36 protein-coding genes and 6 pseudogenes (1 of these 42 cut by a window edge) are annotated in these 41539 nt (G+C 59.8%); 31 read left to right on the top strand and 11 right to left on the bottom strand.

Annotated elements, in window-relative coordinates; genetic code table 11:
- Nucleotides 1–122: 122 nt before the first annotated feature.
- Nucleotides 123–536, top strand: a complete 414-nt coding sequence (locus tag NMD14_04025; GenBank protein XEI33605.1) for a CBS domain-containing protein — start codon at nt 123–125, stop codon at nt 534–536.
- A gap of 52 nt (nt 537–588) precedes the next feature.
- Here the strand turns inward: NMD14_04025 and NMD14_04030 are convergent.
- A pseudogene (locus NMD14_04030) lies at nt 589–1057 on the bottom strand (hypothetical protein).
- 92 nt (nt 1058–1149) lie between these two features.
- On the opposite strand from NMD14_04030, the gene NMD14_04035 reads away from it, so the two are divergent.
- From NMD14_04035 to rpoS, 18 genes and pseudogenes are all read left to right on the top strand, one after another.
- Nucleotides 1150–1416 (top strand): hypothetical protein, encoded by a 267-nt coding sequence (locus NMD14_04035; protein XEI33606.1) that lies wholly within the window; start codon nt 1150–1152, stop codon nt 1414–1416.
- Nucleotides 1417–1541: 125 nt separating this feature from the next.
- Nucleotides 1542–2132, top strand: coding sequence for a LysE family translocator (locus tag NMD14_04040; GenBank protein XEI33607.1), 591 nt, complete (start codon nt 1542–1544; stop codon nt 2130–2132).
- Nucleotides 2133–2256: 124 nt separating this feature from the next.
- On the top strand, nt 2257–2955 hold the full coding sequence (locus tag NMD14_04045) for an aspartate/glutamate racemase family protein (GenBank protein XEI33608.1): 699 nt from the start codon (nt 2257–2259) through the stop codon (nt 2953–2955).
- Nucleotides 2956–3085: 130 nt separating this feature from the next.
- Nucleotides 3086–4192 carry a 1-acyl-sn-glycerol-3-phosphate acyltransferase gene (locus tag NMD14_04050; protein ID XEI33609.1) on the top strand — a complete coding sequence of 369 codons (1107 nt, stop codon included), beginning with the start codon at nt 3086–3088 and terminating at the stop codon, nt 4190–4192.
- Between the two features lie 314 nt (nt 4193–4506).
- Nucleotides 4507–4977 (top strand): YhcH/YjgK/YiaL family protein, encoded by a 471-nt coding sequence (locus tag NMD14_04055; GenBank protein ID XEI33610.1) that lies wholly within the window; start codon nt 4507–4509, stop codon nt 4975–4977.
- Nucleotides 4978–5150: 173 nt separating this feature from the next.
- Entirely contained in the window at nt 5151–6350 is a 1200-nt protein-coding gene (locus NMD14_04060) for an acetate kinase (protein XEI33611.1), read from the top strand.
- A gap of 275 nt (nt 6351–6625) precedes the next feature.
- Nucleotides 6626–6795, top strand: a pseudogene (locus NMD14_04065) (mechanosensitive ion channel).
- A gap of 187 nt (nt 6796–6982) precedes the next feature.
- Nucleotides 6983–7909 (top strand): L,D-transpeptidase family protein, encoded by a 927-nt coding sequence (locus NMD14_04070; protein XEI33612.1) that lies wholly within the window; start codon nt 6983–6985, stop codon nt 7907–7909.
- Between the two features lie 290 nt (nt 7910–8199).
- A complete protein-coding gene (gene putP, locus NMD14_04075) occupies nt 8200–9717 on the top strand; it encodes a sodium/proline symporter PutP (GenBank protein ID XEI33613.1) in 1518 nt (505 codons plus the stop codon).
- A 208-nt stretch (nt 9718–9925) separates the two neighbouring features.
- Entirely contained in the window at nt 9926–10243 is a 318-nt protein-coding gene (gene ftsB / locus NMD14_04080) for a cell division protein FtsB (protein XEI33614.1), read from the top strand.
- Nucleotides 10236–10973, top strand: coding sequence for a 2-C-methyl-D-erythritol 4-phosphate cytidylyltransferase (ispD, locus tag NMD14_04085; GenBank protein XEI33615.1), 738 nt, complete (start codon nt 10236–10238; stop codon nt 10971–10973). Before ftsB ends, ispD begins: the two co-directional genes overlap by 8 nt.
- Nucleotides 10970–11446: a 2-C-methyl-D-erythritol 2,4-cyclodiphosphate synthase gene (gene ispF / locus NMD14_04090; GenBank protein ID XEI33616.1), complete on the top strand. Its 477-nt coding sequence runs from the start codon at nt 10970–10972 to the stop codon at nt 11444–11446. The genes ispD and ispF overlap by 4 nt, the downstream gene beginning before the upstream one ends.
- On the top strand, nt 11446–12504 hold the full coding sequence (truD, locus tag NMD14_04095; GenBank protein XEI33617.1) for a tRNA pseudouridine(13) synthase TruD: 1059 nt from the start codon (nt 11446–11448) through the stop codon (nt 12502–12504). Before ispF ends, truD begins: the two co-directional genes overlap by 1 nt.
- A complete protein-coding gene (surE, locus tag NMD14_04100) occupies nt 12485–13246 on the top strand; it encodes a 5'/3'-nucleotidase SurE (protein ID XEI33618.1) in 762 nt (253 codons plus the stop codon). The genes truD and surE overlap by 20 nt, the downstream gene beginning before the upstream one ends.
- 7 nt (nt 13247–13253) lie before the next feature.
- The gene (locus tag NMD14_04105) at nt 13254–13871 is read left to right on the top strand and encodes a protein-L-isoaspartate(D-aspartate) O-methyltransferase (protein XEI33619.1); all 618 of its coding nucleotides are present in this window, start codon (nt 13254–13256) and stop codon (nt 13869–13871) included.
- The gene (locus NMD14_04110; protein XEI33620.1) at nt 13868–14449 is read left to right on the top strand and encodes a DedA family protein; all 582 of its coding nucleotides are present in this window, start codon (nt 13868–13870) and stop codon (nt 14447–14449) included. Before NMD14_04105 ends, NMD14_04110 begins: the two co-directional genes overlap by 4 nt.
- Nucleotides 14450–14458: 9 nt before the next feature.
- Complete coding sequence (locus NMD14_04115) at nt 14459–15529, top strand: peptidoglycan DD-metalloendopeptidase family protein (protein XEI33621.1); 1071 nt, start codon at nt 14459–14461, stop codon at nt 15527–15529.
- A 45-nt stretch (nt 15530–15574) separates the two neighbouring features.
- Entirely contained in the window at nt 15575–16558 is a 984-nt protein-coding gene (rpoS, locus tag NMD14_04120; GenBank protein ID XEI33622.1) for an RNA polymerase sigma factor RpoS, read from the top strand.
- Between the two features lie 106 nt (nt 16559–16664).
- Here the strand turns inward: rpoS and NMD14_04125 are convergent, their stop codons facing one another.
- Nucleotides 16665–17702, bottom strand: a complete 1038-nt coding sequence (locus NMD14_04125; protein XEI33623.1) for an alkene reductase — start codon at nt 17700–17702, stop codon at nt 16665–16667.
- A 199-nt stretch (nt 17703–17901) separates the two neighbouring features.
- Here NMD14_04125 and NMD14_04130 point away from each other — a divergent pair, with 199 nt between their 5' ends.
- A complete protein-coding gene (locus NMD14_04130; protein ID XEI33624.1) occupies nt 17902–18468 on the top strand; it encodes a TetR/AcrR family transcriptional regulator in 567 nt (188 codons plus the stop codon).
- A 49-nt stretch (nt 18469–18517) separates the two neighbouring features.
- Here NMD14_04130 and NMD14_04135 read toward each other — a convergent pair whose 3' ends face one another.
- Complete coding sequence (locus tag NMD14_04135) at nt 18518–18862, bottom strand: DUF559 domain-containing protein (protein XEI33625.1); 345 nt, start codon at nt 18860–18862, stop codon at nt 18518–18520.
- 504 nt (nt 18863–19366) lie between these two features.
- Nucleotides 19367–20320 (bottom strand): LysR family transcriptional regulator, encoded by a 954-nt coding sequence (locus tag NMD14_04140; GenBank protein ID XEI33626.1) that lies wholly within the window; start codon nt 20318–20320, stop codon nt 19367–19369.
- A 155-nt stretch (nt 20321–20475) separates the two neighbouring features.
- Between NMD14_04140 and aguA the strand changes: the two genes are divergently transcribed.
- Both aguA and NMD14_04150 read left to right on the top strand, forming a co-directional pair.
- Entirely contained in the window at nt 20476–21588 is a 1113-nt protein-coding gene (gene aguA, locus NMD14_04145; protein XEI33627.1) for an agmatine deiminase, read from the top strand.
- A gap of 269 nt (nt 21589–21857) precedes the next feature.
- Nucleotides 21858–23561: an amidase gene (locus tag NMD14_04150; GenBank protein ID XEI33628.1), complete on the top strand. Its 1704-nt coding sequence runs from the start codon at nt 21858–21860 to the stop codon at nt 23559–23561.
- A 79-nt stretch (nt 23562–23640) separates the two neighbouring features.
- Here NMD14_04150 and NMD14_04155 read toward each other — a convergent pair.
- The 3 genes and pseudogenes from NMD14_04155 to NMD14_04165 all read right to left on the bottom strand — a co-directional run bounded on the left by NMD14_04155 (nt 23641) and on the right by NMD14_04165 (nt 27177).
- A pseudogene (locus NMD14_04155) lies at nt 23641–24164 on the bottom strand (IS1595 family transposase).
- 917 nt (nt 24165–25081) lie between these two features.
- Nucleotides 25082–26506, bottom strand: coding sequence for an anion permease (locus NMD14_04160; protein ID XEI33629.1), 1425 nt, complete (start codon nt 26504–26506; stop codon nt 25082–25084).
- Between the two features lie 443 nt (nt 26507–26949).
- Nucleotides 26950–27177, bottom strand: a pseudogene (locus NMD14_04165) (ATP-dependent helicase).
- A gap of 584 nt (nt 27178–27761) precedes the next feature.
- Between NMD14_04165 and NMD14_04170 the strand changes: the two are divergent.
- Nucleotides 27762–27932, top strand: a pseudogene (locus tag NMD14_04170) (IS1595 family transposase).
- A gap of 25 nt (nt 27933–27957) precedes the next feature.
- On the opposite strand, the gene NMD14_04175 reads toward NMD14_04170, so the two are convergent.
- Nucleotides 27958–28956 carry a DUF2860 domain-containing protein gene (locus NMD14_04175; GenBank protein XEI33630.1) on the bottom strand — a complete coding sequence of 333 codons (999 nt, stop codon included), beginning with the start codon at nt 28954–28956 and terminating at the stop codon, nt 27958–27960.
- A 165-nt stretch (nt 28957–29121) separates the two neighbouring features.
- Here NMD14_04175 and arcB point away from each other — a divergent pair.
- The 3 genes and pseudogenes from arcB to NMD14_04190 all read left to right on the top strand — a co-directional run bounded on the left by arcB (nt 29122) and on the right by NMD14_04190 (nt 33371).
- A pseudogene (arcB, locus tag NMD14_04180) lies at nt 29122–31433 on the top strand (aerobic respiration two-component sensor histidine kinase ArcB).
- A gap of 51 nt (nt 31434–31484) precedes the next feature.
- Complete coding sequence (gene dgt / locus NMD14_04185) at nt 31485–32849, top strand: dGTPase (GenBank protein ID XEI33631.1); 1365 nt, start codon at nt 31485–31487, stop codon at nt 32847–32849.
- A gap of 318 nt (nt 32850–33167) precedes the next feature.
- The gene (locus NMD14_04190; protein ID XEI33632.1) at nt 33168–33371 is read left to right on the top strand and encodes a hypothetical protein; all 204 of its coding nucleotides are present in this window, start codon (nt 33168–33170) and stop codon (nt 33369–33371) included.
- Between the two features lie 117 nt (nt 33372–33488).
- Here the strand turns inward: NMD14_04190 and NMD14_04195 are convergent, their stop codons facing one another.
- Together NMD14_04195 and aspA are read right to left on the bottom strand one after the other, a co-directional pair.
- A complete protein-coding gene (locus tag NMD14_04195) occupies nt 33489–34808 on the bottom strand; it encodes an anaerobic C4-dicarboxylate transporter (protein ID XEI33633.1) in 1320 nt (439 codons plus the stop codon).
- Between the two features lie 125 nt (nt 34809–34933).
- Complete coding sequence (aspA, locus tag NMD14_04200) at nt 34934–36376, bottom strand: aspartate ammonia-lyase (GenBank protein XEI33634.1); 1443 nt, start codon at nt 36374–36376, stop codon at nt 34934–34936.
- 442 nt (nt 36377–36818) lie between these two features.
- Between aspA and NMD14_04205 the strand changes: the two genes are divergently transcribed.
- A complete protein-coding gene (locus NMD14_04205; GenBank protein ID XEI33635.1) occupies nt 36819–37298 on the top strand; it encodes an FxsA family protein in 480 nt (159 codons plus the stop codon).
- Nucleotides 37299–37343: 45 nt separating this feature from the next.
- On the opposite strand, the gene NMD14_04210 is transcribed toward NMD14_04205, so the two are convergent.
- On the bottom strand, nt 37344–38696 hold the full coding sequence (locus NMD14_04210) for an MATE family efflux transporter (GenBank protein XEI33636.1): 1353 nt from the start codon (nt 38694–38696) through the stop codon (nt 37344–37346).
- Nucleotides 38697–38937: 241 nt separating this feature from the next.
- Here NMD14_04210 and NMD14_04215 point away from each other — a divergent pair, with 241 nt between their 5' ends.
- The 4 genes from NMD14_04215 to NMD14_04230 all read left to right on the top strand — a co-directional run.
- Nucleotides 38938–39231 (top strand): co-chaperone GroES, encoded by a 294-nt coding sequence (locus NMD14_04215; protein ID XEI33637.1) that lies wholly within the window; start codon nt 38938–38940, stop codon nt 39229–39231.
- A gap of 43 nt (nt 39232–39274) precedes the next feature.
- Entirely contained in the window at nt 39275–40909 is a 1635-nt protein-coding gene (gene groL / locus NMD14_04220) for a chaperonin GroEL (protein ID XEI33638.1), read from the top strand.
- A gap of 99 nt (nt 40910–41008) precedes the next feature.
- The gene (locus NMD14_04225) at nt 41009–41509 is read left to right on the top strand and encodes a molybdopterin-binding oxidoreductase (GenBank protein XEI33639.1); all 501 of its coding nucleotides are present in this window, start codon (nt 41009–41011) and stop codon (nt 41507–41509) included.
- A 23-nt stretch (nt 41510–41532) separates the two neighbouring features.
- Nucleotides 41533–41539, top strand: partial view of a bifunctional diguanylate cyclase/phosphodiesterase gene (locus NMD14_04230; GenBank protein XEI33640.1) — the beginning only. The gene runs 1925 nt beyond the window's last position; only the first 7 of its 1932 coding nucleotides appear in the window; its start codon is at nt 41533–41535; its stop codon lies beyond the right edge, outside the window.

Here is a 41539-nt window from a genome sequence, read left to right on the forward strand (position 1 = left end):
AAAACTGGCGCGGATCTTACGTGAAATGACGCAGATTTGCACTGTAGCGAAGGGCCGGTCACTGGCTGGCGCTGCAAAAACATGCCATAACAGTGAAACCAGTATGGATACCGGAGGTTAGCATGCATATCAGGGATATTATGACGACCCGGGTTGCCACCGTTTCAATGGATGATCGACTCAGTGTCATCAAGGATATCTTCGAGCAGGCTCACTTTCGCCACCTGCTGGTACTGGAAGAGGGGGCGCTGGTGGGAGTGATCTCGGATCGGGATCTGCTGCGCGCCATCAGCCCCTATCTCGACTCCGACGCCGAGATGAGCCGTGACACCGAAACCCTCAACAAGCGTGCCCACCAGATCATGAGTCGCCATCCTGTCACTATCGCTCCCCATCTCACTGCGCGCGATGGCGTCAAGCTGATGCTGGAGAAGGGGGTCTCCTGCCTGCCGGTGCTGGAAAATGGCGCTCTGGTCGGCATCATCAGCTGGAAAGATTTTCTCAAGGTGGCGCTGGAGAGTGACGCGCTGGCTTGAGCCCGGAGTTGATCGCCACCAACCAAGACCGGTGCCCATCCGAGCCGTGGTTTTATCGTGCGGACGTGCTGGCCTGCGCCGTAAAGGGGCAGTCGCTCTGGCGGATCAGCCGCGAGCCCTTGTCCTGTTCCCCCTGCCAGCTTACTGCCAGCTTGCCGAGCCGGCCCAGATGGCGCAGCTCGAACTCGTAGCGCTGGCAGAGATTGTCTTGGGGCAGCGTCGCCATGCCCGCAGGCAGTCGGTATTGATAGCGCAGGATCGGCCCATCCTCCAGCGTGCTGGCCACCGGCACCAGCCCCTCTGGGGTGGGCTGCGGCGCACCGAGCGCGCGGCGCAGGTTCAGGGGGCATCTATCGCCTTTTGATAGTGCAGGCCGTTCATCGCCGCCAGCTCCTCTTCCAGCCGCTGCAACTCCCCTTCCAGTTCATTGAGCGCGGCTCCCAGCTGCTGATGGGTTGTTGACGAGGCGCAGCCCCCAGCAACAGGGTGGCAAGCAGCAGGGCGGCTCTGATGGGGGGCACGGCATCTCCTTGGCAATGATGATGACGCGTGAAGGTCACGTCGGCTGGCCCTGACTATAGCAGGGGATTGCTGGGGGCGTCCCCTGCAGCAGTTGCGCCAGACGGGCCAGCCCCTCGCCGACCGGGGCGTCGGTGGCGGGTTGGCTCAGGCGCCCCCCCTGCGGAGCGGCAAACTGGTCGGCGGCGCAGTGTTCCCCGCTCGCCGCGCCAGACTCATAATGGCGCTGCCGGCCTGCTTTGTCTGGGTGCTGTTCGGCCATCAGCTGAGCAACGGGATCAGCTCGGGTCGGGGCTGGCTGTGGCTCAACGGTTCTCTCGGTCTGCTGACGGCGCTTTGTGTGGTGATGCTCTGGTATTGAGTCGTGTTGCGCCGATGGGGGCGGTGGCCGAGAAAGAGGCATTTCTGACTTGTCGCCACGGGGTTGGCTCTGCATATTAGAAGGCTTTCCCCATATCGGGCGCGTTGCATCGACAAGAGGTTGAGATGGATCTGAACTGGTTACTGCCCCTGGCGGGGTTTGCCCTGGTTACCTGCGGCACGCCGGGGCCCAACAATATGCTGCTCACCAGTGCCGGGGCGGCGCAGGGTTTTCGCCGCACTCTTCCCCTGCTGGTGGGGGTGGTGGGGGGGATCAATCTGATGATCCTCGCCACCGCGCTGGGGCTTGGCGTGGTGTTCGAGAAAGTGCCACTGTTGCACGACGGCCTCAAGATCATCGGCTCGGCGTATCTGCTCTGGCTGGCGTGGAAGGTGGCGACCGCCAGCGGCCCGGCCGAAGGAAATCGGCCACTCATCCCCGCCCATCAGGGGGCCATGCTGCAACTGCTCAACCCCAAGGCGTGGATGATGGCGCTCTCCGCCATCAGCGGTTTCACCCTGGCGGGGGAGGCTTACTGGCCCTCCGCGCTCTGGGTGCTGGTGATCTTCTTTATTACCGGTCTCTACACCGGGGCGTTCTGGGTACTTTTTGGTGCCCAGGTGCGGCAAATCATCCGTACCGCCCGGGGCTGGCGGCGTTTCAATCTCGGCATGGGGCTGGCGACGGCCGCCTGTGTCGGGATGATCTGGATTTAGCCCGGGTTGACCCGGCCTTTACCGGCTGTCTTGTTGGCCCTGCGGGGCCATTTTTATCTCGCCCGCGTGACCCTGCCTGCAAGGTGGCGTGGCACAGCCCTCCCTTGGGATGAAAGGAGTTGTAATGAAATGCATCGGTCTGCTGGGTGGCATGAGCTGGGAGTCCACCGTCAGTTACTATCAGGCGCTCAACCGCGGGGTGCGGGCGCAGCTCGGCGGTTTGCACTCGGCGCGGGTGTTGCTCAACAGCGTCGACTTTGCCGCTATCGAGCGGTTGCAGCATGCCGGTGACTGGCCCGCTACCGCCCGCCTGCTGGCGGCGGAAGCGCGCAAGCTGCAGGATGGCGGCGCCGATTTCTTGCTGATCGGCACCAACACCATGCACAAGGTTGCCCCCGAGATTGAGGCGGCCATCGATATCCCGCTGCTCCATATCGCCGATGCTACCGCGGCCAAATTGCGGGCAGACGGGGTAACCCGGGTCGGCCTGCTCGGCACCCGCTTCACCATGGAGCAGGATTTCTACAAGGGGCGCTTGCAGGATCGTTTCGGGTTGACGGTGCTGGTACCCGATGAGGCCGGGCGGGAGCGAGTGCACCGGATCATCTATGACGAGCTCTGTCTGGGCGAGATCTGCGCATCGTCGCGGGCCGCGTATCTGGCCATTATCGCGGAGCTGGCGGCCGCGGGGGCCGAGGCGGTGATCCTCGGCTGCACCGAGATTGCCCTGCTGGTGGGCGATGCCCGCGCGGCGGTGCCGCTCTACGACACCACCGCCATCCATGCCGAGGCGGCGGTCGCGCTGGCACTGGCATCCGATTAATAAACTGGTCAGATCTCACTATTCATGCTTGTCTCATACCCCTTGTCATAAAAGCGTGTAAAATTGCGCCCTGAATTTTCCCCGGCCAACGCGGGTTGGCTGCGGTTTCCTAGCATGCAAGGCTGACATTGTGACTGAAGTAGATAGATTCGCGGATATTCGCCCCTACCGCGATGAAGAAGTGCCGGCAGCCATCGAACGGCTGATCCAGGATGATGAGTTTATCGGCGCCATCGCCAAGTATCGTTTCGGTTCCCTGATGAGCTGGCTGGGTTGGGCCATTCGCCCAATGATCCGCCTGTTCCTGCGCCGCAAATGGTCAAAAGTGACCACAGTGCATCAGGTCCAGCTAGGGGTCACCCGGTACATGTCCCGCATGATCGCCACCTCCACCAAGGGGGTAACCTTCTCCGGGATCGAGCATCTGAAGAAAGAGCAGGGCTATCTGTTTGTCTCCAACCACAGGGACATCGCCATGGATCCGGCGTTCGTCAACTGGGGGCTGCACTCCCAAGGTTTCGATACCGTACGCATCGCCATCGGTGACAACCTGCTGCGCAAACCCTGCGCCACCGAGCTGATGAAGCTCAACAAGAGCTTTATCGTCAAACGCTCCGCCAAGGGGCCGCGGGAGATGATGAAGGTGCTGGGCGAGCTGTCGGCCTATATCGGCAACTCGGTCCACGAAGGGCACTCCATCTGGATCGCCCAGAGGGAAGGGCGCGCCAAGAATGGCGATGACAAGACCGATCCCGCCATCCTCAAGATGTTTTACGTCGACGGCAAGAAGCAGAAGATCGCGTTCGTCGACTACATGCGCAGCCTCAATATCGTGCCGGTCAGCATCAGTTACGAGCTGGATCCGACCGACAAGGCCAAGGCGCGCGAACTCTACGAGAAGTCGGTCAATGGCAGCTACGAGAAGGGCGAGTTTGAGGACATCGAGAGCATCGTCGCCGGCATCGTCGGTCAGAAGGGGCGGGTACACGTCTCCTTCGGCGCCCCCATCACCGAGGGCTTCAGCGATCCGGACGAACTGGCCGCGCTGATCGACAAGGCGATCTGGAGCAATTATCGCCTCTTCCCCAGCAACTATCTGGCGGCAGATGTCTCAGGCAAGGCCAATACCATCGAACAGGCCGCCTTCCTGACTCGTCAGTCAGAGGTGCCGGAAGAGCACAAAGCGATCTGGCGTGCGATGTACGCCAAACCGGTGGAAAACGCCGAAAAGGTTTGAATGAAACCGTTTGCTAAACGGTTTTGCGAAAAAAACGGGCGCTGATGCGCCCGTTTTTGCGTCTGGTCAAAGTCGTGGGTGAAAGGGTGGTGAATAATATGGTTTCAGCTGGTACGATCACTGTGGAAATGGGATTATGTCTCTTGGCAAGGTGCTGGCGAGTGTGTAACAGTGCCCCAATCGCTGAATATGAGCAAAGGCTCTAAACCGGCCTGCACAGATTGCAGGCGGCCTTATTGAAGGACCTGTCACAGGTCTTTTTTCATTGGCTGGCAAACATGCCAGACAGATATATCTAACAGGAAGCAGACGCCATGATCACCGGTAACCTGAACACCCTGCAGCGGACGCCGCTGCCCGCCCCGCTGGCCCGCATCATGGCCGAGGTGGTGAAGAGCGTGGCTCACTGGGGTGACGCCCCGATCGGCAAGACCGAGATCGATGGCCTCAACCTGTTCTGCCTGGTGAGCGAAGATGTGACCGAGCCAGCGGCGGATCGCCGTGGCGAATTCCATCAGCACTATCTCGATATCCAGCTGCTGTTGCGCGGTGAAGAGTGGATAGGTGTCGGGCCCCATCAGTATGCAGATGAAGGTGCTGACCATCCCCATCCTGACCTCTGGTTTGTCGATGACGAGCAGACCAGCTACCTGGCGCTGCAACCGGGTGATTTCGCCATCTTCTGGCCGGGCGAACTGCACCGCCCGCTCTGCACCTTCAATCAGCCCGCCAAGGTGAAGAAGATGGTGGTCAAGGTGCACCGCGATCTGCTGGCCGGCCTGTAACCGCTGGCGCCGCCGAGCTGAAATAAGTGCCGGAATCATCAAGATTTGCACTTAACATATTGAAAAATTGGGCGCACTTTCCTGCGACCATAAACCCCCGGCAGGGGAATCCCATCCTCTTTTGGATGACACGAACTGTCGGCATAAAGCCGAAGCACAGGAAGATGTAGAACATGAGCAAGTTGGTATTGATCCTTAACTGCGGTAGCTCTTCCCTGAAATTTGCCGTAATGGACGCCGAAACAGGTGAGGACATGCTGTCCGGCCTGGCCGAATGCTTCAATCTGGATGATGCACGCATCAAATGGAAACTCCACGGAGTCAAGGGTGAAGCCATGCTGGGCGCAGGAGCCGCGCACCAGGAGGCCCTCGACCATATCGTGGGCCACATCCTGCCGCAGGATCCGACTCTTGCCGAGCAACTGGTGGCCATCGGTCACCGTATCGTACACGGTGGCGAGCAGTTCTCCCGCTCCGTGCGCATTGATGACGGCGTGATTGCCGGGATCGAAGCGGCCATTCCGTTCGCTCCGCTGCACAACCCGGCGCACCTCATCGGTATCCGTGCCGCACTCAAGGTGTTCCCGGCGCTGTCCGAGAAGAACGTGGCCGTGTTCGACACCGCCTTCCACCAGACTCTGCCAGAGGAAGCCTACCTCTACGCGCTGCCTTACAAGCTCTATCGCGAGCACGGCATCCGTCGTTACGGTGCCCACGGCACTTCTCACCGCTACATCGCGGAAGAAGCCGCAAAAGAGTTGGGCAAGCCGTTGAATGAGCTGAACATCATCAACTGCCACCTGGGTAACGGCGCTTCAGTTTGCGCCATCAAGAACGGCGAATCCGTTGATACCTCCATGGGGCTGACTCCGCTGGAAGGGCTGGCGATGGGCACCCGTTGTGGCGATATCGATCCGGCCGTGGTCTTCTTCATGCACGACCAGCTTGGTTACAGCGTGGAGCAGATCAACCACACCCTGACCCGTGAATCCGGTCTGCTGGGGATGACCGAAGCGAGCAGCGACTGCCGCTACGTCACCAGCAACTACGCCACCGACGCCGGTGCCAAGCGTGCGCTGGATGTGTTCACCTACCGGGTGGCCAAGTATGTCGGCGCCTATGCCGCTGCGATGGACGGTCGCCTGGACGCCGTCGTCTTCACCGGCGGTATCGGTGAGAACGCCGCCATGGTGCGCGAGATGGTGCTGGCGCGTCTGGCGCTGTTCGGCTTCAAGGTGGACAAAGAGGCTAACAACGCCGCGGTACTGGGTGGCGAAGGTCGTATCACTACCGCCGACAGCCGTTGTGCCATGGTGATCCCGACCAACGAAGAGCTGGTTATCGCCCGCGATGCCCTGAGCCTGGTCTGCTAAGTCAGCCTCGCTTTGAAACAACGCCCGGCCATTGCCGGGCGTTGTCGTTTCTGGTGTTCACCGATTTGACATGGGGGAGGGGAGCGCTACCCTGACCGCCACTGTTTTTGCAGCCAGTGGGCAGCCCGGTTCGGGAGAGAGCAATGAAAGAGGCATTGTTTAACTGGTTGTCGGGCCTTGGGGTGGACGTCACCAGCCTGATGGCGCTGGTGATCGCGTTGGGTATTATCATCACCTCGCTGTTGCTGCTGGCCTTCTTCACCCGCCCCACTTTCGACGGCCTGCCGCTGAAAATTTACTGTTTCACTGCGCCCACCGCATGGGCTGATTACGAGGGATCCAAGCCGATATTTTCGACCATATCTTTGCCATCATTGAGCAATTTCATCTGCGGTTGCATCAATCTTCCACAGATTACGACATGCGTGGCCGGCAATGGGGATAAACAGGGAAACCGGGCGGGTCGAGGGCGCGGGGACATCCGCTTATTAATTATCGACCCGTCGCCACTTGTCAGTTGAAATTTGCCGTGCAGAGGAGAAAAATGGCGGCCTTCTCTTCGCGCCCCTGATCCCCGCTTGATCAGCTGCCAGCCCAGAGACGTCACTTCAAGTCATCATCATGGGAAAGTTATGAAGCTCCTCCACAATACTGCGGCCGCGCTGTGCTGCAGCCTCCTCTTGGGCGCCGCGCCTGCGCTCGCTGTTGAATACGCTCTGCCTGCGGCCAACAGCCGTCTGGTAGGGGAAAATCTGGAATACGTGGTCCCGGCCGAAGAGAACGGCCAGCCGCTGGAGGCCATTGCGGCGAAATTCCAGCTGGGGCTCACCAACATGACCGAAGCAAACCCCAAGGCGGATCCCCTGCTGGTACAGACCGGTGAGAAGCTGGTGATCCCCCAGCAGCTGATCCTGCCGGATGCGCCGCAGGAAGGGGTGGTGATCAACGTGGCCGAGATGCGCCTCTACTACTACCCCAAGGGTAAAAAAGTGGTGGAAGTGTTGCCCATCGGTATCGGTCAGCTCGGCACCGACACCCCGGAAAACTGGGTGACCAGCGTGCAGCGCAAGAAAGCGGGCCCGACCTGGACCCCGACCGCCAAGATGCATGCCGAATATGCGGCCCGTGGCGAGAGCCTACCTGCGGTATGGCCGGCTGGCCCGGACAACCCCATGGGTCTGTTTGCGCTCTACGTTGGTAAGATGTTCGCCATCCACGGCACCAACGCCAACTTCGGTATCGGCCTGCGGGTGAGTCACGGTTGTGTACGTCTGCGCAACGACGACATCGCCTACCTGTTCAAGCAGGTACCGGTCGGTACCCGCGTCCAGTTCGTCAACCAGCCTATCAAGGCCTCTCTCGAGCCTAACGGCGTTCGCTATCTGGAAGTGCACCAGCCGCTCTCTCGTAGCGAGGAGGAGTTCAACTCCAAGATGCCGGTGCCGCTGCCAATGACCCCGGCGCTGACCCGTTTCATCGCTCAAGCCGACAGCGATTCCCAGCGAGTAAAGCAGGCGCTGGATCAGCGCAACGGCATGCCGCTGGCGATCAATCGCTGATCTCGCGCTTGCCAATATGGCCCCGATCTCTGGTCGGGGCTTTTTTTTTGCGGCCGTAGCGGGGCGCAGTCGGTGATGACACCAGGCGGATAAGCAGTTGCTGCGTCAGGATAAAATCTGGCAGAACAGGGCAAGTGTGGTCTGTTGATTAAAGATAAAATGTTTATATTGTGTTTTTTGTTTGTTGGAAAAGGTTGAGGTTATGGGATCTGCTGATTAAGCTAGGCCGGTTTTTTAGGGATGAGCCCGTCACCAGAGCGGGCAGAAAATGACACAAAATGGAGTTTTGCATGACAGCTAGCACCCCCATGTTAATCACTTTCCTGGTGTATATCCTCGGAATGGTGTTGATCGGCTTCGTTGCCTATCGCGCTACCCGCAACTTTGATGACTACATTCTTGGCGGCCGCCGGATGGGGAGTTGGGTCACCGCCCTCTCCGCCGGCGCCTCCGACATGAGCGGTTGGCTGCTGATGGGCCTGCCCGGTGCCATCTTCGTCAGCGGCATCTCCGAGAGCTGGATCGCCATCGGTCTGGTCATCGGCGCCTACCTCAACTGGCGCTGGGTCGCGGGTCGTCTGCGGGTACATACCGAGAAAAATCGCAACGCCCTGACCCTGCCGGACTACTTCACCTACCGCTTTGAAGATCACAGCAAGGTGCTGCGCATCCTCTCGGCGCTAGTGATCCTGCTCTTCTTCACCATCTATTGCGCCTCCGGCGTGGTGGCCGGTGCCCGGCTGTTCGAGAGTACCTTCGGCATGGATTACAACACTGCCCTCTGGGTCGGTGCCGCCGCCACTATCACCTACACCTTCTTCGGCGGCTTCCTCGCGGTGAGCTGGACCGACACGGTGCAGGCGACCCTGATGATCTTTGCCCTGATCCTGACCCCTGTCTTCGTCATCATCGCCGTCGGCGGGGTGGACAGCGCCATGATCGAGGTGGCCGCCAAGAGCGCCACCAACCTCGACATGTTCAAGAATCTGGATGTGATCGCCATTGTCTCGCTGATGGCCTGGGGCCTTGGCTACTTCGGTCAGCCCCACATTCTGGCCCGCTTCATGGCGGCGGATTCCCACCACTCCATGGCCAATGCCCGTCGCATCAGCATGACTTGGATGGTGTTCTGCCTTGCTGGCGCGGTGGCCATCGGCTTCTTCGGGCTGGCCTACTTTGCCCGCTTCCCGGAAGTGGCGGCTGGGGTGACCGGTAACCCGGAGCGGGTCTTTATCGAGCTCTCCAAGATCCTGTTCAACCCCTGGATTGCCGGTGTGCTGCTCTCCGCCATTCTGGCAGCGGTGATGAGTACCCTCAGCTGCCAGCTGCTGGTCTGCTCCAGCGCCATCACCGAGGATCTCTACAAGCCCTTCCTGCGCAAGAACGCCTCCCAGCGTGAGCTGGTGTGGGTGGGTCGCCTGATGGTGCTGCTGATCGCGGTGATTGCCATCGCCGTCGCCATGAATCCGGAAAACCGGGTGCTGGGGCTGGTGAGCTACGCCTGGGCCGGTTTCGGTGCTGCCTTTGGCCCCGTAGTGCTGCTCTCCGTGCTGTGGCCGCGGATGACCCGCAACGGTGCGCTGGCCGGCATGCTGGTCGGTGCCATCACCGTCATCGTCTGGAAGCAGTTCGGCTGGCTGGGGCTGTATGAGATCATCCCGGGCTTCCTGTTCGCGCTGCTGGCCATCGTGGTGGGCAGTCTGCTGGGCGAAGCGCCATCAAAAGCGATGCTGGAGCGTTTCCGCGATGCCGAGGCGGAGTACAACACCCCGGCCGAGAGCGCGGGAGAGCCGGTCGCGGTGAACTGATCCCCCTTACCGCTTTCTGATTGAGAGCCCCGCCCCCGGACAAGGAGCCCCCTGATTGGCCATCCTTGCACCGGTTTGGCGGGGCTTTGTGCTATCTGATTCACTCTTGGGCACTTTTTTATGTTCGGCCAGGGGCTCGACGGTGTTCGCTTTCTTTTGTCTTGGCACCGAATATGGGACACTAGGCCGCCTGAAGGAGACCCAGTGCATGCGCCTATTCACCCTGATCCTGATCCTCCTGCTGGGGGGGCTGCAATATGACCTCTGGCTGGGGAAGAACGGGCTATCCGATTATCAGAACTTGTCTGAGGCCATCTCGCAGCAACAGCGAGACAATCAGACCCTCAAGGATCGTAACGACCTCATCTACCGCGAGATAGATGATCTCACCTCTGGCCTCGAAGCCATCGAGGAGTTGTCGCGCAACGATCTGGGTTATATCAAGCAAGGGGAGACCTTCTATCGGATCATTCCCAAAGAGAAAGACAAAGAGACTGTGTCGGACAATGAGCCCTACGATGACTGATGCCTGTCGGGTATCTGGCCTGACGGCGATTGTGCCTGCCGCCGGTATCGGCAGCAGAATGGGGGCCGATTGTCCCAAGCAGTACCTGCCACTGGCGGGTAAAACCATTCTCGAACATACCCTGGCGCGGCTGCTCTCCCACCCTGCCATCACGCAGGTGATCGTGGCGCTGGCGCCCCATGACCACTGGTTCGAGGCCCTGCCCGTGGCCGCTGACCCGCGTATTGTGCGGGTTGAGGGCGGCGCCGAGCGCGCCTTTTCCGTCCTCAATGGCCTTCATGTGGTGCAAGGGGCGTGGGTGCTGGTGCACGATGCGGCCCGCCCCTGCCTGAGCCACGGCGATCTCGATGCGCTGATTGCCACGGCCATGAACTGCGGCGGTGCCATTCTCGGCAGTCGGGTGCGCGATACCATGAAACGCTCCGATGGCGAGGGCAATATCATCGCCACCGTCGAGCGCGAGCAGCTCTGGCATGCCCTGACGCCGCAGATGTTCCCGACCCTTGCCCTGACGCGGGCGCTGGAAGAGGGGCTGCTGCTGGGCGCCACCATTACCGACGAGGCGTCTGCCATGGAGCGGGCTGGATTCACGGTGCGCATGGTGGAAGGGCGCGCCGACAATATCAAAGTAACCCGGCCGGAGGATCTCTCTCTGGCTGGGCTCTATTTGCAGCAACAGAACACGCGCCAGCTGGCGCAACCCGATTCACCCACAGAGGAGCTGGCATGATCCGGATTGGACATGGTTTTGATGTACACAAGTTTGGTGGGGTTGGCCCCTGCATGCTGGGTGGCGTGCCAGTTCCCTACGAACAGGGGCTGGTTGCCCACTCCGACGGCGATGTGGTGCTGCACGCGGTGAGCGATGCCCTGCTGGGGGCCATCGGTGCCGGTGACATCGGCCGCCACTTCCCCGATACCGCAGCGGAATTCAAGGGGATCGATAGCCGCATCCTGCTGCGGGATGTGTTTGCCCGGGTACAGAAGGCGGGTTATGCCATCGGCAACCTGGATGTGACCATCATCGCCCAGGCCCCCAAAATGGCCCCCCATATCGATGCCATGTGCGCCGTGCTGGCCGCCGATCTGCAATGTGATTTGAACCGGGTGAACGTCAAGGCGACCACCACCGAACAGCTTGGGTTTACGGGGCGCAAGGAAGGGATCGCCACCGAAGCCGTCGTCCTACTGGTGAAACAATAATGCTGGAACAACTTGCCTATCTGCACGGGGCGCCCACCGCCCGCGGTATCCTCAAGGCCGAGGCTGCCGACTTCGTGGTGAATGAAGATCTCGGCTTCGAGCCTTGCGGTGAAGGGGAGCATATTTTCGTCCGGGTGCGCAAAACCGGTGAGAACACTGCCTGGGTAGCGGGCCTGCTGGCCGATGCGGCCGGGGTCAACCGCAATGCGGTGACCTGGGCGGGCCTGAAAGATCGCCACGCGGTGACCGAGCAGTGGTTCGGCATTCACCTGCCAGGCAAGGCAGAGCCGAACCTTTCGGTGATCGAAAGCGACAGCATCCAGATCCTGCAGGTGAAGCGCCACAACAAGAAGCTGCGGGTCGGTTATCTTAAGGGCAATCACTTCACCCTGCGCCTCACCGCGCTGGAGCAGGCCGACGGGCTGGCAGCACGCCTGCAGGCCATCGCCGAGCAGGGCGTACCCAATTACTATGGTGAGCAGCGTTTTGGCCGCGATGGCAACAACCTGGAAGCGGCCAAGGCGATGTTCGCCGGCAAGCGGATCAAGGATCGCAACAAGCGATCCCTCTACCTCTCAGCCGCTCGCAGCATGCTGTTCAACGCCATTGTCAGCGCCCGCATCGAGCAGGGGCTGGCCCATCAGCTGCTGGCCGGTGATTGCGTGATGCTCAAGGGCAGCCACTCCATCTTCAGCGAAGAGGGGGTTACCTCCGAGCTGGAGGCGCGTCTTGCCTCCGGCGACGTGCAACTGACCGCGCCCCAGTGGGGCCGTGGCCGGCTGGCCAGTCAGGGTGCCGCTGCCGAGTTCGAACAGGCTGTGTTGGCCCCGTATCGCGATTGGTGTGACGGGCTGGAGCAAGCCGGGCTGGATCAGGATCGCCGCCCGCTGCTGCTCAAGCCGGAGCAGATGAGCTGGCAGCTGGATGGTGAGGCGCTGACCCTCTCCTTCTTCCTGCCGGCGGGCGCGTTTGCCACCAGCGTAGTGCGCGAGTTAATGCAGGCCGAAGAGGCCGATCATGGTTTCAGGAATCAGACCGATGCGAATTCTGGTCAGTAATGATGATGGTGTGCACGCCGAGGGCATTCGAGCTCTCAGCTCGGCGCTGCACGTCTGCGGCGAGGTCATTGTGGTGGCGCCGGATCGCAACCGCAGCGGCGCGAGTCACTCCCTGACGCTGGAAGTACCGCTGCGGGTTACCCGAATCGCAGAAAACGGCTTTAATGGGATTGAGAGTTATGCGGTGAAGGGCACGCCGACCGACTGCGTGCATCTGGCGGTCAACGAGCTGGTACGCCCTGAACCCGACATGGTGGTGGCCGGTATCAACCACGGCGCCAATCTGGGGGATGATGTCATCTACTCGGGCACGGTCGCGGCGGCCACCGAGGGACGCCATCTTGGCTACCCCTCCATCGCTATTTCGCTGGTGGGCAAAACCCACTTCGCCACGGCGGCCTACTACGCCGCGCAGTTGGTGAAGGGCATGATGGTGCACCCGCTGCCCGCCGATCAGATCCTCAACGTCAACGTGCCGGACCTGCCCCTCGAGCAGATCAAGGGGATCAGGGTGACGCGCCTTGGCAATCGCCACCGGGCAGAGTCGGTGATCTGCAGCGAGGATCCCCGTGGTCAGCCCATCTACTGGATTGGCCCGCCCGGCAGCCAGCAAGATGCGGGAGAAGGCACGGATTTCGCCGCCATCGAGCAGGGCTACGTCTCGATCACCCCCCTGACCATCGATATGACTGCCTACAGCAGTCTGGCGGGGCTGGGGGCTTGGTTGGATCTGCAGGAATGAGGGTGGTGTGATAGTACAGCGCCTGTTAAACCAGCTGATCGCACAGGACATTCGCGATTTCCGCGTACTCACGGCGATTGCTAAGGTGCCGCGCCAGCTGTTCGTGGATGAAGCCATGGCGCACAAGGCATGGGACAACACCGCCTTGCCCATTGGCCACGGCCAGACCATCTCGCAACCCTACATGGTGGCGCGGATGACCGAGCTGCTGATCCAGAACGATCCGGCCCATGTGCTGGAGATCGGCACTGGCTCGGGCTACCAGACGGCGATCCTCGCTCATCTGGTGGAGCACGTGTATACCGTTGAGCGGATCAAGTCGCTGCAGTTCCAGGCAAGACGCCGACTGCGCCAGCTCGATCTGCACAATATCTCGGCCAAGCACGGCAACGGCTGGCTGGGTTGGCCCAACAAGGGGCCTTATGACGCCATTCTGGTGACGGCTGCGGCGAGCGAGATCCCGACGGCATTGACCGATCAGCTGGCCGAAGGGGGCCGACTGGTGTTGCCCGTGGGTGACAGCCAGCAGACCCTGCAGCTGATCGAACGATCCGGATCCCAGCTGACCAGCCGTATTCTGGAGCCGGTTCGTTTTGTTCCTCTGATTGACGGAGATGTTGAGTGAAGTTGTTTTCCCGTTTGTACGTACTGGTGATGCAGTGGGCCCGCCACAAGTATGCTCCCTGGTATCTCTCCATCACCGCCTTTATCGAGTCGGTATTCTGGCCTATTCCGGTGGATGTGATGCTGGCGCCGATGGCGCTCGCCAGACCGCAAAAGGCGTGGCACTACGCCGGGTTGGCAACGACCTTTTCGGTGCTGGGCGCCCTGTTCGGTTACGCCCTTGGCTATGCCCTGTGGGATCCGGTGGTGCAACCCCTCATCGTATCTGTGGGCTATGAAGGCAAGATTGCCATCGCCCAGCAGTGGTTTGAGCAGTGGGGGATCTGGGTCATTTTCATTGCCAGCTTCACCCCTATTCCCTACAAGGTGTTTACCGTGACGGCAGGGTTGTTGCAAATGGCTCTGCTGCCCTTCATCATCACCTCCCTCATCGGTCGTGGCATGCGCTTTTTCCTGGTTGCGGGCCTGATGCGTTGGGGTGGCGAGAAGATGGAGCGCAAACTGATGCACTACGTAGATGTGCTCGGTTGGCTCTGTATTGGTTTGGCCGTTGTGGCCTATTTCTGGTTTAGTCGTTAAGGATCCATTATGCGTTCGCGTCTTTGGCAGGGAAGCAGTGTCGTGGTGTTGTCATGGCTGCTGCTTGCTTGCTCCTCCAATAAAAATGCAGCTCCGGTGGATGGAATAGGTGATGACCAGTTCGTCTCGACCATTCCGGCTCGCCAGAGTGGCACCCCGGTTCGTACACCCATTCAGGGTAACAGTTATGTCGTGAAGCGGGGCGATACCCTCTACTCCATCGCTTTCAACTCGGGCAATGATGTGCCTTCGCTGGCTAGCCTCAACAACATCAGCCCGCCCTACAATATTTATCCGGGGCAGCAGTTGCGGCTCGATGCTTCCAACTCCCCGGTGACGGCCAGCAGAAGCGCCGGCACCTATGAGGTGCACCGTGGTGACACCCTGAGCAGCATCGGCCGCCAGTTCGGTATGACGCCGCAGGCGCTGGCCCAGAGCAACAACCTGAGCGCCCCCTATGCGCTGCAACCGGGTCAGGTGCTCAATGTCCAGACCGCGGGCGGCGGTTCGACCCAGATGGTGGCTGCGACTCGTCCGGCAACCATTGCCCCGGTGGCTGTGAGCCGAACAAGCAGCGGCCCTCGTCCGTTGGTTGAGCCGAGCGAATCTGGTCAGACCACGCCATTCATCTCTCAGAAATCCGTTGCTGCGGCAGCACCGAAGGAATACGCTCAGGTCAAAGAACAAAAAACAGACAACTCTCAGTCGAGACTCTCCTGGCACTGGCCCGCAAAAGGCCGGATTGTTGAAGGGTTCTCTGTTGCAGAACAGGGTAACAAGGGTATCGACATAGCCGGCCAGAAGGGGCAACCCGTCTACGCCGCCAGCAGCGGTAAAGTGGTATACGCTGGCAGTGCTTTAAGGGGGTACGGCAAGCTGATCATCCTCAAGCATGATGATGACTACCTCTCTGCCTACGCACACAACGACCAGTTGCGGGTGAAGGAAGGAGACAGCATCAAGGGGGGCTCGGTCATTGCCAACATGGGCAGCACGGACGCGCCGGATGTACGATTGCATTTCGAGATCCGGTACCGAGGCAAGTCGATCAATCCGATGAGCTATTTGCCAAAGCGTTAACCCCAGAGAGACCGTCTTACTCTGGTAACGTCAGGGAGACACACCATGAGCCAAGAACAACTGGTAATGCAGGATGCAGAGTTAGAGTTTGACGCTGAACCCGAATCTCACGAAGAAGTGGAAGAGTTGCAGGAGGTCGCCGCCGAGGCGGGAGAGACTAGCTCCGATGAGTTGCTGGCGCCTGAGCTGAACAAGGTGATGGATGCCACGCAACTCTACCTGGGGGAGATTGGTTTTTCCCCGCTGCTCACTGCCGAAGAGGAAGTCTACTACGCCCGTCGTGCCTTGCGGGGTGACAAAGCTGCCCGCAAGCGCATGATCGAGTCCAACCTTCGACTGGTGGTGAAAATCGCCCGTCGCTACAACAACCGCGGCCTGGTTCTGCTCGATCTCATCGAAGAGGGCAACCTCGGTCTCATCCGCGCGGTCGAGAAGTTCGATCCCGAGCGCGGCTTCCGTTTCTCCACCTATGCGACCTGGTGGATCCGCCAGACCATTGAGCGGGCCATCATGAATCAGACCCGCACCATCCGGCTGCCCATTCATGTGGTCAAAGAGTTGAACGTCTACCTGCGCACCGCGCGCGAACTCTCTCACCGTCTCGATCACGAGCCGACCGCCGAAGATATCGCCCAGGCGCTCGATCGTTCGGTTGACGATGTGAACCGCATGCTCAAGCTCAACGAGAAGATCACCTCGGTGGATACCCCCATCGGCGGCGATCGTGACAAGGCGCTGCTGGATGTGCTCTCTGACGAGCGCGGCATGGGGCCGGAGCTGGAATCCCAGGATGACGACATGCGCGCCAGCATTGTGCACTGGCTGGAAGAGCTCAATCCCAAGCAGCGGGAAGTGCTGGCTCGCCGTTTTGGCCTGCTGGGCTACGAGCCGGCGACGCTGGAAGATGTCGGCGCCGAGATTGGCCTGACCCGTGAGCGGGTACGCCAGATCCAGGTAGAGGGGCTGCGCCGCCTGCGTGAGATCCTGCTGGGCCTGGGGCTCTCCATCGAGGCACTGTTTCGCACCTGACAAGGGTGCCGCCGTGCATCGCAAACGGCTGAACAACTGAATAGAACGAGGGGAGCAGAAGCTCCCCTCGTTTTTTATTGCCTGTCGTCTGGCGATGGCTTCGCGGTTATACCAGCTCAGCCAGCATGGTGTCGGCGTAGGGCACCAGTGCTTCACCCTTCTTCACCTTGTCGAGATAGTCCGGGTTGGCGATAAGCGGACGACCGATGGCCACCAGATCGAAGCGGTTGGCCTCGATGGCCACGGCGGCGCGCTCGGCGTCGTAGTTGCCCACCCCGACCAGATTGCCCTTGTAGTTGGCGCGCAGATAGTCGGAGGCGTGGCCACCCAGATAATCGAAAGTGAGGTTGTCATCGAAAATGCCGAGGTGGATATAGGCCAGTGGGCGATCGTTGAGCTTGCCCAGCAGGTAGTCGAACACGGCGCGATCTTCCGGGCTGCCCGCCAGATGAACATAGGCACCGGGGGAGAGACGAATACCAACCCGATCACCGCCGATACGGGCGCTGATGGCATCGACCACTTCCAGCGCGAAGCGGCTCATCTTTTCCGGGCTGCCACCGTAGTTATCGGTGCGCAGGTTGGTGGAGTGGTGCAGGAACTGGTCGATCAGGTAGCCGTTGGCACCGTGGATCTCTACCCCGTCAAAGCCCGCCTCGATGGCGTTGGCTGCGGCTTGGGCGTAATCCTGCACCAGCTGGACAATTTCCGCCTCGGTCAGGGCACGCGGCACCTGATAGGTCAGCTCGCGCATGCGGGGCACTGTACCCTCGTGCGCCACGGCAGAGGGGGCCAGCACTTCAGCCTGATGGAAGAAGGGATGGGAGAGGCGACCGACGTGCCACAGCTGGGCGAAGATCTTGCCGCCCTTGGCGTGCACGGCGCTGGTGACTTTCTTCCAGCCATCGATCTGCGCCTGGGTGAAGAGGCCCGGGGTATTGGGGTAGCCCTGCCCGTCGGGGCGGATGATGACGGCCTCGGAGACAATCAGGCCGATGTCGGCACGGCGGCCGTAATAGGCTGCCATCTGCTCGGTCGGCACCAGACCGGGGCCTGCCATGCAGCGGGTGAGCGGGGCCATCATGAAGCGGTTGGCCAGGGTCAGAGTCTCATTAAGGCGATACGGCTGAAACAGGGTATTCATGATAGTGTGTCCTGAATGGGTTATTCTTGAACGTGCATTCAAGACGTTTTTTGTGTCGGGTGCAAGCTTTTTTTGAATGCACGTTCAAGAAGGTTGGCCCGAGCGGGCGGCTGGGGTAAACTTGCCGCCCTTTCCAGCCACACGTTATCGGCGGGCCTGTTTGCCCCTTGCCGGTGAGCCATTTCCCACGGGAGGAACCATGCGCATAGCCGAGTTTGATCGGGACGAGGTGCTGCGAAATGCCATGGAAGCGTTTCGCGCCAAGGGGTACGCCAAGACCACCATGCAGGAGCTGGTGGCCGCCACCGGCCTGCATCCGGGCAGCATCTACGGCGCCTTTGGTAACAAGCGCGGCCTGCTGCTGGCTGCGGTGGATCACTATGTCGAGGGCAAACGCACCCTGCGCCGCTCCCTGCTCGACAATCCGAGCCCGCTGGCGGGCCTTGCTGCCTATCTCGATCAGGTGGTGACCGAGGCGCTCTGTGGCACCTGTCTGGTGACCCGCACCATGATGGAGCTGAGCGAGCAGGATGAAGAACTGACCCAGCGGGTCAAGGGGATCTATGGCGAGCTGGAGCAGGATCTGGCCGAGTTGCTGACACAGGCGCAGGCCAAGGGTGAACTGGCCCCGGATAGCAATATCCACACCCTTACCGCCCTGCTGCTGATCAACCTGCAGGGGCTGGTCACCTTCGCCCAGTGCCGCCCCGATCGCCCCTTGCTCGATGACGTGGTCGCCCAGCTGATGCGGGCCCTGCGGGCGTAAGTTGAGTTTCCCCTTCTCCGTTTTTGCTTTTTGAATTGAGGGGAAGGGGTCAATCGGATTGGTGTAATGAGAGCAGGATAAAATCCAGCACGGAGTTGAGCCTGCCCAGTACATCGTTATTCCACACTCGTATCACCCGAAATCCCTGCTGGTTGAGATAAGCTGTCCAAGCCTCGTCATGAATCTGGTTCGCTTGTGTTCCGTGTTGCGAACCATCCACTTCGATGATCAATCCCTGTTCAAGGCAGATGAAATCCACCACATAGTGGCCGATGGGCATTTGGCGGCGAAATTTCAGCCCCGCCAGAAGGCGATTGCGCAACTGTTGCCACAGTTTCTGTTCTGCCTGTGTGGCATCTCGTCTCAATCGCTTGGCAAAGAGGTTGCTATCCATTAATTGCTCCCACTCTGTATCGCCTTATAGATATAGCCAGCTTCCCATCTGTTTACCGGTTGGATATTGCATTCCCTCACCCTAGCCCTCTCCCAAAGGGAGAGGGGACAGATCGAGTCGCTGTCGTGATTTGGCTGATCAGCACAGTGTTTATTGCCTTATTCGAGCTGGGGAAGCTGGATTGGGCGATAGCAGATGGCGATAACTTTTCGAATGTATTGGGAATCGCCTGGCTGAATGGCTGAATGGCTGAATGGCTGAATGGCTGAATGGCTGAATGGCTGAATGGTTGTCTGCGATGCTGCAAGTTGCAGCGTAACGGCTCCCTTCTCCCCTTGCGGGAGAAGGGCTGGGGATGAGGGGGAGGAAGCTGCCCTCACCCTAACCCTCTCTCAAAGGGAGAGGGAATTGATCGAGGTTCGGTTTGGGCATCATGGTCGGTCAGCAAACACGTTCCACAGTGGCTTGTTGGTGATGCCATCCAATTTCACGTGGCGAGTTGCCTTACCTCGGCCCCACCAGCTCTTTCATCAAATCCTTGAGCCATACCAGTGCAGGTTGCTGCGCGTGTACGGGGTGCCAGACGCAGTTGAGGTGGTAGTCGGGCACGTCCTCGGGCAGCGGCAGGCTTTTTAGCGGCCAGTGGCTGGCGAGCAGCTCGGCCACCATGCTGGGCAGAACCAGCAGGTGATCGCTCTGGCTGACGATGGCGGCGGCGGACATATAGCTCTGGCTGTTGACCGAGATGGTGCGGCTAAAGCCCTGACTCTTCAGATAGCGGTCGAGGCTCGCCTCCGAGGTGCCAAGGGGCGAGTGGAACACATGGGGCATGGCGATGAGCTGCTGCAGGGTGATGCGCTCCATCCACTGGGAGGGATCATCCTCGGCCCCGGCGGGGGCCGATTTGGCAATGGGCAGATCGGCGCGCACCAGCCCGGCCAGCGGCTCGGTGAGCCAGGTCTCCTTGCCCAGATACCCCGGCACCTGCATGTACTCGTCAAAGCCCAGCACCAGATCGATCTCGCCGCTTGCCAGCTCGGCTTCGGGCAGGGTGTCGCGCAGGATGCGGATCTCGATGGTGACCCCCGGCGCCAGCCGTCTGAGCCGCTGGATCAGCGGCGGGATCAGCACGCACTCCACGTAATCCGTGGTGCAGAGCACGAAGCGCCGTTTCGACTGGCTCGGCTCGAACTCCTCCTCCTCCAAGAGCTGCTGCTCCAGCAGCCGCAGCGCCTGCTGCACCCCGAGATGCAACCGCTGGGCGCGCGGGGTCGGCAGCATCCCCTGCGGGGTGCGCACCAGGAGCGGGTCGCCGAGAAAGGTGCGCAACCGGTTGAGCGAGTGGCTCATGGCGGGCTGGCTGATAAAGAGCGCCTCGGCGGCACGGGTGACGCTGCCCTGCGTCATCAGGGCGTCAAAGGCGAGCAGCAGATTGAGGTCGAGCTGGTGCAATTTCATGGGGGGATTATTCGCCGTGTTTATGGGACAATCCATCCTATTCATTTGATGGATGGGGGCGCAACGTCTTACTCTGCGACCCACTGTTATTTTTCCGGGTTCCCGCGCCGCATCGGTCGTAAACGGGGGCCTCAATCCATGCAAGGAGCCTTGCGATGAGCATCAAGACCATGAACTCCGCTCTTCTCGATTCAACACCGGCCGCTGACGGCTTCACCATGCCCGCCGAGTGGGCACACCAGCAGGCCGTCTGGATGATCTGGCCATTTCGCCCGGACAACTGGCGCGTAGCCGGTCGCTTCGCGCAAGAGACCTTCGCCAAGGTGGCGGATGCCATCGGCGGTGCCACCCCGGTCTTTATGGGGGTTCCGGCCCAGTTTATGGAGCAGGCCCGCACCATCATGCCCGCCCACGTCACTCTGGTTGAAATGAACAGCGATGACTGCTGGGCCCGCGACACCGGCCCGACCATCGTTACCAACGCGGCCGGCGAGTGCCGTGGGGTAGATTGGGGCTTCAACGCCTGGGGCGGCCACAAGGGCGGTCTCTACTACCCGTGGAATCAGGATGAGGAAGTGGCAGCCCAGATGCTGACCCAGCACGGCATGGCTCGCTACGACGCGCCGCTGATTCTGGAAGGTGGCTCCATCCACGTCGATGGCGAAGGCACCTGCCTGACCACCGCCGAGTGCCTGCTCAACGAAAACCGCAACCCGCACCTGACCAAAGAGCAGATCGAAGCGCACCTGCGCGACTATCTCGGCGTCACCAGCTTTATCTGGCTGGACGAAGGCGTCTACATGGACGAAACCGACGGCCACATCGACAACATGTGCTGCTTCGTGCGTCCGGGTGAAGTGGCGCTGCACTGGACTGATGACCAGAACGATCCCCAGTACGCCCGCTCCGTGGCCGCCCTCAAGGTGCTGGAAGCGGCGGTCGATGCCAAGGGGCGCAAGCTGAAAGTGTGGAAGCTGCCCCAGCCGGGCCCGCTGTTCTGCACCGAAGAGGAGTCTGCCGGTGTCGAGAGCGGTACCGGTGTACCGCGCGAGGCAGAAGGCCGTCTGGCCGGTTCCTACGTGAACTTCCTGATCACCAACGATCGCATCGTCTATCCGCTGCTGGATGCCGCCACCGATGGCGAAGCCCAGCGCATTCTGGAAGAGATCTTCCCGGATCACACCGTGATCGGCGTACCGGCCCGCGAGATCCTGCTGGGTGGCGGCAATATCCACTGCATTACCCAGCAGATCCCCTCCGGCAAATAAGAACCGGATGACGATCCTGCTGCGAAGCCGTGATCAAGGCTCATGTGCAGCTCGCTTATGTGGAACAAACGGCTCATGTATTCACATACACTCCGGTTCCTGCGCTGCTCTTCACCTTGCTGACGGCCTCTCGCGACGGGTCGTAAACCGGTTCCGGTGAGTATTCAAAACCCCACTCAGTGGGGTTTTATCTCTTGATGGTGTGATGGTCGCCGGCGCTGATGCGGCGATCATCATGACAAACAGTCACCCTTTTACAGGAGATCCCCATGATCGAAGTGACCGAGGTTTCCATTGCCGAGCTGCGTGCCGCGCTCGAAGCAGGCCGCACCACAGCGGTCGAACTGGTCAAGGCCTATCTGGCCCGGATCGAGGCTTACAACGGCCCCGAGACTGACACCAAGCTCAACGCCCTTGTGGTGCCCAATCCCGATGCGCTGAAAGAGGCGCAAGCGTCCGATGCCCGCCGCGCCCGTGGCGAAACTCTGGGGCCGCTCGACGGCATCCCCTACACCGCCAAAGACAGCTATCTGGTCAAGGGGCTGACCGCCGCTTCCGGCAGCCCGGCCTTCAAGGATCTGGTGGCCCAGCGCGATGCCTTTACCGTTGAACGCCTGCGCGCCGCCGGTGCCATCTGCCTTGGCAAGACCAATATGCCGCCGATGGCCAATGGTGGCATGCAGCGCGGCGTCTATGGCCGTGCCGAGAGCCCCTACAACGCCGACTACCTGACCGCGCCGTTTGCTTCCGGCTCCTCCAACGGGGCCGGTACCGCCACCGCCGCCAGCTTCTCCGCCTTTGGTCTGGCGGAAGAGACCTGGTCGAGCGGCCGTGGCCCTGCTTCCAACAACGGCCTGTGCGCCTACACCCCGTCCCGTGGCGTCATCTCGGTGCGCGGCAACTGGCCGCTGACCCCGACCATGGATGTGGTGGTGCCCTATGCCCGCACCATGAACGACCTGCTGGAAGTGCTCGACGTAGTGGTCGCCGACGATGCCGACACCCGTGGCGATCTGTGGCGCATGCAGCCCTGGGTGCAGCTGCCCAAGGCCTCCGAGGTGCGTCCGGCTTCCTATCTGGATCTGGCGGCCAAGCCCGATGCCCTCAAGGGCAAGCGCCTCGGCGTGCCGCGCATGTTTATCAACAAGGATGAACTGGCCGGCACCAGCGAAAACCCCGGTATCGGCGGCCCGACCGGTCAGCGCATCCATACCCGCGAGGCCGTGATTGCCCTCTGGGAAGATGCGCGCAAGGCGCTTGAGGCCGCTGGCGCAGAAGTCATCGAAGTGGACTTCCCGCTGGTTTCCAACTGCGAAGGGGACAGACCCGGCGCGCCGACCGTGTTCAATCGCGGCATCGTGAGTCCGGAGTTTCTCAACGACGAGCTGTGGGAGCTCTCCGGCTGGGCGTTCGACGACTTCCTGCGCGCCAACGGCGATCCCAAGTTGAACAAGCTGGCCGATGTCGATGGGCCGAAGATCTTCCCCCACGATCCGGGCACTCTGCCGAACCGCGAGGGCGATCTGGCGGCGGGCATGGACGAGTACGTCAATATGGCCAAGCGCGGCATCAAGCGCTTTGACGAGATCCCCACAGTGCCGGACGGCCTGCGCGGTCTGGAGAAGACCCGCAAGCTGGATCTGGAAGACTGGATGGACGAGCTCAAGCTCGACGCCGTGCTGTTCCCCACCGTCGCCGACGTTGCACCGGCTGATGCGGATGTGAATCCGGCCTCCGCCGATATCGCCTGGAGCAACGGCATCTGGGTTGCCAACGGCAACCTCGCCATTCGCCACCTCGGTGTGCCGACCGTCACAGTCCCCATGGGGGTGATGGCCGATATCGGTATGCCGGTGGGCCTGACCTTCGCCGGTCGCGCCTATGACGACAACAACCTGCTGCGCTTCGCCTCGGCCTTCGAGTCCACCGGCAGCAAGCGTATGGTGCCGCCACGGACGCCGCCGTTGGCTTGATTGCTGTTCAGAGTTAAATCTCTCTGGATCATTCTGAGATAATGAAAAAACCACCCTTTATGCGGGTGGTTTTTTTAGGCTATGTCCCAATTACGTGTTGCATGGGGTGCCCCAGCGCCTCATGCAAACACGCTTTGATATTTACGCCCCTCCCGTAACGCTCCAGCATCCTGCGCCAACCCAGATAATTCCTCAGATAATGAGTTGCCACGCCATGAAAGCGCACCATCCATTCTTTCAACCGATGGTGATATCCGTTTTCATGTTGGATGTGGAATGCCCCTACCACCCTCTCACCCTGACGATTGCGCACTACTTGATGAGTCACGCCCTGCACTTTACTGAAACTGGCATACACGCCCGCACCATCGCTACACAACACCGCATCCGGTGACACCAACGGCTTCAACACCGCGATGACCGTCTCGGCATCCCCCGTTGCCCCTTGAACGATTCGAGGAAAAAGGTCTCGTCTACCTCAACGATGCCCTCTTCCCTAGTGGCTTGATGACCTGCCATGGCACGCAAGAAGCGGTGACGCCAGAGGAAGGCGGTATTTTTGCTGACTCCGCAACGCCGCGCTGCCTGGCGGACGGTCAGTCCCAGCCCTTCTCCCCTTGTTTGTGATCAAGAGTGGGAGAAGGGAGCAAAACGGTTCAGCTGGCTGTGCTTTACGTACGAGGTACGGGTGGGTATGGGGGTCTGGAAATGGCACAGGCCATCCCCTCTCCCTCGGGAGAGGGCCAGGGTGAGGGGCCGCTATCTGTGTTGTAGGTTCGAATAGCGAAGCGTATTCGGACGATCGCGAATAGGTCGTGGCCAAAAAGCCGCGGACATCCAGAGTTTCCTGCCGGTCTTGCTATGACCCGGTGCGCGGCGGTATGCGGACGATTACGCTGCGCTAATCGACCCTACATTATGTGGCTTATTGTTACCTCCCCTCATCCCCGGCCCTTCTCCCCTTGTTTGTGATCAAGAGTGGGAGAAGGGAGCAGATATGCTCCGCTGATTGTGTGTTGGCTCTGTGGTGCGGGTGAATATGAGTGGCTTGGAATTGGCACGAACCATCCCCTCTCCCTCGGGAGAGGGTGAGGGGCCGCTATCTGTGTTGTAGGTTCGAATAGCGCAGCGTATTCGGACGATCGCGAATAGGGGGTCACCGAGAAGGCGCTGATATGCAGGGTTTCCAGCCGGCCTTGCCATGACTCGATGCTCGGCGGTATGCGGACGATTACGCTGCGCTAATCGTCCCTACATTATGTGGCTTATTGTTGCCTCCCCCCTCATCCCCAGCCCTTCTCCCTCTGTTTGTGGCCAAGAGGGGGAGGCGGGGGCAAACAGGCTCAGCCTCAACCTGTGACGCGTGCAGGTCGGCGCTGAGACTTATAGCGCGTATTGGCACGCCCCTTGACTGAAATCTGTGGCGGGGGAGGGGCGATAGCCGACGGAGGTCGCCCGGTTATAAGGCAAAAAAGCCCCCTCGTGAGCGCGAGGGGGCCAGGGGCGCTATAGGCGGATCATCAGATCAGGAATTGCCACCAGGTCAAACCGATAGACATCACCACGGCAAAGCCCACGATGGCGATCACCAGACCGATGCGCATCCACTCCGCGCTGGTGTGATAGCCCATCCCCATCAGCAGCGGGATGCGGGCGTGGGAGTAGGTGGCGAGGTTGCAGCCGACGTTGGTGATGGCGGCGATGCTGAAGATGGCGAGCTCGGCAGGCACGCCGACCGCCAGCAGGGCCCCGGCAATCACCGGCGCCAGCGCCACCACCTTGGCGGTGGCCGAGGCGAAGGCGTAGGAGGTAAAGAGGTAGAGCCCCATCACCACCAGCAGCATGGGAATGGTGCCGAGCCCGCCGAGGGTGCTGTGCATAAAGCCGGAGAGTTCATCCCCCAGCCAGCCGGTAAAGCCGACCCGTTTCAGGTTGTCGGCCATCCCCATCAGCACGCTGAACCAGATCAGGGTATCGAAGGCGGCACTGTTGTCCTTCACATCGTTCCAGTTCAGCACCCCGAGCAGCAGCAGGGCGGCCAGACCGAGAAAGGCGACCGTGGTGGCATCCAGCCCCAGATTGCTGCCGCCGACCCAGAGCACCACCAGACCGACAAAGACTGCGAGCAGGCTCTTCTCATGGCGGGAGAGGGGGCCCATTTTGGCCAGCTCCTCGCGGGCGAAGCGGGGGGCATCCGGCGTGTCGCGGGTCTCGGGGCGGATCACCATATAGAGCACCAGCGGCATGATCAGCAGCAGACCGATGGCGGGCGGCAGCAGGTAGAGCGCCCATTCGCGAAAGCCGACCGTCAGCCCGGCGACGCTGGCGGCAATGCCGACCAGCGCCAGATTGCCGGCAAAGCCGGTGCTGAAGGCGACCGCCGAGGCGTCGTTCATGGCGCTGACGCTGGAGAGCAGGAACTGCCCCAGCTTGCGGTCATCCTTGTTGATGGTCTTGGCCAACGAGTCGGCAATGGGGGCGACGATGGCGGCGCGGGCCGTGTTGCTCGGGGTGGCGGGGGCCAGAATAAAGTCGGCAACCGCCAGACAGTAGGCGGAGCGCAGGGTGGACTGGCCGAAGCGGCTGAGCAGCAGCAGGGCGATCCGCTTGCCAAGGCCGGTCTTGGCAAAGGCGCTGGCAATCATGAAGGCGATGACGATAAGCCAGATCAGCGGGTGGTTGAAGTCGACCAGCGCCCCTTCGATGGCCGCCTTGGGGGTCACTTCGCCGCTGGCATGGAGCACGGCATAGAGCGCGAGGGAGAGGATGGCGATATAGCCGGTCGGCGCTATGTTGGTGACGATGACCAGTATGGTGGCGATAAACAGAATGGCGGTGTGGTAGGCCGCCGGTGCCAGTCCGGCAGGGGCTGGCAGTTGCCAGCAGATGATAGCCAGCAGCCCAATGGTGAGGGCTGCCAGTTGTTGAGGGGTGATTTTTTTCATAGATGATCTTCTTCCGTGGATGAGGAGGAAATGATGGAGACCCTGTGTCAAACCACTATAAGAGCGGGGATGGGGTATACCAAACCATGGAAGAAAGAGACACGCCAGATTGTGTCGCCGCCAGGTGGAGACAAGATATGTCGTAATTGGCGCTTTTAACCTCACACCTCTTGCCGTTGGCATTTTCTTGTAAACCGGCACAGCCCCTAAAACAGCATTGTTTGAGCGGTCGCGGTTGTTTTAGGGCCTTGTTGTGGCTCGTTATGATGCGCAAGACCTAGTGGATATATGTATAAGCTGGAGCTGGGGTGTTTTGGGAAAACCCATAAATCCTACTTATAGTTAGCCCATTTGCGGCTGCGCCCCTGCAAGGCGGTAAAAGCGGCCATGCTGGGGCTTGCTCCGGTTTGCGGGGATGGGTTTGAAGGGATTGGCGCGGGCCTTTAGCACCGCCCCTTGCCCCCCTTGTTGCCAGCGAGGGCCTGCTTTCTGGTGCGCTGCTTCTGGGCCGCCTTGCTGTTGCGGCGCGGCTCGGGCTCAAAGCGGGTCAGATCCGGCTCAAAGCCCGGGAACCACTGCTGGGGCAGGCGGGTGTCGAGCACCGCTTCCACCTTTTCCAGCCGCGGTGCATCTTCCGGGCTGAACAGGGTAATAGCGAGCCCCTTGTTGCCTGGGCCGTAGGTTCGAATAGCGAAGCGTATTCGGACGTTCGCGAATAGGGAGTAGCTGAGGGGTCGCCGATATCCGGAGTTTCCTGCCAGCCTTGCCTTGCCATGACTCGATGCTCGGCGGTATGCGGACGATTACGCTACGCTAATCGACCCTACATAATGGGGCTTATTGTTGCCTCCCCCCTCATCCCCAGCCCTTCTCCCCTTGTCTGTGATCAAGAGTGGGAGAAGAGCGCAAATATGCGCCTCTGATTTGGTTTGGCAACCGGGCTTGGAATTGGCTCGGGCCATCCCCTCTCCCTCGGGAGAGGGTTAGGGTGAGGGGCCGCTATCTGCGTTGTAGGTTCGAATAGCGAAGCGTATTCGGACGTTCGCGAATAGAAGGTCGCCGAGAAGCCGCTGATATCCAGAGTTTTCAGCCTGTCTTGCCATGACGTAATGCACAGCAGTATGCGGACGAAGATGCTGCGCTAATCGTCCCTATATCAAGGAGCTGATTGCATGTTTTGATCATTTTCCTCCCTCAACGCCCCACACCGTCAATCGCCATCTTTGTTGTGGTTCGCCGGCGATTTCACCTGATTCACCACCGGTTGAAAGAGTGGATGGTGCGTTTTCATGGCGTGGCGACTCACTAGCTGAGGAATTATCTGGGTTGGCGCAGGATGCTGGCGCGTTACGGGAAGGGGATGAATATCAAAGCGTGTTTGCATGAGGCGCTGGGGCACCCCATGCAACACGTAATTGGGGCATAGCCTTTTTATTGCGGCATGGTTGCGGTTAGAAGTTGTAGAGCAGGCCGGTGCTGAAGCGGGTGGCTTGTGAATCGTAAAAACTGATATCTGAGCTGGACTTGGCATACGCCGCGCTGGCGGTCGCCGAGAGGGCGCTGACACCAAACAGGTTGTGCCAGAAGAAGATGGCGTTCGCCGCAAACTCGTCGGCATCTGCGTACTGGCCGAAGAGGGGGTTGGCCTCGTCATAGTTGCTCTGGCCGAGGTAGAGGTTGCTGACAAACGACCACTGGGCGCCCCGCTTGGCATAAGTCAGCTGCATGCCGCTCTGTTTGTAGCGCTGGGCGCGCCCGTCGAGATCCGCATCGCGATAGATCAGTGCCGGCTCCAGCTGTTGGCCGGGGGCAAAACGCCACTGATAAGAGAGTTCGAGGGCGTGGATCTTGCCGTTGCGATCGAGGGCTGAGGCGTAGTGGGTATGGTGGATGGCGTCGTATTGCTGGCCGCTGCGCTCTTCATCTACCTCGATGTTGCGGGTGGTCAGGCTGCCATTGAAGTTGCTGCCCCAGATATTGTCCCAGCTTGCCCGCACACCGGTAGAGTGGATGTCGGTCGAGCTGCGGGCCACCCCCACGGCAAACGGATCGCTCCACTGCTCGGTTGGCATGGCGCTGAACACCAGCGAGCCACCGACAATCCCCTTGTCCCCCAGCGCCTGCCGCAACCCCAGTTGCTGGGTGAAGTCGAAGCGAATTGCATCCTGGATCAGGTTGCCGAGAAAAATTTGGGTGCGGGTGTCGGCAAAGGTGTAGCGGATGTCGGCATTAATCAGCGGGGTGACGGCCGAACGGCTCTGCGGGCTGCCCAGACCGGAGAGGGTGTCGTGGTCATCATCGCCGCTGTAGAAGTTGGATTCGTAGTTGACGACATTGATGCCGCCCAGCAGAAAACCGGACCAGCCGGACTCTTTGGGGATGCTCCCCAAATCGGCATGGGCGCTGTTGGCGGCAAGCAGAGCAAGGCCAAGCAGAGAGATGTGACGCATCGAAGTGTTCTCCTGATCCGGTCGTTCGGGATGAAAAGATGAGGTTCAAGTTGCCGACATTCGTCAGCCAGCTCACAGAATCGTGACGCAACGGGATGAGATAAAGAAGAGTTCACCCTGTTGTGCTGGTATTCTGTACCGCGAATATCGGGGGAAAACAATAAGATGAAACAGATTAAATCCTGGGCGCAATATTATGTCGATCTGATGACCAAGCTGGGACTGGTGCGCTTCAGCATGTTCCTGGCGGCGGGCATTATCGTGCTGGCGGTCGCCATCCAGATGGGGGTGACCCTGTTCCTGCGCGGCAATATCGATGTGATCGACTTCGTTCGCTCGGTCTTTTTCGGCCTGCTGGTGACCCCCTGGGCGGTCTATTTTCTCTCCATTGTGGTGGATCAGCTGGAAGACTCCCGCCAGCGACTGAGCCGGATGGTGCGTAAGCTGCAGGATATGCGTGAGCGGGATCTGGAGCTCAATACTCAGCTGCAGGAGAACATCAGCCGCCTCAACGCCCAGATTGCCGAAACCAACCGTGCCGAGAGCCTGCGTCTGCAGGCCATCGAAGATCTCGAGAACGAGGTGTTCCAGCGGGAGAAAGCCCAGCTCCACCTGGGGGAGCGCACCGCGCTGCTGCGCTCTTTTATCGACTGCTCCCCGGATCTGGTCTACTACCGCAACGAGGATGAGCAGTTCTCCGGCTGCAACCGCGCCATGGAGGAGCTGACCGGCAAGGTGGAGGCGGAGCTGATCGGCCTGACTCCGTTCGATGTCTACAAGCAGGAGATCGCCAACAAGATCGTCGAGACCGATCGGCAGGTCTTTGCCAGCAACGAGCCGCTTACCTACGAGCAGTGGCTGGAGTATCCCGATGGCCGCAAGGCCTACTTCGAACTGCGCAAGGTGCCCTTCTTCGATCGCTTCGGCAAGCGGCTCGGTCTGCTCGGCTTTGGCCGCGACATCACCGAGCGCAAGCAGTATCAGGATAAGCTGGAGAAGGCGAGTCGCGACAAGACCACCTTTATCTCCACCATCAGCCACGAGCTGCGCACCCCGCTCAATGGCATTGTGGGCTTGAGCCGGATGCTGATGGATACCCCCCTCGATCCCAAGCAGCATCAGCAGCTCAAGACCATCCACCTGAGTGCGGTGACTCTGGGCAATATCTTCAACGACATCATCGATCTCGACAAACTGGACCGGCGTCGCCTCGAAATTGCACCGACCCGCATCGACCTGCCCGCCTTCCTCGACGAGCTGGAGACCCTGTCGCGCATTCAGGCTGAGCAGAAGGGGCTCTATCTGCATTTCGATCTCGATGGCGACATGCCGCAATTCGTGATGGCCGATGGCACCCGCTTGCGCCAAGTGTTGTGGAATCTGGTGGGCAACGCGGTCAAGTTTACCGATGAGGGGGGGGTCACCGTGCGCTGTCTCTCCCATCCCGCCGACGAGCCGGGCAAGCTGGCGCTGCACTTTGAGGTGGAGGATACCGGCGTCGGCATCCCGCACGCCCAGCAGGAGAAGATCTTCGCCATGTATTATCAGGTGCAGGGCAAGAAGCACGCCACCGGCACCGGCATTGGTCTTGCGGTCTCCCGTCAGCTGGTGCAGGCGATGGGGGGCAGCTCTACGTGGACAGCGATCCGGGCGAGGGCTCCTGCTTCACCGCCGAGCTGGAGGTAGCTTGCGCCGAGCCGGTGCTGGCCGAGCCGGAAGAGGAGATGCCCTCCCTCGATATCCTGCTGGTGGAGGATGTGGAGCTCAACGTGACGGTGGCTTGCGCCCTGCTGGGCAAGCTGGGTCATCAGGTGCAGGTGGCACGGGATGGTGCCCAGGCGCTGGCGATGGCCAACCCGGATGATTTCGACCTCATTTTGCTCGATATCCAGCTGCCGGACATGACCGGCTTCGATGTGGCGAAAACCCTGCTGGCGCGTTATGGCGACAGCCTGCCGCCCATGGTGGCGCTCACCGCCAACTCTACCGGCGATCGCCAGTACTATCGGGATCACGGCATGCAGGATGTGATCAACAAGCCGCTCGGCTCCAAAGCGGTGCGGGAGGTGATTGGCCACCTGTTTGCCGGTCTGGCCGAGGATGAAGCGGACGAGCAGGCGGATGCGGGCAATCAGGATGCCCTGCTGGATATCCCCTTCCTCACCGATTATGCCGATACAGTGGGCAAGCCGGTGCTGCTCTCCAGCGTCGATCTGTTCGAGAAGATGATGCCGGACTACATGGCGGTGCTTGACTCCAACATGATTGCCAAGGATCAGGCTGGCGTGGTGGAAGAGGCACACAAGATAAAAGGGGCGGCAGGCTCCATCGGCCTGCGTCGGCTGCAACAGACGGCCCAGCTGATCCAGAGCCCGGATCATCCCGCCTGGTGGAAGAACGTAGAGGACTGGATTGAGACGCTGCGCCGCGAATATCCCGGCGATATCGCCCGTCTGCGGCGCTGGTTGCTGTCTTGAGGCTGGAGGTTGTCTTGAGTCTGATGGAAGTTGCTGGCAAGGAGCTGCGAGATGTATAGCCGTTTGATTACCCCCGCGCGCATCCACACCTGGGGGGATGAGGAGCTGCTGGAGGCGACCGAGCAGGATCGCGCCCGTATCGTGCAGGCCGCGCCGGTGCGCCGGTTGCAGCAGAAAACCCAGGTCTTTCCGCTCGATGTGAAGGCCTCGGTGCGCAGTCGCCTCACCCACTCGCTGGAGGTGCAGGAGACCGGTCGCCAGATCAGTCGCCGCATTCTGGCCGCCTTGCCCGCCGGTATGGTCTGCGAAGGGGCCTTTATCAATCTGGTGGAGATGTCCTGCCTGCTCCATGATGTGGGCAACCCGCCGTTTGGGCATTTTGGCGAGCAGGTGATGAGCCAGTGGCTTGGCGAGATGCTCGATCCCCTCTATCAGCAGGCGCTGGCGCAGCCCCCCTCGGCCCAGTGGGCTGAATTGCGTCAGGATCTGCAGCTGTTTGATGGCAACGCCCAGAGCCTGCGGCTGGTGCACAGCCTGCACGAACTCAACCTGACGCTCGGGCAGCTGGCGGCGCTCTGCAAATACCCGCAGCAGCCGCAACCCGGCGTGAGTTACGGCCAGCATCACGGCTGGAGCAGCAAGCGCGGCATCTTCTTCAGCGAGCAGCCGCTCTACCGCGCCCTCGGTCAGAGTCTGGGGTTGGCTCCCGGCTGTCGCCATCCGCTGGTCTACATCATGGAGGCGGCCGATGACATCTCCTACTGCATCGCCGATCTGGAAGATGCGGTGGATCGGCGGATCCTGACACTGTCAGAGCTGCTGGTGGCATTGCGCCGTGCTGATGGAAGCGATTATCTGGCTGCGTTGCTGGATGAGGCGTTGGTCTCTGGCCGGGGCTTTTTCCCCCATTTTCGCCAGCAACTGACCCGGGACCTGGTGGCGTTGGCGGCGCAGAGCTATGTCAGCGAACATCAGGCCATTTTGCAGGGATCTTATCCGCAGGCGCTGCTGCATGGTCAGGCGCCGGCGGCGCGGGTGCTCGATATCCTCAAGCGGGTGGCCCGCGAGCTGGTCTTTATGCGCCCCGAGGTGGAGGCGCTCGAGCTGGAAGGGTATGCGGCACTGCGCGGGGTGCTGACCAGTTATGCCTGCCTGCTGGCGCTGCCGGCGCGGCAATTTGCCCGCCTGCTGGCCGGGGAGGGGAGTCAGGCCCTCTTCTTCGCCCGCCGCCTCTATCACCGCCTTTCGGCTCGCCACCTCAAGGCCTATCGATTGGCGATCGCCACCCCGGATCCGCGCTTTGCCTGCCAGCATGAGCAGGAGTGGTATTACCGGGTGCGGTTGCTGCTCGATTACGTCAGCGGCATGACGGATACCTATGTACTGGAAGAGTATCGGCTGCTCTCCGGGATCTGATGCCCGGGGTTGCCCCTTGTCAGGCAGCATAAAATGCCAGGAAAACGGTTAAAAAGGAGCCGCAAGAGACTTGTTTTAAATTCGGATATTTTTTATATTTCTGCAACCTGTTCAACTTTTACCCGGTAAGGAGACGAATATGCAACATCTGATGCTCAATATTGCATTCTCTCGCGGCACTGTGTGCGGCGTGAAATCTCGTGCTCTTTTACCGCGTGGCGTAAACAGGTAACCCCTGTCTTTTTATCACCCGCGGTTCGTCCCGCAGGGTGATATCCACTTTCTCCGGGAGAACCGCATGTTCTACTGGAGAATGTCATGTCTATCGAACTGGTTTTACTGCGCAGTGTTGAATCCCTGGTCCAGAGAAGGATAGCCCGGGTCGAGCGTCGTCTCGTACAGGTCAATCTGTCACCCGCCCTGCTCAGGGATATCGGGCTGGAAGGATATCAGGGTCAAATCGCCCTCGTTCGAGAGCGGGAGTATCAAACCGGCTTCCGGCTTGGGAATCGAATAACCTGATGGAAGGGGCCAGTATGGCCCCTTTCTTGGCACTGATTGCAGACCCCGCTCTGCCATTTTAAAAAAAAATCCCCGCCGATTGGCGGGGATTTTTGTTGGTAGCGACCTGCGATCAGATTAGAGCATGATGCCGCCGAAGAAGAAGCCCAGAGCCACGGCGATGGCGATGGTGGCGGTGCCCGGTATGAAGAAGGGGTGGTTGAATACCGCTTTCCCGATACGGGTGGAGCCGGTGTCGTCCATCTCTACCGCGGCCAGCAGGGTCGGGTAGGTCGGCAGTACGAACAGGGCGCTCACGGCTGCGAAGGAGGCAATAGCAGTCAGCGGGCTGACACCCAGAGCCAGTGCGGCAGGCATCAGTGCTTTGGTGGTGGCGCCTTGTGAATAGAGCAGCATGGCGGCGAAGAACAGCACCACGGCCAGCAGCCAGGAGTACTGGTTCAGCAGGTCGCCAGCGATCAGCTGGATGGTGTCCATGTTGCCTTTTACGAAGACGTTACCCAGCCAGGCCACACCCAGTACGCAGATACAGGCGGACATACCGGACTTGAAGGTCGGCATGTTGGTGACCTGGGTGGCGTCCAGTTTGCACACCAGGGTCATGATGGTGGCTGCGGCCAGCATGATGCCCATGATGGCGCCGTCACGGGGGATCGGCGGGTTGGTGATCAGGCCCACTTTACCGGAGATGGCAGTGGCATAAGCCATGACAGCAACGATGGCGGCGATGAAGATCCAGACCGACAGTTTGGCGTACGGCTTGATCTCGAGCTTGGTAGTACCACGCAGTTTGATCAGGCCCTTGGCTTTACGCTCCAGATAGACTTCATCCTGCTCCAGCGGCTTGCCCATCATGTTGGCAATGAAGGCACCGAGGATACAGGCCAGGAAGGTAGAGGGGATGCAGATGGCCAGCAGGGTCAGGTAGTCAACACCGAGCGGCTCGAGCATGCCGGAGAAGGCAACCACAGCGGCAGAGATCGGAGAGGCTGTGATGGCGATCTGGGAGGCGACCACCGCGATGGAGAGCGGACGGGATGGGCGGATCCCTTGCTCTTTAGCCACTTCGGCGATAACTGGCAGGGTGGAGAAGGCAGTATGACCGGTACCGGCCAGCATGGTCATCAGATAGGTGACGACCGGGGCGGCGAAGGTGATGTATTTGGGGTTCTTGCGCAGTGCTTTCTCTGCCAGGGAGACCAGGTAGTCCATCCCGCCAGCCAGTTGCATACAGGCGATGGCGCAAATGACGGACGCGATAATCATGATCACATCCCAAGGGATGTAGCTGACCAGCTGGTCGCTCGGGATCTGCACCCCGAGGCCCCACGTCAATACCAGAACCCCCAGACCACCGGCAAAGCCGATGCCGATGCTGCCTATCCGGGCGCCCAGATAGATCGCGGCGAGCACGACAAGTAACTCGATTCCAATCATAGCGATAACTCCATTTTTTAGTTTTTTGGTTTTTATTTGGCCAAAAGCCAATTCCTGATTGGGCTGGGGGTAAAGACCAATCGGGAACTGACTTTATGGGCCGGGGAGTCCCGGCCCACACTCGCTTAAACGGCAGCTTCGCGGGTGAAACGCTTGGCTTTGTATTGCGGGTTCATCAGGTTCTCGATGGAGAGGATTTCGTCCAGTTGCTCGGCACTCAGCAGGCCGCGCTCCAGCACGACTTCGCGGACGTTCTTGCCGGTCTGGGCACAGATCTTGCCGACGATATCCCCTTCGTGGTGGCCGATGAAGGGGTTCAGGTAGGTCACGATGCCGATGGAGTTCAGCACGTGGTTCATGCAGATTTCCGGGTTGGCGGTGATCCCTTCCACGCACTTCTCGCGCAGGGAGATACAGGCTTTTTCCATCAGGCTCAGGGATTCGAACATCGCCTGACCAATCACCGGCTCCATGACGTTCAGCTGCAGCTGACCGGCTTCGGCGGCGAAGGTGATGGTGATGTCGTTACCGAATACCTTGAAGCAGGACTGGTTGACCACTTCCGGAATAACCGGGTTGACCTTGGCCGGCATGATGGAGGAGCCAGCCTGCATTTCCGGCAGGTTGATCTCTTTCAGTGCAGTGCGCGGGCCGGAGGAGAGCAGACGCAGGTCATTACAGATCTTGGACAGCTTCATGGCCAGACGCTTGATAGCGCCGTGCAGCATGACGTAGGCACCACAGTCGGAGGTGGCTTCGATCAGATCTTCTGCCGGTACATAGGCACGACCGGTGATCTCGGCCAGACGCTTGATGGCCAGCTCTGAGTACTCGGGGGGGGTGTTCAGACCGGTACCGATGGCGGTGGCACCTAGGTTCACTTCCAGCAGCAGATCCTGGCAACGCTTGATGGACTTGATCTCTTCACGCAGGGTGACGGCAAAGGCGTGGAACTCCTGACCCAGGGTCATCGGCACCGCATCTTGCAGCTGGGTACGGCCCATTTTCAGGATCTTTTTGAACTCCTCGGCCTTGGCATCAAATGCCGCAATCAGGTGTTCCAGCGCATGCAGGGTCACATCAGTGCTGTTGACGACAGCCACGCGGAAACCGGTGGGGTAGGCATCGTTGGTGGATTGGCACTTGTTGACGTGGTCGTTCGGGTTGATGACATCGTAACGGCCTTTTTCCAGACCCATGATCTCCAAGGCGATGTTGGCCAGCACCTCGTTGGTGTTCATGTTGACGGAGGTGCCGGCGCCACCCTGGTAAACGTCAACCGGGAACTGGTCGAAGCATTTGCCGGTGTTCAGCATCAGGTCGCAGGCTTCTACGATCTTGTCAGCAATTTCAGGACGGATGGTACCCAGTTCGCCGTTTGCCAGCGCAGCCGCTTTCTTGGTCAGCACCATACCGCGGACGAATTCCGGAACGTCAGAAATCTTCTGAGAGCTGATCTTGAAGTTCTCGACAGCGCGCAGGGTGTGCACACCGTAGTAGAGATCATTGGAAACTTCTTTGGTGCCCAGCAGGTCTTCTTCAATGCGGACGTTCTTGATGTCGCTCATTGTAATGCCTCAGAAATCAGATAAATGGAAAAATCCTCACCGAGTGGTCGCGAGTTCCTTGCGCACAGCTCATCCTGAAGCACCACGCATCGAGTGGGGCGGTTGGGAGAATGACTTCCCGAAAAACTGATCAATATACTACTCCAATTGAGGTATCGGTTATTAGAGGTGGATCACTAAATTTGCGACATTTTCAAATTACTTTGAGGAAAGTACACATATGTTATGAAGTTTTTATCATGATGATTTTTATAAATTTTTGTGACTGTTAGCTGGTTTTTTAGATTGCTGATGATGTAAGCGTCAGTTGACCAACTTGAAAAGAGAGGGGGCGCCCCCATTTATTCAGGACAGAAAGTGGTGATGACGGGGCGGCAACATCGCCTCTGGACATCGTTGGATGGACGCCACTTTTTCTCAATTTACCGGTGCTGGAGTGGATATGGGCAAGTTGTTGCTGTTGTTGGTGGGTCTGGTGGTACTGGAGCTCACCGTGATGATCGAGGTCGGCTCAGTGATTGGGGCGCTGCCGACGGTCGGCTTGCTCATACTGACCGCGGTATTGGGCTCCTCTCTGGTGCGCAGTGAAGGGGTCAAGACCCTGTTCAGCGCCCAGCAAAAGATGCAGATGGGCGAGATGCCGGGCCGCGAGGTGATGGGTGGCATGATGCTGGCGCTGGCTGGCCTGCTGCTGATTATCCCGGGTTTTGTGACCGATATGTTCGGTGTGTTGTTGCTGCAACCCTGGCTGCGCAACAAGCTGGCCGACAAGCTGATTGGCAGCAACCCGTTCCGGATGCAGATGGGTGGTTTCCAGCAGGGAACACCATCGCCGTTTGGCAACGCGCCATCCGATGATCATCTGGGCAACGCCAAGCAGGGCGGCACCACCATCGAAGGTGAATTTGAGCGCAAAGAGTGAACGTAAAGAGTAATCGACGAGACGCAAATCCGAGGCGTTATGCCATCAGGGATTACCCTGATGGCATAACGCCTCGAAGCGGTGTCGGGCATACCACCACGCGAGGGTGCCCGCCACCAGATTGGCCAGCAGTATTCCCAGATAGATCCCCTGTTCTCCCCCCAGCTTTGCCCCCAGCCAGGCTCCTGGCAACAGAAAACCAAATAGTCGCAATCCGTTGAACAAGAACGAGATACTGGATGCCCGCACGCCATTGAGTGCCGAGGCCAGCAGCATCACCATGCCCTGAAAGCCGTAACCGATCGGCACCAGATGCAGATAGAGAATAATCAGGCGAATGACCTGCGGATGATCGCTGAACAGATTGGCGATCAGCGGGGCAAGCAGCCAGGTCAGGCCATAGATGGCGAGCTGGAACAGCAACGCAAAACCCATGCAGCTTTGCAGCGCCGCTTTAGCGCGGGCCGGATTGCCTGCGCCGCAGTTTTGCGAGATGAAAGGGGCCAGTACAGAGGCAAGGGCCATCATCACGATCAGCAGCAGCGCCTCGACCCGTGATGCGGCGCCGTAAGCGGCCACCATTTCAGTACCCAGACCCGCAAAAATCATCATCAGCACCGCATTGGCCAGGGGGTTGAGCATATTGGTAAAAGAGGCGGGGACGGCAACATGGAGCAGCGCCCGCCAGTGGGTCAGCAACCGTGCTCGCGGCGAGAGGCGCCACAACAGCAAGCCTTCCCGATGACGCAGGATATAGAGGCTGACCAGCATCGCCATCAACCAGGAGATAGAGGTCGCGATGGCGGCCCCGCGGATCCCCCATTCGGGAAAGGGACCGATACCGAAGATCAACAGAGGATCCAGCACCCCGTTGACCAGCCCGGCTACGGCCATCACCAGACTGGGGGTTTTGGTATCGCCGGTCGCCCGGATGGCGGCATTGCCCACCATGGGCAGCACCAGCATGGGGACGGTGAGATACCAGATCAGCATGTAGTCATGGATGAGAGAGATAAGCTCGGCACTGGCCCCCAACAGGGTAAATAGAGGCTTGATGGTGAGCGCGCCCCCCGCGGAGAGCAGGGCCACCATGATCACCGCCAGAAACAGACTGTCGGTGGCGAGATGGGCCGCCTCATCGTGTTTGCCCTGCCCCAGGGTATGACCGATCACCGCTGACAATCCGGCGCCCAATCCCATCGCCAGCGAGGTAACCACAAAAGTGACCGGAAAGGTAAAACTGATGGCAGCCAGAGCTTCGGTTCCCAGCATACCGATAAAAAAGGTATCGACCAGGTTGAAGGCCAGAATGGCGATGATGCCGAAGATCATGGGGCCCGTCATCTGGCGCAGTACGACCGGGATAGGGGCTGTCAGCATGGGGTTGGTGCGGGTCAAGGGCTCGTCTCTACAGCTGGCTCTGAAGGTTCTGGCATGGAAACCGGGCGGCTTGAACCGACCTTGCCCCAGGGGCGGACATGGGGGAACCATCGAAGATGTTTATAGTACGTGAAAAATTTTTTTTTGTATTTGCCCTTGAAGGGTTAGCAACTCTGCCCCACATCAGGGACATATCTAATTTGGCCTGGAACGGCCATTCCTCAAAGCAACAATGAGACTCATTTTGGGAGAGTTATCGATGAAAATTCGTCCACTGCACGACCGCGTCATCATCAAGCGCATCGAAGCTGAAGCCAAATCTGCCGGCGGTATCGTCTTGACTGGTACTGCGGCCCAGAAATCCACCCGCGGTGAAGTGCTTGCCGTGGGGACTGGCCGCATCCTGGATAATGGCGAAGTCAAAGCGCTGGCCGTGAAGGTTGGTGACAAGGTTATCTTCAACGAAGGCTACGGTGTCAAGACCGAGAAGCTGGATGGTCAGGACGTCCTGATCCTCTCCGAAACCGACATTCTGGCGATTGTCGAAGAGTAATCCATCCTCCTTTTCCCCGAATTGATTTAAGGATTGAAGAAAAATGGCAGCTAAAGACGTTAAGTTTGGTAACGAAGCCCGCATCAAGATGCTGGAAGGCGTAAACATCCTGGCTGATGCCGTCAAGGTGACTCTGGGCCCGAAAGGCCGCAACGTGGTGCTGGACAAGTCCTTCGGCGCCCCAACCATCACTAAAGATGGTGTGTCTGTTGCGCGCGAAATCGAGCTGGAAGACAAGTTCCAGAACATGGGCGCCCAGATGGTCAAGGAAGTGGCTTCCAAGGCCAACGATGCCGCCGGTGACGGTACCACTACTGCAACCGTTCTGGCTCAGGCGATCGTCAACGAAGGTCTGAAAGCCGTTGCCGCCGGTATGAACCCGATGGATCTGAAGCGCGGTATCGACAAGGCCGTGGTGGCTGCTGTTGCCGAGCTGCAAGCGCTGTCCCAGCCGTGTGCTGACAGCAATGCCATCGCTCAGGTGGGCACCATCTCCGCCAACTCCGACGAGAAAGTGGGCAAGCTGATTGCTGAAGCCATGGACAAAGTGGGTCGCGATGGCGTCATCACCGTTGAAGATGGTCAAGGTCTGGAAGACGAGCTGGCGGTTGTCGAAGGTATGCAGTTCGACCGCGGCTACCTGTCCCCCTACTTCATCAACAAGCAAGAGACCGGTTCTGTCGAGCTGGACGACCCGTTCATCCTGCTGGTTGACAAGAAAGTCTCCAACATCCGCGAAATGCTGCCGGTGCTGGAAGGTGTTGCCAAAGCGGGCAAGCCGCTGCTGATCGTTGCCGAAGACGTGGAAGGCGAAGCGCTGGCGACCCTGGTGGTCAACACCATGCGCGGTATCGTGAAAGTGGCTGCCGTCAAGGCGCCGGGCTTCGGTGACCGCCGCAAGGCCATGCTGCAGGATATCGCCGTACTGACTGGCGGTACCGTGATCTCTGAAGAAGTGGGCATGGAGCTGGAAAAAGCGACGCTGGAAGATCTGGGTCGTGCCAAGCGCATCGTCATCACCAAAGAGAACACCACCATCATCGATGGCGTGGGCGATGCCGGTGTGATCGAAGGCCGTGTTGCTCAGATCCGTCAGCAGATCGAAGAGACCTCTTCCGATTACGACCGAGAGAAGCTGCAAGAGCGCGTAGCCAAGCTGGCTGGCGGTGTTGCCGTGATCAAGGTTGGCGCTGCCACCGAAGTCGAGATGAAAGAGAAGAAAGCACGCGTGGAAGATGCCCTGCACGCTACCCGCGCCGCCGTTGAAGAAGGTGTGGTTGCCGGAGGTGGTGTGGCGCTGGTGCGCGTCGCTGCCAAGCTGACAAGCCTGCGTGGTGACAACGAAGATCAGAACGTGGGTATCAAGGTTGCCCTGCGCGCCATGGAAGCTCCGCTGCGCCAAATCGTCATCAACGCCGGTGAAGAAGCCTCCGTCATTGCCAACGCAGTGAAGAACGGCGAAGGCAACTTCGGTTACAACGCTTACAGCGAACAGTATGGCGACATGCTGGCCATGGGCATCCTGGATCCGACCAAGGTAACCCGCTCCGCCCTGCAGTTTGCCTCTTCCATCGCCGGTTTGATGATCACCACTGAGTGCATGGTCACCGAACTGCCGAAGAAAGATACCCCTGCCATGCCTGACATGGGCGGCATGGGTGGCATGGGCATGATGTAATCATCCCCCTTGCTCTGTTTGAGAAACGGCTCGCTCAAGGCGAGCCGTTTTTATATCTGGCTAAAATGAGTCTGTTGAGACAGCAAATTTGGGGGCGATATGAAAATGTTTGGTTGGCTGACGCTACTGTGTTCATTGGTCATCATGCCGGTGATGGCTGCTGAGGCGCTGACCGGGCCGGTGATCCTGAAAGTCGGTGGCAACATCAGTTCGACGGATGACGTTGATGGCAAGGTATTGTTTGATCTGGCCAAACTGCAGGCTCTGCCGCAACATGAGATAGTGACCGGCAACCCGTGGGTGGATAAGCCGCACACCTACAGAGGCCCAAAACTGGCCGATGTATTGGCTGCAGTCGGTGCGGATGGCAAGACCATTACGTTGACGGCACTGAACAGTTTCCAGATCCGCATTGAATGGGACAAGGTTGCCAAATACGAGCCCATCCTCGCATGGGAAGACAATGGCGCTGTCATGCGGGTGCGTGACAAGGGGCCGCTCTGGTTTATGCTGCCTCTTGATCAATATCCGGAATTGAAGCGATCCGAATATACCGACATGATGATCTGGCAACTTGATTTGATAGATATTCAGCACTGATAAAAACTGCAGGGGAGCATGGGGTGAAAG

The organism is Aeromonas veronii (assembly GCA_041319085.1).
GTDB lineage: Bacteria > Pseudomonadota > Gammaproteobacteria > Enterobacterales > Aeromonadaceae > Aeromonas > Aeromonas veronii_F.

Bases quoted from the DNA above. Each gene is read 5' to 3' on its own strand.
- NMD14_04130 (XEI33624.1), top strand. From the start codon at position 17,902: ATGCGCATAGCCGAGTTTGATCGGGACGAGGTGCTGCGAAATGCCATG.
- dgt (XEI33631.1), top strand. From the start codon at position 31,485: ATGTATAGCCGTTTGATTACCCCCGCGCGCATCCACACCTGGGGGGAT.
- NMD14_04205 (XEI33635.1), top strand. From the start codon at position 36,819: ATGGGCAAGTTGTTGCTGTTGTTGGTGGGTCTGGTGGTACTGGAGCTC.
- NMD14_04045 (XEI33608.1), top strand. From the start codon at position 2,257: ATGAAATGCATCGGTCTGCTGGGTGGCATGAGCTGGGAGTCCACCGTC.
- NMD14_04115 (XEI33621.1), top strand. From the start codon at position 14,459: ATGCGTTCGCGTCTTTGGCAGGGAAGCAGTGTCGTGGTGTTGTCATGG.
- ispD (XEI33615.1), top strand. From the start codon at position 10,236: ATGACTGATGCCTGTCGGGTATCTGGCCTGACGGCGATTGTGCCTGCC.
- ftsB (XEI33614.1), top strand. From the start codon at position 9,926: ATGCGCCTATTCACCCTGATCCTGATCCTCCTGCTGGGGGGGCTGCAA.
- truD (XEI33617.1), top strand. From the start codon at position 11,446: ATGCTGGAACAACTTGCCTATCTGCACGGGGCGCCCACCGCCCGCGGT.
- NMD14_04055 (XEI33610.1), top strand. From the start codon at position 4,507: ATGATCACCGGTAACCTGAACACCCTGCAGCGGACGCCGCTGCCCGCC.
- NMD14_04195 (XEI33633.1), bottom strand. From the start codon at position 34,808: ATGATTGGAATCGAGTTACTTGTCGTGCTCGCCGCGATCTATCTGGGC.
- NMD14_04125 (XEI33623.1), bottom strand. From the start codon at position 17,702: ATGAATACCCTGTTTCAGCCGTATCGCCTTAATGAGACTCTGACCCTG.
- NMD14_04135 (XEI33625.1), bottom strand. From the start codon at position 18,862: ATGGATAGCAACCTCTTTGCCAAGCGATTGAGACGAGATGCCACACAG.
- NMD14_04175 (XEI33630.1), bottom strand. From the start codon at position 28,956: ATGCGTCACATCTCTCTGCTTGGCCTTGCTCTGCTTGCCGCCAACAGC.
- NMD14_04060 (XEI33611.1), top strand. From the start codon at position 5,151: ATGAGCAAGTTGGTATTGATCCTTAACTGCGGTAGCTCTTCCCTGAAA.
- groL (XEI33638.1), top strand. From the start codon at position 39,275: ATGGCAGCTAAAGACGTTAAGTTTGGTAACGAAGCCCGCATCAAGATG.
- ispF (XEI33616.1), top strand. From the start codon at position 10,970: ATGATCCGGATTGGACATGGTTTTGATGTACACAAGTTTGGTGGGGTT.
- putP (XEI33613.1), top strand. From the start codon at position 8,200: ATGACAGCTAGCACCCCCATGTTAATCACTTTCCTGGTGTATATCCTC.
- aguA (XEI33627.1), top strand. From the start codon at position 20,476: ATGAGCATCAAGACCATGAACTCCGCTCTTCTCGATTCAACACCGGCC.
- NMD14_04070 (XEI33612.1), top strand. From the start codon at position 6,983: ATGAAGCTCCTCCACAATACTGCGGCCGCGCTGTGCTGCAGCCTCCTC.
- NMD14_04160 (XEI33629.1), bottom strand. From the start codon at position 26,506: ATGAAAAAAATCACCCCTCAACAACTGGCAGCCCTCACCATTGGGCTG.
- NMD14_04215 (XEI33637.1), top strand. From the start codon at position 38,938: ATGAAAATTCGTCCACTGCACGACCGCGTCATCATCAAGCGCATCGAA.
- surE (XEI33618.1), top strand. From the start codon at position 12,485: ATGCGAATTCTGGTCAGTAATGATGATGGTGTGCACGCCGAGGGCATT.
- NMD14_04040 (XEI33607.1), top strand. From the start codon at position 1,542: ATGGATCTGAACTGGTTACTGCCCCTGGCGGGGTTTGCCCTGGTTACC.
- NMD14_04025 (XEI33605.1), top strand. From the start codon at position 123: ATGCATATCAGGGATATTATGACGACCCGGGTTGCCACCGTTTCAATG.
- NMD14_04225 (XEI33639.1), top strand. From the start codon at position 41,009: ATGAAAATGTTTGGTTGGCTGACGCTACTGTGTTCATTGGTCATCATG.
- rpoS (XEI33622.1), top strand. From the start codon at position 15,575: ATGAGCCAAGAACAACTGGTAATGCAGGATGCAGAGTTAGAGTTTGAC.
- aspA (XEI33634.1), bottom strand. From the start codon at position 36,376: ATGAGCGACATCAAGAACGTCCGCATTGAAGAAGACCTGCTGGGCACC.
- NMD14_04140 (XEI33626.1), bottom strand. From the start codon at position 20,320: ATGAAATTGCACCAGCTCGACCTCAATCTGCTGCTCGCCTTTGACGCC.
- NMD14_04190 (XEI33632.1), top strand. From the start codon at position 33,168: ATGTCTATCGAACTGGTTTTACTGCGCAGTGTTGAATCCCTGGTCCAG.
- NMD14_04150 (XEI33628.1), top strand. From the start codon at position 21,858: ATGATCGAAGTGACCGAGGTTTCCATTGCCGAGCTGCGTGCCGCGCTC.